This is a genomic window from Acinetobacter sp. 102 (assembly GCF_037028485.1).
Classification (GTDB): domain Bacteria; phylum Pseudomonadota; class Gammaproteobacteria; order Pseudomonadales; family Moraxellaceae; genus Acinetobacter; species Acinetobacter higginsii.
Genome location: NZ_JAZEZK010000007.1, coordinates 115,343 through 173,013, shown reverse-complemented (window position 1 = coordinate 173,013; position 57,671 = coordinate 115,343). Strand labels below are relative to the sequence as shown.

Here is a 57,671-nt window from a genome sequence, read left to right as displayed (position 1 = left end):
CTTGTGCTGATGTATTTAGAATAAACCTTTTACCGATACAGTACTATTCGTTGCAGACTTAAATCCATGTACGAAATAACGTACATTAATTAGTTAAACTTTAAAATCAAAGCATTGTGCAAGTCCCACTCGCACAACATCAGTTTTACATGCGCTGCTTATGCGGTTGAGCTAAAGAATCGGTTACCACTTTCTCTTCTTGCTCAGCCTTTTCAATGCCTTCCTGTATGGCTTCTTGAGCCTCCTGTTCATCCTCAGCGGTCTGTTGCAGCGATTGTTGCTGCTGTTCAAACACTCGCCCTGTCTGTAAGACCACATACACAGGAAAATGATCTGAACCAATATGTGGCAGGCGATTCATATCAATCAAACCAAAATCGGTACTATGAAAGATATGATCTAGCGACCATCGTAATAAAGGATAGTCCGCATGAAAGGTATTCATAAAATAGCGCCCGACTCGAGGATCAAGCAGTCCACTAATCCGCTGAAATAAACGGGTTGTTCTGGACCATGCCACATCATTCAAGTCTCCCATGACGATACAGCTCTGATCAAGGTCTTTAATCTGATCACCCACAATCAGCAATTCCGCATCTCTTAACGTAGACTCTTTAGCCTCCGTTGGACTCGGTGGTTTAGGATGCAAACAATACAACTGCACTTGCACGCCTGATGGCAAAGTCACTGCAGTATGAATCGATGGAATTTCATCACTCAAAATAAATTTAACTTCGGTGTCGTCTAAGGGCAAACGACTATAAAGATGCATACCATATAGGTTCTCTAAGGGTACTGCCACACGGAAAGGATAATCTGCTTCAATTGGGCTCAGCGCTTGCTGCCATTCAGCATTCGACTCCAGCGTAAGTACCAAATCTGGCTTTAAAATTTCAATTTGATCAAGTAACAGATGATATTTGTGATTAGGTGTCAGTACATTTGCCACCAATAAGGAAATTTGTTGCTCTGGATTGAGTTGCGTCTTTTTGACTTTTTTGACTTGCTTGCGCCATAACGGCGTATAAGGCAACACCATTTTAAGCTGATAGGCTATTGCTGCAACCAGCCCAAGAAAGAGCAGTTCAGTACTCAAGGTCCAATCGGAAAGCACAAATAACATCGCAAAAAATGTGATGATCCCGAGTGCTAATATTTGTAATCTCGGAAAGTCTGCACCCCGAAACCACCATTCATCTCTGGGGATCAAAGACCAAAATGAAAGCCATATCACCAGTGCTGCGCAAATCTGAATCCATATCATGTTCATTTTTCTCTTTGGGGTAGCATAGATTTACAATAAAGTTTTCGCTTTATCAATTTTCTATCTAATATAAACAAGATATTCCACTCAATAAACGCACTGTTTTATTTCAGTAAAGCTTGCAGTTGTGGGCACTTTTGATACACTCAAACCCCTTTAAAATTTTTTACATACCGAGGCACAATGACATGAAAGTAGGTCTGGTCGGTTGGCGTGGGATGGTTGGTTCTGTCCTAATGCAACGTATGGTTGAAGAGAATGATTTTGCTCATATTGAGCCATTCTATTTCTCTACCAGTAATGCAGGTGGCGAAGCACCTTCATTTGGTGGTAAGACTGCCCCAGCACTTATGGATGCAACAGACATTAACAGTCTGAAGCAAATGGATGTCATTTTAACCTGCCAAGGTGGTGATTATACCTCTGAAGTCTTCCCAAAGCTTAAAGCTGAAGGTTGGGATGGCTATTGGATTGATGCCGCATCTACGCTGCGTATGGCAGATGATGCAATCATCGTTCTTGATCCAGTCAACTTAAATGTGATCAAAGATGGTTTGGTCAACGGTACTAAAACTTTCGTTGGCGGTAACTGTACCGTTTCATTGATGTTGATGGGCTTAGGTTCACTGTTCCAAAATAATTTAGTGGAATGGGCGACTTCAATGACCTATCAAGCAGCGTCTGGTGCGGGTGCGCAGAACATGCGTGAACTGATCACAGGTATGGGTTATTTGTATAACAATACTAAAACCTTATTGGATGACCCTAAATCTGCAATCCTTGATATTGACCGTCAAATCGCAGAATTACAACGTGGCGAAGGTTTCCCGAAAGCAAACTTTGGCGTGCCATTGGCGGGTTCATTGATTCCGTATATCGACAAACAACTCGAAAGCGGTCAATCGAAAGAAGAATGGAAAGGTCAGGTTGAAACCAACAAGATTTTAGGTAATCAACAAATCGTTCCAATTGATGGTCACTGTGTGCGTATTGGTGCAATGCGTTGCCACTCTCAAGCAATCACATTGAAATTGAAAAAAGATGTGCCACTTGATGAAATCGAAGACATGATTCGCAACTCTAGCCAATGGGCAAAAGTCGTTCCGAATACTCGTGAAGCCTCTATGACAGATCTTACCCCTGTTGCAGTCACAGGTACTTTAACTGTTCCTGTTGGCCGTTTGCGTAAGCTCAATATGGGTAAAGAATATCTTGGTGCATTCACTGTTGGTGACCAACTGCTTTGGGGTGCTGCCGAGCCATTACGCCGTATGCTTCGTATTCTGGTGGAATACAAGAACGCTTAAGCAAAAATTCCTAAAAATCAAAAGCCGATCACATTTGATCGGCTTTTTTCTTGCGACGAAAGATGAATAATTTACAATTCATTTACATCACGGTAATGTATACTTTTTCCAGACCATAACATCACTTTTTCATGGATCGAGATGACTGTTTATAACAAATTAAAAATTGCCATTTTAGCCATCATTTCTTCGCAACACCTTTATGCAATTACGCTTGATCCAATTCAAATCCAGTCTGCGCCTGGTGAACTTCTTTATGCCGAAATGAGTTTCCACCAAGCCGATGCCAATTCTAAATTAGACGTCAGTTTGGCAACACCTGAAGATTTATTGATGCTTGGCGCTGCGCATCAGCCCCCTGCTAATCTTAATTTTTTTACACGCCGTAATAATCAAGGTGAAGGCGTGATTGTGATCACTTCATCACGTCCCATGACCGATGCTGAACTGAATATTATTTTAAAAATTCAGGAAGGTGGCGCATCTCATTTAAAGCATATTCGCCAACCGATGCGCCAAGTCGCGAAAGCACCTCTAGCGAAGAATGCCAATGAAAAATCACTCACACCCAAGTTTATTGTCAGTGAAAAAGATATCGCTTTAAACTTACCTGAAAGCACACGCTTTAATGTTACAAACGCAAATTCACAAGGGCAAAACTTAAAACAAGAAACACTCCTGAATGCGCCATTTACCCTTCCACCTGTATTAGAAACATCAAAGCCAAGTACGACAACAACAGTTGCCAGTGCAGTTTCAATCGCTCCTCCCGTGAAAGTAGAAACAACCGCGGCAGCGGCGAGCTCCGTGCCACAGCCAGCAACGCCTATCGCAGAAAAAGTACCACAGCAGCCAAAAACAGTGCCTGTCAAACAGGAAAGCACTCAAACTGTGAGTACGGCCGCTACCAAGCAAAGTACTGCATTGGATGAGGAACTCAAAGTAGCTGAACTTAAACCGATTGAAACCAAAGAAAAAGCAAAAACACCTAATCCAGTGAAAGAGACAGTCCAAGCGGCCAAAAAGAAGCTCCCGACAAAAGCAGCAGCAAACGATGACAAAGCCCAACAGCATGTGGTGCAACGGAATGAATCATTATGGAGTATTGCACAACATATTGCAGGGCAAACACAGCAGCCTGTTGCTCAGGTCATGAATCAAATCAAAGCACAAAATGAACATGCCTTTATTGGGGGCAACGCCAACCGCCTTAGACAGGGCTCACATTTAAACTTTAATCTTACTGCCACATCTACACAGCAGAATAAGAACACCAATCAAATTGCGGCACAAACACAGCGTCCAGCCGTAGGAAAAGCCAAATATCGGTTACAACAAGCTGAAATGTCTCTAGTGGCTGAGAGTAATCAAGATTCCAGTACTGGAAGTGCCAAAAAAGACACATTACAGCAAAAAACCAGTGCCGATTTATCATTAAAAGTTATGACAGCACGAGAAAAAACCGTTACATTACAAAGAAACGTAACACAGTTAGAATTGGCACTACGTCAGAAGGAACAACGTATTCAGCTGTTAAATGCTCGACTTGCTGAACTGCAAGATCAGTTGAAAGCGCAACAGGACACTAAAAAGCCAACACGCTAGGTTACGAGAATATTCTCATAAATTTGCATAAAAGCGGCTCTATCTTTAAGGGGTATAGATCATGTCAACTATAATCATTGTACTGCTCGTCATTGTACTGATTGTAGCTATCGTTTTAAAAAAACGTGAAAGCAATCAAGCCAATACTGCACCTAAAAAAGGTGCAAGCAAAACGACAAAAAAAGCAGCGACACGATCTGCTTCACGAACCACGCTCGTACGTGAAGAACAAGAGCCAGCAGCACCTCCAACGACTACAGCAATTTCTGAAAGCTTACGTCAAAAACTTGAACAACAAATTCAAAGTGGTAACTTTCAGTCTGCCGAGGCACAAATCAATCAAGCTTTAAAACAAGACAATTCTCAACATGAATTATATTTGTTTTTACTGGATATTCATTTAAAGCAAAAAGATGATTTGGCGATTGATCAATTGATCAAACATATTCATGCCTTAAAACTGGAAGATATTGCACAAGCAGCAGAAGCGAAGCATCGTGAATACGAGCAGAATAAACAGCCTGATTCAATTGAATTTAATTTAGCATCACATAGTTTTCAGCAAACACCTACATCTGAGCCACAGCTTCAAAGCAATGCTGCTGACTTTGATGCACTGGTTCAAACACCAGCTGCACAATCATTTGATGACTTACAGTCAGAATATGCTGCACCGACAGAAGAAGCAAAGCCTGTAGAAGCTGCCCCTGAAGTTCAACCTTTAGACTTTAATTTCTCCTTTGAACAGAAGCCTGTTGATGAAGCCGTGCCAGCACAGTCTCCAGTTGAAACATCTGAGAGTAAAGAACAGCAGCCACTTGAGTTTTCGTTTAACTTAGAACCAACACCACCAAGCATTGAAGAAGCAAAAACTGAAGACCTAAAACCTGAGCTTGATTTTAACTTTACTTCTTTAGAGGTTGCATCTCAGCCCGTTGCAGAAAAAGCACCTGTAGAAGAAGCGGCACCTAGCTTAGATTTTAATTTTGAACCTACCGTAGAAAAAACTGAACAACCTGCACCACTTGAAACCACAACGTTTTCATTTGACATTGCAGAACCAGCTGCAGTTGACACACAACCTGAATTGATCACTCCTGCGGCAACACCTGCAGCAGCGATTACAGTTCATGACCCATTGGCCCAGTCTTTCCCAGACCTGCAACAACTTGATGAAGCACAGCTGAATTTAGAGCTTGCAGAGCAGTATATTGAACTGGGCGCCTATGATTCTGCACGTGAGTTGTTAAAAAACAATCAGGCATTCAATGCAGAACAACAACAACGTTCAGAAAATTTACTGAATAAAATAGCTTCCTGAATTTGATCAGTCTAATATAAGCAGTCTCTCAGGCTGCTTTTTTTATGATGAAAACAATCGCTTTAATTTATATGGGTGGGACGTTTGGTTGTATTGGTGAACCCTTGATACCAATGCCTGAACAGGATTTTTTACCTTTATTAGTGAAGGTGATTCCACCACATTTGCAGGTTGAATGTTTCGCTGCCCCTAGCATTAAAGACAGCAGCGCTTGTACCGCAAGTGATTGGTTGAAATTGGTACAACAAATCCAACAATTACAACTCAATGGCTTTCAGCATTTTGTCATTATTCATGGAACGGATACACTGAGTTATGCTGCGGCAACACTGGCACGTTTTTTAGGCCATTCTTGCCACGCCATCATTACGGGCAGCCAATACCCATTATTGAATATTGAAGGCAATGATACCCGCGAATTCACCGATGCAATCGGCAATCTGTATTTAGCACTGGAGCAAGTGCTTACCTTACCAAGTGGTGTTTATCTTACCTTCCATGAACAAGTCTTTCATGCACAAAGTACTTTAAAAGCCCATACCACTGAATTAGACGCCTTTGTTGGCATCAAAGCAGACCAGAGCTGTAACACTACAGCAGATGCTTTTATTGTCCAAAATGAACAGATTGAGCAAGCCGCTCAACTTAGTGTTTTGAATTTGATGTTACAGCCGATTGAGAAACAACAACTTATTGTGCAGTTAAAAAATCTTCTGCTTAACCCACCTCACTTTTTGGTTCTGCAAGGCTTTGGTACAGGCAATATTGCGGTGAATGATGAAATTCTAGCATTATTTGAACAGCTCTATCAGCAACGGTGCTTACCCATTATTAGTACACAAGTGACCTTTGGGCAACTTGATCAACGCTATGCGGTCAGCTCATGGATTCAATCTGCCAAAGTTTTAGTCAATGATTGCCATAGCCATGCCGATTTATATGCAAAAGTCTTGCAAATGTATTTAAAATATCCGACCCACGAACAATGGTTCGCGCATTGGCATCAACATTAATTCTGAGGTTAGAACATGCAACGTTATGCAATCGGTATTGAATTTTGCGGTACTCAATACCGTGGTTGGCAAACCCAACAGGCTGGCGTTATCACTGTTCAGGAAACCATAGAAAAAGTACTGAGTCGTATTGCCAATCAGCCGATTATGTTGCATGGCGCTGGACGAACGGATGCAGGTGTACATGCGACCAATATGGTGGCACATTTCGACACCGAAGCCATTCGCCCAGAACAAGGTTGGATTCGTGGTGCCAATAGTCAATTGCCCAAAGACATTTCAATCCAGTGGATTAAATGTATGGATGAAAATTTCCATGCGCGTTTTAAAGCGGTGGCTCGTCGTTATCGCTATGTGGTGTATAACGCCCCGACTCGCCCTGCCTTGTTATATAAACAGGTCACCCATCTTTATCAAAAGCTTGATGTGCAAAAGATGATTACTGCCGCTGCAAAATTCGAGGGTACGCATAATTTTGAGACTTTTCGTGCCGCAGCCTGTCAATCCAATCAACCTGTACGTCATGTAAAACACTGTCGCTTATTCGAACATGGCCGTTATCTGGTCTTAGATATTCAAGCGGATGGTTTCTTGCACCATATGGTACGCAATATCATGGGCTGCCTGCTTGAAATTGGGCAAGGCATGTATGAAATTGACCATATTGATACCATGTTTGCCGCAGAAGATCGCACCGCTGCGGGGATTACCGCCCCACCTGATGGTTTATATTTTATTCAGTCTTATTATCCAGATGAATTCGATTTACCACAGCTACCTTTAGGTCCACACTGGTTAAATTTAGCTGAATAACAAAAAAGCCTTATCACAATGATAAGGCTTTTTTACTTAGAAGCAATTAACGCTGTTTACGCTTGCGATATTCAACTGGCGTTTCATTGGTCCAACGCTTAAAGGCACGATAGAAGGTACTTGGTTCAGAGAAACCAGTTAAATAGACAATACGCTCGACACTTTCATTGGTATTCGCCAACAGCTTTTTGGCTAAACGACAACGATAATCTGAAAGAATTTGCTGGAAGCTGGTATTGGCTTCACTGAGTTGGGTTCTTAAACGCCGAGGAGTAATATTCAACTGTGCTGCCACCGTTTCCAAGGTCGTTTCACCACTTTCAAGGGTTGAACCAATGGCACGACGGACTTCCCCAACGAGGTCATAACGCGCAAGTTCTTGTAATTTTTCAATCGCCAATTGCTCATGCAATTGTAATAATTCAGGCTCTGCTTGCCATAAAGGATAATCCAGTACGGCCGCATCAAAATAAAGGCGGGTTTCTTTTTGCCCCAAGCTCACTGGGCAGCCATAGACTCTAAAGTATTCGTCATCAGCAGCGCCCTCATTGAAGTTAAAATCAATATAAATCGGGTGAAACTGACCTTCGGTAATAAATTTAAAGAAACGTAAAATGCCTGACATAGCACATTCAGAGAAATGACGGTTGACCAAATTATCTGGCCAATACTGTTCGCCATTGCTCAAGTAACAGCGACCATCTTCAATCACCAGTTTGGCATCGAAAGCATCACTGATCAGGCGTTGATAGGCCAAGGCACGTTTTAAGCCCTCACCAAAGGTTTCACTACTAATAAATAAATGTTCAATCACTTGCCCACGATAAAGTGGTAGATGTTCACCGAGATGAAGCCCGATATCAGGATCGTTACTCACATCCTGTGCAGCGATCCAGAACGCATTTTGTGCACTTAGCGGCGTTCTTGCATTGGTATCCACTTGATTTAATGCCACGCCGGCCTTTGTTAAAATCTCTTCAGTTGGTAATCCTGCTTTACGAATTGCCTGATAACCAAAGCGCAATACAACTGATGCATCTGTTAGCTGACCCACGCTGTGCCCTTCCCTGTAGATACGTTATTATGACAATGAACAACAATTTTAGATTAACGTTGATTGACCAAACTGACAACAATATTCTGCTTATTTTGTTAAAAAAAATCGCGAATTGTCTGACAGTTCCTTTCGGTTAATATCTGACAGCCTCTAACAGACTTGATCTTGTAAATTTTAAATAAATTGACTATAATTTGCGCCTTCCCAATTTGATCTCAGGTAGGCTATGGCCAATAAAGAGGAACTCATTGAGTTCGAAGGCGTTGTCACCGAAACGCTTCCTAATACGATGTTCCGTGTACGTTTAGAAAACGGTCACGAAGTTATTGCTCACATTTCTGGTAAAATGCGTAAACACTATATCCGTATTTTGACAGGTGACAGTGTTAAAGTTGAAATGACACCTTATGATTTAACTAAGGGTCGTATCACTTATCGTGCACGCTAAGTCAGATTAGTGAATGCAAAAAAGCCACATCATGTGGCTTTTTTTATTGCTGATACGAAAGTTTATTCACTAAGGCGTGTTGTTTTACAACCCACCGTCTGACATTCACGGATACGCTCTTGCAGCCAGTTATTGCGTTCTTGCGTTGCGTTCAATTGGCATTGCACATAAACCGTACTCTTGGAATCATCACTACATTCTGCATCACGATGGCGAATCCACGCCAGTTGTGATTTTTTTAAAATTTTTTGTTGTGTATCGCTCAGCTGTTTGCGTAATTGCTGATAGTTTTTATTTAAATCAGCATCTGCACTGGCAAAAATTTTATTGGTACAGTAGATATCATCATAAGTATTACGGGCATTTTCGCAGTTATCCGCATAGCTCAATGTCGCCATTGCCCCACAGATCAAGCCAAATATTATTTTGCGCATGAAGTTGTCCAAATCGCTTAATTATCATCATTATCTAAGCATATTTTGCTAGGCTTGAACATTGTCCAAAAGTAGACAAGATTGTATCTTTTTAGCAATTCACATAAATGCTCTCGACACTCCTGCACTTTTGCAATTGAATAAAAAAAGATCAAAAAGATAAAGGATGATCATAATGAAAAATTATAAGTACCTGTTGTTCTGTACGCTTCTCGGTTTACAAGCTTGTGCGACATCAAACCAGCCAAATATTAGCCTACCCGACTATCTAAAACCGTTTATTGGGCAATCTGCGCAGACCATCCAGCAACAGCTCGACTTAAAACCCTTAGGTTTCCAAACACTGGCCCAACCGGTTAAGCAAAATAATCAACTGATTTATACCGTGATTCGTCCTGTCCGTATCCCGATTCCGATTGCACAATCAACCGAACTTGGCGCTCAGAATATTCCAATTCAAACTGCTGGCAATGCAGGTAGTGCTTATGATCTGAACTTAAAATGCCATATTATTTTTGAGCTGGATCAACAACAAATTGCACAATCAATTCGTTATGAGGGTAAGGCCTGCTGATTTATCAAATAAAAAACGCAGCTCATGCTGCGTTTTTTATAGACTTCAAGGCTTAGTTTAATGCTACAACTACAGCCTCACCCATCGCATCTGTACCGACCTTGTTCATGCCTTCCGACATAATATCGGCAGTACGTAAACCTTGGTCTAACACCTGACCGACCGCATCTTCAATTGCTTTCGCAGCTGCTTCTTCACGGAAGGTATAGCGCAACATCATTGCTACTGAAAGCACTGTTGCCAATGGATTGGCAATATTCTGACCTGCAATATCTGGCGCTGAACCATGACATGGTTCATACATACCTTTGCCATTCTCATCTAAAGAGGCAGATGGCAACATACCAATTGAACCCGTCAACATCGCTGCTTCGTCAGAGAGGATATCACCGAACAAATTACCTGTGACAATCACATCAAATTGCTTAGGTGCGCGGACCAACTGCATTGCTGCGTTATCTACATACATATGCGACAACTGAATATTTGAATACTGTGCTTGCTGCAAGTCAGTGACGGTTTGTTTCCACAATTCCGTTACTTCAAGTACGTTGGCTTTATCCACCGAACAGACCTTGCCACCACGCAATCCAGCCAACTCAAAAGCCACTTTGGCGATGCGTTTGATTTCACTTTCTGAATAGACGTCAGTGTTATACCCCTGCTTTTCACCATTTTCGAGTTCACGAATACCACGTGGCTGACCAAAATAGATCCCACCCGTTAACTCACGAACAATCAGAATATCAAGACCAGCAACGATTTCAGGCTTTAAGCTAGACGCATCCGCCAATTGTGGATACAAAATCGCAGGACGTAAGTTGGCGAATAAATTGAGTTCACTTCGAATTTTTAACAAGCCGCGTTCAGGGCGAATTGAACGCTCAATGCTATCCCACTTCGGACCACCGACTGCACCTAATAAAATTGCATCGGCTTTTTTCGCCTGTTCACTGGTCACTGTTGGGTACGGTTCGCCATGCGCATCAATTGCAGAACCACCAAGCAAACCATGTTCCCATGTCAAACCTAAATTAAATTTATCATTGACCTTGGTTAAAACCTTTTCAGCAGCTGCTACGATTTCAGGACCAATGCCATCACCCGCTAAAATTAAAATATGCTTCGACATTTATTTTTCCAATTTTCCTATGTGCAGCGATAACACTGCGAGCCTATTAAACCTTTTTCTCAACAAACTCACCAAGACCTGTACTGACGTCAAATGGACGACAGAAACGGCGAATGGTGTGTTGCTCTTGCTGTAAATCTACACACAATGGATCAGGTACAGAAACATTAAGTAAACTGCCTGAACGACGTGTTCGGTCTCGGTACATTTTAAAGGTATAGCGCACATGCGGTTTAAATGCATGAATCACATGGAAAGTTTCGGAACGATCAGGAGAAATCGGATAAAAACGAATGACGACTTCATATTGCTTGGCTGGCACACTTAAATAGACCTGCTGTTTGCGGCTAAATACTGAACCATGTAAGCGTACAATGCCGCGTTCCATTGCCTGTTGGCTAATCCGATGAGTTTTTGCATCAATGACCGCAATGTCACCAATTCGTTCAAACTCACAATTCTCAACACCTGAACAATATAAAGTTGTGTTGTCCGCCTTACTTTCCAATGTGTTCTGTGCAATACGAACCTGATCCACCACATTGGGTGCATTTTGACACGCAGTCAAAGTCATCGTAGCGCCTAGACACAGTAAAATACTGCGAGCGAGTCTTCTTTTCATTATTCAAGCCCAGTCCTCATGTCTTGTTAACATGTAAGCAAAATATTATCCGCTAGCATGTTAACAAGAGTTCAATCTCTGCGCTATGCCTATGTTAAAAATGTCTAAAACCCAATCTGGTTTCTTGCACCCAAACTTATGCTCGGATGTCTTGAAACACCCAAGGACGCGCTTGTTTCGCCTTAGCTTCAAAAGCACGAATATCATCGGCCACTTGTAAAGTTAAGCCAATATCATCCAAACCATTCAACAAGCAATGTTTACGGAATGGGTCAATTTCAAATTTAAATGCTTCACCTGCGGGCGTACGTACTTCCTGAGCTTCTAAATCAATCGTAAGTTGATAACCCTCATTCTCAGCACACTCCTTGAACAATTGATCCACAATCTGTTCAGATAAAATCACAGGTAACATGCCATTTTTAAAGCAGTTATTAAAGAAGATATCAGCAAAACTTGGTGCAATGACGGTACGAAATCCATATTCATTTAATGCCCATGGCGCATGCTCACGGCTTGAACCACAACCAAAGTTAGTCCGTGCCAATAAGATAGTTGAACCTTGATAGCGCGGTTGATTTAACACGAAGTCAGGATTCTTTGGGCGCTTACTAATGTCTTGACCTAAGAAGCCTTCATCTAAATAGCGTAACTCATCAAATAAGTTATCGCCGAATCCCGTACGTTTAATCGATTTCAAAAACTGTTTTGGAATAATTAAATCGGTATCGACATTGGCACGGTCTAAAGGTGCAACAACACCTTGCTCTACAGTGTATTTTTCCATGATATTGCTCCCTTAGAATGAACGAACGTCAACAAAATGGCCTGCAATTGCCGCTGCCGCTGCCATCGCTGGGCTTACTAAATGCGTCCGCCCACCATTGCCCTGACGACCTTCAAAGTTACGATTCGAGGTTGAAGCACAATGTTCACCGGGTTGTAACTTGTCAGCATTCATAGCCAAACACATTGAACAGCCTGGTTCACGCCATTCAAAACCTGCCGCCAAGAAAATTTGATCTAAACCTTCTTGTTCGGCTTGCTGTTTCACCAAACCAGAACCCGGCACAATCATTGCTTGCTTAATACTTGAAGCAACTGTACGCCCCTTCACGACATCTGCAGCAGCTCGGATATCTTCAATACGTGAGTTAGTACATGAGCCAATGAAAACACGATCTAACTGAATATCAGCCAAAGCTTGACCAGCAGTTAAGCCCATATATTGATAAGCACGGGTCCAGTCATTGCGTTGTACATCATCTTTGGCTTGTTCTAAAGTTGGTACTGCCTGTGAAACAGGAATCACCATTTCTGGAGAAGTTCCCCAAGATACTTGAGGCTCAATCTCTGCACCATTCAATACCACCACCGCATCAAATACGGCATCTTCATCCGAATGCAAGGTATCCCAGTATGCGACTGCTTGATCCCACTGCTCACCTTTTGGTGCATAGTTGCGGTCTTTCACATAGGCAATGGTTTTGTCATCAACAGCAACCATACCAACTCGAGCACCCGCTTCGATCGCCATATTACATACGGTCATACGACCTTCGATTGACATATCGCGGAACACTTGCCCGCCAAACTCAATGGCATAGCCTGTACCACCCGCAGTCCCAATTTTACCGATAATGGCTAACACGACATCTTTAGAAGTCACGCCTTTACCTAATACACCATCAACACGAACCAACATGTTTTTCGACTTCTTCTGTACCAAGCATTGTGTAGCCAATACATGTTCCACTTCCGACGTTCCGATACCATGTGCCAAACAGCCAAAAGCACCATGTGTTGCGGTATGCGAATCACCACAGACCACGGTCATGCCCGGCAAAGTTAAACCTTGTTCTGGGCCAACCACATGGGCAATCCCTTGACGGATATCATTAATCCCAAACTCAACGATATTAAAGGTTTTACAGTTGTCATCTAAGGTTTGTACTTGAATTCGAGAGGTATCATCTTCAATCCCTGCAATGCCCTGTTCACGCTCTTTTTTAGAAGTTGGCACGTTATGGTCAGGTGTTGCAACGTTAGCACTTAAACGCCAAGGTTGGCGATCGGCAAGCTGTAAGCCTTCAAACGCTTGAGGACTGGTCACTTCATGTAATAGATGGCGATCAATATAAATTAAGCTCGAACCATCATCGCGTTGTTTTACTAAATGGTCATCCCATAATTTGTCATATAAGGTCTTGCCTGCCATGTCGTCGCCCTCCATCGTGCTTGCCATTGGTCTGGGTATTTTTCATCTTGAATTGATTATAGCAATCGCTTCACATAAATCTAATTTATCATTTTTATAAATTAACAAACTTTTAGGAATGATAAATTTAAATTTTATATCTTGATCATCTCATTAAATTAAAAAAATTTAAATCATCTTAGCTGAGCACATTTCATACGCACTCTGGCTTTGAGCAGCTGATGTTAAATCAATCACCTCACGATTTATAAATCCAATCGTCCTGAATTGAAATTTCCTTTTTACATTTTAAATGATAATGATTATTATTTAATTAAATAGAGATTTTGTAGGGTGAAACAGATGTCAAATATTCAACAATTTGTCATGAACAATAGTCGGACTTTGAAAAAAACCTTGAGTTATTACATCATGCATATTAGTGTTGCGATGATCGTTGCTTACCTGATTACAGGCAATTGGCTCATGGCAGCTACCTTAAGTTTAATTGAACCAACGGTACAAGCCTTTGCTTTTTTCTTTCATGAAAAAGTATGGAATTATTTCTAATTCAAAAATACTGCTTATAAAACTAATTTTAAAATCTCCTTGGACAAGCTTGTATGAACCTCGCTGCTTTTGAAGCATTTGTAAAAGTGATGGAAACTGGTTCAATTTCCATCGCAGCAGAACAATTATTTATTACCCAACCCGCAGTCACCAAACGGATTCATAGCTTAGAAGACTATTTTGGGGTCAAACTATTTGAATCTGCGGGTCGGGGCATTCAGCCCACCCATGCAGCACATTCTCTATTGCCTAAAGTTCGTACTTGGCTAAATGAATTAGGGGAAATTCACCATACCTTAAGTCATGAACAAGCTCAGGTCCAAGGTCGTTTAAAAATAGGGACCAGTCATCATATTGGCTTACACCATTTAGCTGAACCCCTTAAGAACTTTGTACAACACTATCCTCAAGTCACCTTGGATGTGCATTTTGTCGATTCAGAACAAGCCCATGAACAAGTTTTGGCAGGTGAATTGGAACTGGCATTTTTAACCTTACCACCGGTTGGGGATGATCGTCTCAATTACGTGACCATTTGGAATGACCCTTTAGTCTTCGTGGCTGCTCCCTTCCACCCCTTGGCTCAACAGACACAGCTTAAATTGGAAGACTTGATTGCCTATCCAAGCCTATTACCAGCAGCACAAACTTATACCAGCCAAATTACCCTTTCAGAGTTTGAGAAAAATAACTTAAAACCAAAAATCACCATGAGCAATAATCCACTTGAGTCAATCAGAATGCTGGTGTCAATTGGTTTAGGTTGGTCTGTGTTACCAAAAACCTTGGTGAATCAAGATTTAAAACAACTTGATTTAAAACTAGATATGCAGCGTCAACTGGGTATGGTTTGGCATCCCGCACGAATCCAATCCAAAGCGGCTGAAGAACTGATTCGAATGATGCATGTAGGCTAGTGGTATCTGTTAATCTCCACCGCCCCCACCACAGCTGCTGCAACTACTACAGCTATTGCTGCTACTTCCACAACTCGAAGAGGATGACGAAGACTGAGCTTGCAAATATTGCGCATAATCCTTGGTCATCAATTCTAAATTAAAATACTGCCCTTCCTGCCAATTTAAGACCTGATCAATGGCAAATAGTCTCGGTAACAACGTGGTATTTCTTGGCTGAAAAGCATGCAACGTACAATTCATTCGCTATGCTTCAAACAATTGTTTGGTTTGCTGTTGAGACGGAGTCGTTGCATCATAGGGGCTATGCTGTAACTGCCGACCGAGTATCTGTTCACATAAGTCTTGATACTGCTTTGGGAACTCCAACATCACATGCCATAACGAATCCACTGCATGCGAAGGCATGGCATAGGCCTGTTTTTGCATGACATGCAATGCCAAATAATCCTTAAATCCAGCTTCGATCAATTGCCGTTGTTTTAGACCCAGTTCAGGATAATAGAATCTGAATTTGTTCCAAAAAATCGGATCGAATTTAAATTGCTCAATCTTTTGTAGTTTTTTAGATTTGGAACGCGCAATCAAAGCCAGATTCAGCACGATCAACGTCCAAAGTAAAGGTAAGATCACCCAAGCAGTAAAAAGCTGTTGCTGCCAACTGTACATTAAGATCAAGACGAACAGCGGAGCGCGATCCATCGCATTTTAATCATGGGTTGTTGTCGTTTTAATTGCAGTAATGCATCGATTGAAATAGAAGTCTGCGCTTCCTGATTTATTTTTATTTTCATAAAGTGATCTTAAAAATAAATGATGACATTAATATGACAAAAAACCTCCCTGCTGGGAGGTTTAATCAAGATTATTTAATCTGCAATAAATGGCGAATTTGCTGAGCCATCTGCTGAACATCCAAGAGGTGGTGTGGAATCGTCATCGACAATAATTGATCTGAGCGGTGACGGCGATCAACCTCAAGCATGACATGGGTTTGGTGCGGTTCAGCCACAAAAGACACTTCCACCTCATTAAAACCACTGAATAAACGCGAAGAGACAAATTCAAGTTCTTGGTAGCAACCAATGGTCGATCTAAAGTTATGCGCAGTCAGTTGGCCTTTTTCCACATCCACGCTGGATAATACAAATCCGCATTGCTGCATGGCTTGTAAAAACATGTGCATGGCAGGTGTTGGCAGAACGCTTAAATAATCACGATCCGTTGCGTCCACACCCCAATCCACATCCAGACGGGTATTGATCCAAACCCGTGTTCCATTACGGCGGCAAGAAACTTCGGTGATTGGGGTTTCATGCGGTATTTCCATGGTGAAAGGAACATTGTGCGATTGATTTGCCGGCAATGAAAAATTAGAACTGATTAACCATTGATCCAACACCAAAGGCTGATTAAATTCATGATCGCCCGATTCCACCTCCGCCATGGTCATTAATTGCAGATAGAGGCCTTTAATTTCTTTATCGGTTGAGCCACCTTTAAAGTTAATCTCGCCACGTAACGTCTCGCCCGCTTGTAAGGTTGAATTAAACAAACGGGTTTCAAGCGTGACACCTTGCAGGCCCAAACCTGACATAATTTTGCTAAACATTTGTGTTTTTTCTCTCAAATCATCACTATTTTATGTCTGTACTCACAGACCTATTATTAAAGGGCGTCATCGCCAGCGAGCTGAATCTGACCATCGCTTACCGCGTTCATGAATTGCTGGTAGTCATTTAAATTACGCTCAGCTGACTGAGTCGCATAATTCTGTAAAACCCCAACGATCGTACTGCCTTCACCTAAATATCCCATCAACACATCGGCATTACCTGCTTTGGCATGCGCATGGGCTAAAGCAAGGCCGCAACTTTCTGCATATTCATAGAAATATTCATCATCCATATCACTAAGATCGACCGAGATTTTCATATCTCGTAACTGACGAACATGAAAATCTTGTTTCAAGCTGGAAAAACCCAAGAAAATATCACTGGCCGCTTGCATCAATTGCTGACCATGAATCACCCGCTCGCCTTCATGCTCAACCTTATTTTTAAACAGTGGACTGAGAATTGAAGGATTGGCTTCCTTCATTTGTAAGATCAGCGGTTCACGGTCTGCATCTTCAAATAAGGCAATTGCTGAACGGGTTCCAACACTGCCGACCCCGACCACTTTGAGTGCCACATCGGTCCGCTGATAACGATCAAACAATACCTGTCGGTCATATTTCAATGAATTACGATAGCGTTGAAAAAATTCATCGACCTGCTCAGCAAAGGGTTCATCCGCTTTGGGGTGCCATAGCAAAGGAGCATCATCAATAAAATGTCTAAACCCGGTTGCATCATCTTGTTGGGTCAACTTGGGTAATACCGAATGTGCATTGCGCTTTTGAGCTGAATCCAAATGCTTGGCGCGTTTCTTTCTGAGTTTTCGGCATTCTGTATTTTCTAATAAAGTGGTGGCATCAACCTTTTCATACCAAACTTGCAATGGGGATAAGGCCATATTTTCTAGCAAGTGTTTGCGATAGCTGTTCAGCATGGTTTTAATGGCTTTTAAGCCGCTGCGCTCTCCCAAGCCAATGTCTTTGGCCGCAATCACAAAACTGGTCACTAGACGTTTTAAATCCCACTCAAATGGCGCAACCAAGGTTTCATCAAAGTCATTGATGCCAAATAACAGGTTACGTTCAGGACTGGCAAAACCGCCAAAGTTGCTTAAATGGCAATCGCCACAAATTTGCTGAAACAGGCCTGAATTGTGTTGTTCCCATGCTTGATCAAACAGCATCAGTGCGGGCATACCACGATAGAACGTAAACGGCGAGACACTCATCCGCTTGGCACGAATCGGCTGTAATTGTGCTAGGCGTCCTTGATTGCTCCAATCATAAAGCGTTAACGCCGTGGTGCCTTTGGGACGTACTGAAAGTTGAGCTAAGTTTTCACGTGGAACTTTTTTTCGTTGTGTCTTGCCTAATTGAAAGCCTTCGCTTTTGCTCAATAACTTGCCTTGATAGCTATGTCGTGTGAGATCAATACTCTCTGCGGTCCAAAGTTGTTTTGGTAATTTGATTTGTTGTTTTGTCATAACACCCCCTATAAATCCAGTAGTGTTATAGCAATAATTTGAATGAATCGGATAATGATTTTTTTAATTTTTTAGCGTGATTAAAGCACTGCCAAATATTCCATTTCATCAGGACAGATTTGGCAGCAAATCAAAACTTTAAATCGACCAGTCTTGAATGTCCCAAGCTTGCTGTTGCGCTAGCTTTTCTAAACGATCGTCTGGATTGACCGCAATCGCATGGGTGGCATATTCAAGCAAGAAACGATCATTAATTGAATCAGAATACGCCCATGACTCGGTCACTGATCGGCCAGCCAACCACTGATCCAGACGCGTGAGCTTGCCTTTTTGATAACACGGAATCCCTGTCACCTTGCCTGTATATTGACCATCAATTACTTCTGCATTGGTGGCAATAATCTCGGTAATGCCGAATTCACGGAAAATTGGTGCGGTAATAAAATCACTGGTCGCAGTAATTCCAACCAGCTCATGCCCCAGTGCTTGATGTCTTTTAATCGCCTCGAAGCCTTTAGGTCGCATCTGCGGACGGATGACTTTCTGCATAAACAACTGATGTAACTCAGTTAAATAGGCATTGTCGTGTTTGGTCAGGAATTCGAATACAAATTCATTATAAGCAATCGGGTCAAGTTGCCCTGCTTTATAGTCTTCGTAGAATTTGTCATTCATTTGACGATGATGAACTGGATCGACTAAACCTTCATTGACTAAAAATTCACCCCAAGAGTGATCAGAGTCAGTATTTAACAGGGTGTGATCTAAATCAAACAAAGCCAATTGCATAGAATTTCTCGTTTAAACTGAAAATTAAGAAAAAAAATGTAAATCTATCACCGCTAGTCGATAGAAATTCGTTAAGATCATAGCAATTTTTAAACATTTTACTTTGACCTTTTTCGAGTTGGACAAAAGAGTGACTGTCCCCGAGATCAAAGTCAACGATATAGACAAAATTTAGGTAGCCAAATGATCGACTCAGAAGGTTTCCGACCCAACGTCGGGATCATTTTGGCAAACGATGACGGACAAGTTTTATGGGCAAAACGCATTGGTCACAATGCTTGGCAATTTCCACAAGGAGGGATCCAATTTGGTGAAACCCCTGAACAGGCACTTTTTCGTGAACTGAGAGAAGAAGTCGGTTTATTGCCCGAACACGTCCAAATTATAGCGCAAACAAAAGGTTGGCTGCGTTATCGTTTGCCACATCGGTACATTCGGTCAGATTCAGATCCGGTATGTATTGGACAAAAGCAGAAATGGTTTTTACTGAAGTTAACGGCCTCGCCGCATCATATTCAGTTAAACCTATCAGACCCACCCGAATTCGATGAATGGCAATGGGTGAGTTACTGGTACCCATTGGGTCAAGTGGTCAACTTCAAACGTGATGTTTACCGTAAAGCTATGATGGAATTATGTTTACAACTACCTCAGCGCTAATTGTCATGAAATCATCATTTTAAGCAATGATTTTTGGCAACAGAGCTGTTATAACTAGGCCTATAACGATTCAATAAATTGGAGTAAACATCCATGTCAAACATGCAACTCGACACGCTTAGACGCATTGTGCAAGAAATTAATGCGTCCGTCAGTTTGCATGATTCCTTGGACATTATGGTCAATCATGTGGCCGATGCCATGCATGTGGATGTCTGTTCAATTTATTTATTGGACGAGCGTAATCGTCGCTACGTATTGATGGCCTCTAAAGGATTAAAACCCGAGGCGGTTGGCACGGTATCACTCAGTGTTGGTGAAGGTTTGGTTGGCTTGGTCGGTCAACGTGAAGAAATCGTCAACCTCGACAATGCCCCTAAACATGAGCGCTTTGCCTATTTACCTGAAACAGGTGAAGAGCTGTTTAACTCCTTCCTTGGCGTTCCAGTGATGTATCGCCGCAAGGTAATGGGAGTGCTGGTTGTTCAAAATAAAGAATCACAAGATTTTAGTGAAGCGGCCGAATCCTTTTTAGTGACCTTGTGCGCACAGCTTTCTGGTGTGATCGCTCATGCACATGCGGTGGGCAACATTGATGTATTCCGTAAACCCAGCAATGGACCCAGCTATAAAACCTTCCAAGGGGTGTCGGGCGCAGGTGGTGTGGCCTTAGGTCGTGCCATCGTGTTGTACCCTCCTGCTGACCTTGCTGCGATTCCAGATCGTGAAGCCGAAGACATCAGTGACGAATTAGAATTACTCGATCAAGCCATTGCAGCAGTACGTTTAGAGATTCAATCCCTAGATGAAAAAATGCAAGATTCACTCATGTCGGAAGAACGTGCCTTATTTAGCGTGTTTTTACGTATGTTAGATGAAAATGCACTACCGAGTGAAATTAAAGACCATATTCGTGCTGGCAGTTGGGCACAGGGTGCGGTACGCAAAGTCATCGACAAACATGTCGCGTTATTTGCACAAATGGAAGATGACTACCTGCGTGAACGTGTTTCTGATCTGAAAGATCTTGGGCGCCGAATCTTGGCTTGCTTGCAAGAAAACGATACTAGTCATCGTGAACTCAGTCCGGACAGCATTTTGATTGGCGAAGAGATCAGCACCGCAGCCTTGGTGGAATTGCCCGTGGATAATATTGCGGCGATTGTCACTTCTGAGGGTGCGGCCAACTCACATATGGTGATTGTTGCACGCGCCTTGGGCATTCCAACTGTGGTGGGGGTAACCGAGTTACCAATCACCACACTGGATGATATCGAAATGATTGTGGATGCCTATCAAGGTCGTGTTTTCGTCAATCCACCGCGTCGTCTACGTCAACGTTATAAAGAAGTACAAAAAGAAGAAGAGCAAATCGCCAAAGATTTGAAGCAATACGAAACCAAAGATGCAATTACCCCAGATGGCGTGTCGATTCCTCTATTCGTCAATACTGGACTAATGATTGACGTGGTTCGCGGTGTACAACGTGGTGCCAAAGGTGTTGGCTTATATCGCAGTGAAATTCCATTCATGTTACGTGAGCGCTTCCCTGGCGAAGAAGAACAACGTGCCATCTATCGCCAACAATTGAGTCATTTTGCCAACAAGCCTGTGATTATGCGTACCCTCGATATTGGTGCGGACAAGGACTTACCGTATTTCAGTATTGAGGAAGAAAATTCAGCATTGGGTTGGCGTGGCATACGCTTTACCCTTGATCATCCTGAAATTTTCTCTGCGCAAATTCGTGCCATGCTGAAAGCCAGTATTGGTCTAAATAATTTGCATATCTTGTTGCCAATGGTGACCAGTGTCAGTGAAGTGGAAGAAGTACTGTATCTGTTAGAACGTGACTGGATTGCGGTACAAGAAGAAGAGCAAGTTAAAATCACCAAACCTAAAATCGGGATTATGGTTGAAGTACCAAGTGTACTTTTACAGATTGATGAATTTGCCGAACTGGTTGATTTCTTCTCGGTAGGCTCAAACGATTTAACCCAATATTTACTGGCAGTCGATCGGAATAACCCGCATGTGGCCAACGTCTATTCGCATTTCCATCCATCGGTACTACGTGCACTAAAACGTTTGGTTCAAGACTGTCATATCCATCAGAAACCGGTCAGCGTCTGCGGTGAAATGGCGGGCGATCCATTGTCTGCAATTTTATTAATGGCAATGGGTTTTAACACCCTTTCGATGAGTTCAAGCAATATTCTCAGAGTACGCAAAGCGATTTGTCATGTCCCAATGACTGATGCTAAGAAACTGTTGGATGATGTTCTACAAATGAACAACCCACTGGTGATTAAAAGTTGGCTTGAACATTATTTCAAGACCCACGGTCTTGCCGATATGGTCAAATCCAATCGTATGCTCAATGTCTAAACGAGACATTTCCATATAAGACCAAACATAAAAAAGGGCGATACTTTCAACAAGATCGCCCTTTTTCAATACATATGCTTATTTTGCTGAACGCAGGTAAATCTGTTGTTTTCCGCCATTCAACGTCACGTTCGGAAATTTACGATCATAATCAATCACAATCGCATCTTTGCCAGTTAAATTCTTGGCATCCGATTCCCAAGTCACATAGTATTTGATTTTAGCATCATCCCGAACTGAGGGCTGAATAAGCTTACGGTGATCTGCAGGCACAGTAAAATCAACCGCAAATGGGACCTGAGAGATTTGAACTTTTTTCTGTTGAATCAAAGTCGCTGGGACATCCGCGATCTGACTATCTACTGCATATAAGCTTACTGTACCCTGTTGTTGCGTGACCGCATAATTTCCTTGCCCAACAAACTCAACCTTCAAGGAATTTGCTTTAGTCTCATCTTTTTGTGGCATGGAAGTACAACCTGCTAAAACAGTTAAAGACAACCCGAAACTCAATGCTAACTTTTTCATTTTTTTAATCTCTTCAAAGATAAGCACAAAATAACATAGCAAACGTAAAAATCTTAAGGGTTTACATATTTACTACTGAGCATCTGCTTTTAGATAACAAGAAAAGTATGCTGAATAAATTCAGTCGTTTTAACTGTACTCACTGAGTAAATTAATCAATTTTAAGATACATCAAAAACCATGAGAGAAATCAATTTAGGACTTTTTACATAACTCCAACAGGTAAAATAGGCCCTTTTATAAAAGAACTGATGTCTTTCTCACTTTCCAAAACAAACACTAGATTCAATTTTAACTAAAACCCAGTAAAGCAGTAAGTCTTTATTTTTTCGTTATCTTTTATCTTTTTTTAACAAATCTAACATTCAAAAAAGTACAGTTCATGTTTAAGATTTAGACAGCTTCAATCGAATAAAGCATTTATGACATCAACTTTAATCCATTGGAAAAAAAGCTTTCATCAACCTAGAGTAAAAATACAAAGGATGTGAACTTGATCATTATAAATCGCACTTAGGCATCCGAAGTTTCGATACCCAATTTGCGCATGAGACAGTTAAACATTCATATCTTTGAACGGTCAAACAGTTGAGGTGACCTCACTCACGGGTCATCTTGATGGAGATAGAACATGAGCCAAGACGATAAAAAATGTCCTTATAGCCACTTAACTACTGACTTCGGCGCACCTGTCGTCGACAACCAAAATAGTATGACCGCAGGTGCTAGAGGACCATTATTAGCCCAAGATTTATGGCTGAATGAAAAACTTGCCAACTTTGTCCGTGAAGTGATTCCTGAGCGCCGTATGCATGCCAAAGGTTCAGGTGCATTTGGTACATTCACCGTAACCCATGATATTACTCAATATACCCGCGCTAAAATTTTTAGCGAAATCGGTAAAAAAACTGAAATGTTTGCTCGCTTTACCACAGTTGCAGGTGAACGTGGTGCAGCAGATGCGGAACGAGATATCCGTGGTTTTGCTTTAAAATTTTATACTGAAGAAGGTAACTGGGACATGGTCGGGAACAATACCCCTGTGTTCTTCTTACGTGATCCACGTAAATTCCCAGATTTAAACAAAGCGGTAAAACGCGACCCTAAAACCAATATGCGTAGTGCAACCAATAACTGGGATTTCTGGACATTACTTCCAGAAGCATTACACCAAGTGACGATCGTGATGTCTGATCGCGGTATTCCTTCAAGCTACCGCCATATGCATGGTTTTAGTAGCCATACCTATAGCTTCATTAATGCCGCCAATGAGCGTTTCTGGGTGAAATTCCACTTTAGAACTCAACAAGGGATTAAAAACTTAACCGATGCAGAAGCTGGCGAATTGGTGGGTCAAGATCGCGAAAGTCATCAACGTGATTTATTCGATGCGATTGAACGTAAAGATTATCCAAAATGGACGCTTTTTGTACAAATCATGCCTGAACAAGATGCCGAGAAAGTTCCATATCACCCATTTGACTTAACCAAAGTTTGGCCTCACGGCGACTATCCATTAATTGAAGTCGGTGAATTCGAACTAAATCGTAATTCAGAAAACTTCTTCTTAGATGTAGAACAATCTGCTTTTGCACCAAGTAACTTGGTACCTGGTATTAGTGTTTCACCAGACCGTATGTTACAAGCGCGTTTGTTTAACTACGCGGATGCTCAACGCTACCGTCTTGGTGTGAATTATCAACAAATTCCAGTCAATGCCGCACGTTGCCCTGTACATAGTAACCACCGTGATGGTCAAGGCCGTATCGACGCCAACTATGGTGGCTTACCACATTATGAGCCAAACAGCTTCGGTCAATGGCAAGAGCAGCCTCAATACAAAGAGCCTCCACTGAAAATTAATGGTGATGCTGATTTCTGGGATTATCGTGAAGATGACAATGATTATTTCAGTCAGCCACGTGCATTGTTTGAATTGATGACACCTGAACAACAACAAGCACTGTTTGGTAATACTGCACGTGCGATGGGTGATGCTTTAGACTTCATCAAATATCGCCACATCCGTAACTGCTATGCTTGTCATCCAGCTTATGGTGAAGGTGTTGCTGCAGCACTAGGACTTACTGTTGCAGATGCTCAGGCAGCACGTGAAACCGATCCAGCCCGTCATTTACCAAGCTTCCTATAAGCTTTGAAATGCTAAAACAAAAGTCATCCTCGGATGGCTTTTTTTATGGAATTGGGTGACAATTTATTCAAAACAACATCAGAAAAAAAACCATGCCAAAACCATTACAGCAGCTGATTCAAGACCATAACATCATCTTGTTTGATGGCGTGTGTGTGCTGTGTTCAGCATGGGCAAATTTCATGATCAAGCATGATCAACACTGCCAATTCAAACTAGTTTCAGTGCAATCCAATATCGGACAGCAACTCCTCATCTATTGCCATCTGCCTACCGATCATTTTGAAACAATGGTCTTACTGGAAAATGGTCAATGTTACACCGAATCGACCGCCTTTCTACGCATCGTTCAACGTCTAGACTCCCCTTACGCCAGTTTAAAATATGCGCGTATTATCCCTAAACTAATACGTAATTTTGCTTATCGTCATATTGCGCTCAATCGATATCACCTATTTGGTAAAACCGAACAATGCTATCGCGTCACACCTGAAACTCAGCAGCATTTTCTATTGGATGAGGTCTTAACATGAATAGTCAGAACCAGACCATTCAACAGATCTTAAGGTTTTGTCAGTTAATTATTGCAGTGCTCTGGATTTATCAGGGACTGATTCCCAAGTTAATTTTTCAGGTACAAGATGAGCAATATGTTTGGCAACAACTCAATATTGCAGCCCCCTATATTCCGTGGATGATTTCACTGTCGGGCATTGCCGAGATCATTTTTGGTAGTCTATTTTTATTTTTAACTCACAAGTATTTACATTGGCTCAGCATTATCAGCCTGATTGGGTTATTTATTTTCGTTTTATATATTTATCCCAATCATATCTATCAAGCCTTTAATCCTGTGGTCATGAATATTGCTCTTGCGAGCCTTTCTGTGATTTCACTGTGGTGTATCAAAACATTCCAAAATGCTAAGCACGAATAAAGTGCCCTTCACGAATACAATAAAACGGATTGACCAATTTTGAAGAGGATTTCATGGCTTGCTGCAGTTCATGTTCAGGGGCATCACGATCTTCGTCCGTCAGCTGAAAGGTTCGATAATGAATCGCCAAAGAACGGTGGGCATGCAAATCTAAATGAGCATGAAATGCATCTTGTGGATTCATATGCACATAGCGCATCAGCATGCGTGGTTCATAAGCACCTATCGGCAATAACGCCACCCGCGCATCGCCATAACGCTCATGGATCTGTTTAAAGTGCGTGGAATAGCCCGTATCCCCAGCAAAGAAACAATGGCCTGTTTTAGCAAGCAAGGAAAAACCGCCCCACAATGCTCTATTTTGATCACGCACTCCACGCCCAGAAGTATGCTGTGCAGGTGTATAAGCGATCTTCAACTCATCATGAAATGGAATCTCCTGCCACCAATCCATTTCAATCACATGTAAGTGCTTAGGCAGATAATAACCATTGCCCAAGCCCGTATAAATTGGCATTTCAAATTTCTGATGTAACCATTCTAAAGTCGCCAGATCCATATGATCATAATGATTGTGGCTCAATAACACGCCATGAATGGTTGGAAGATGTTCTAAGGCAATGCCAGCAGGACAAACACGTTGTGGACCATTGCCCTGTTTCGGACTGACATATTCACACCAAACTGGATCGGTTAAAAAGTTATAAGGGCCGATTTGAATGAGAACTGTTGCATGACCGACAAACCAGATTTGCCAATCATTGAGATCTGCATGCGGGCGGTTCTGCGGAAGTTCCAACATATGATTCCGCATATTCCATTCATGCGAACGATCTACCGTCCACGTCGATGATTTACGGGTCGCCAGCCATTTGAGCAAACCTTTACGATCAAATGGTGTTAAGGGTTTCTGTAAATTATAAAAACGGTCAATGCCACAATGGTCAGAAGCCTCATGTGGAAAAGGAGGTTTCCCCCAAGTATGGCTCAAGCAAGATTGTGTCGGCAATTGGTAGGTTAATGTCGGCTTATCTTTCATGTACGTCTTCTTTGGTGGAATCTCATCGCATGAGGTGAATGGTTTGGTATACCGTTTAGGTCATGGACTATTTTTTAATGCGATAGCCTTTCAAATCATAATGATTTTTCTAGGATTCTCGTCTTATTCCAAATCACTATAATCGGTCTTTGATCCTAACATAAGCTTGTTAGTTATGCTGATTTTCTCTGGCAGAGTCAACACAATTTTACCGAACTAATAACGCACAATGACAATTCAAGCCAAGGGCTAAACCTCAGCTTTTTCGCTATTTCTTATATTTTAGAAAAAAGAATATTGTATATAAAATAAGCTCAGATATAATGCGCCAACAACATGATATTCCCATCATGATAACTAAAATAATAGTAAGACACTCTTGGATCAGTCTTATGGAATTACGTCATTTACGCTATTTCATTACCGTTGCTGAAGAGCTCAGTTTCAGTAAAGCAGCGCTTAAATTACACACGTCTCAACCTTCACTCAGCCAGCAAATTAAAGATCTCGAAGATGATGTTGGTGTACAACTGTTGCATCGGACCAAGCGCAAAGTAGAGCTAACTGACGAAGGCCAAGTTTTTCTCGAACAAGCACGTTTAACCCTCACTCAAGCAGACAAAGCCATTACCATGGCGCGACAGGTTGCTGCAGCCAAAGTACAATGTTTAAAAATTGGTTTTGTGCCCTCTGCTGAAATTCGCATTTTCCCTTATATTTTGCCACGTTTAAGAGTTCGCCTGCCCAAACTGCAAATTCGTACGCTTAACCTTAAAGAAAGCGATCAAATCAATCTGCTGAAAAAAGGTGATTTAGACCTGATCTTTATTAATCAAAAATTTGAAAATGAAGCATTTACAAGTCAATTGATACTCAAAGAACCCTTGGTGTTTATGCTACCTAAACAACATCCTTTGGCACAGCATGCACAGATCAACATTGATCAATTACAGGGTTTAGCCCTGACCATTTTAACCCACAAGCTGTCTCAGCCTTTGGCACGAATCATTACCCAGTACATCAAACAGCAGCAGATTCATTTTCAAAGCATCGATGAAGCCAATAGTATTGCCGAAGCGATTCAAGCGGTCCATTCTGGACAGCGTTGTGCCATTTTACCCGCCTATATCCAAGCCTTAGCCACCGACCAAATTGTCGTCAGATCATTGCATCATCCGTTGCCCTGCCTCGACGTTTTCATGGCTTACCCCAAAAATGAATCGAACCTTGCCACACAACAATTCCTAGAAGAAATTCGGCATATATTTGGCTTAGATAGCGCCCATTTGAATTCGCAATGAATTCCTCACAAATAAAAAAGCCGAATCAATCGGCTTCCGTATTCTTTAAGTAAAGCCTATTGGCTTAGGCATTACTAAAAAATTCAGCAAATTTCTGATAACTTGGTCGCTGTTTAATGTTTTCTAAATAGTGCTCAATCGCAGGATGAGACTGAATATCGCCCATCTTAAGCTGCCAAAATAACATCGCAGCAACCGTGACATCCGCAGCAGTAAACTGCTCACCACATAAATAGGGATCAACTTGATTGAGACCTTGTACAAAGGCGTTATAGGCATCTTGATAATCACCATACCCTACAGAGCCTTTCTGATCGGGCTTCACCTCAACACCGAGCATTTTATTGGTTGAAGCAGCTTCCCAAGGCCCAGAAATAAAGAATAACCAACGATAATACACGCCACGTTTTGGATCATTCAGTGCAGGTGCCAAGCCTTTGTCTGCAAATTTATCAGCCAGATAAGCACAAATTGCATCCAGTTCATACACCACCACATCACCATCGACAAGAACAGGTACTTTGCCAAATGGATTGATTTTTAAATATTCAGGTGCTTTCATCTCAGTTTGAAAAGCAACCTCAATACGTTCGCATTCAATGCCAAGCTCGATCAGCAGCCAGTCAACAACGACGCCACGCGAAAAACTATTGGTATAAAGTTTAAGTGCCATTTTGATATTTCCTTGGTGAGTTATTCTTATTTCAATGTAATTGTTTTGATTGTCAGTTTTTGTCAGTAGTCTCACGGCACATTTCCTGTGCCCACCACTGTTGAAATAATTGTTGTTTGAATTGCGGATACAGCTCCTGACTTAGGTTCAACGCTCGAATCCGATCAATACGGAAGTGACGAAAACCTTTACGTAGCTCACACCATGCTGCTAACACAATCCGATCATTAAAATAACCTAGCGCAAATGGCCACAAAATACGAGAACTTACCCGTTGTTGTTCGTCGGCATAATCTACGGTAATTTTTAACTGCTGGCGGATGGCCAAGCGCACTTGCTCTACCAAAGTTTCATCGACAGGTAACCAGACATTGATCGATCTTAAAGTGGTTTGTTCAAGTTGATGCTGACAATGCTCAGGCAGTACTGCATTGAGCTTTGCCAACACCGAAGTTGAGGCCGATTTCAAAGCCAAATCAGGAATATCGCTCAACCAATTCAGCGCTAAAAAAATTGCTTCGATCTCGGTTTCATTCAGCGTCATCGGCGGAAGCAGGAAATCTTGTTTTAGTTGAAACCCTAATCCAGCGGCAGCATCAATACAAACACCCTGCTCACGCAAGGTTTCGATATCACGATAGACACTGCGCTGACTAATCTGTAAACGCTCTGCCAACACCTGTGCGGTCACAGGATAGCGATATTCTCTAAGCAGCTGTAATAGATTGAGCAAACGGATTGAACGACTCATGTTGTCCCTATTGTTATTATGGATGATGGGAATGCAAACACTCCCATCATTGTCGTTTCATATGATGTGGATGGATTAACTCTCGGTTAAGGCTGCCACATTCAGCACACTTTGCAAATAAGCATGTAGATCCTGCACATTGTGCGCGATGACCAAGGGTTGATATTGCTGCAAGGTTTCAATGCTATGTACACCATAACTCACACCAATACGCGGCATATTCAGATTTTGAGCCATTTCTAGATCATAACTGGTATCGCCCACCATAACAGCACGATCAGCAGCGACATCCAGTTCAGTCAAAATTTCCTGCAGCATCAATGGATCTGGTTTGGATTTGGTTTCACTGGCTGCACGGGTAATATCAAAGATCTCATAGCTATTGGTTTGTGCCAAAACCCGATCTAAACCTTTACGACTTTTGCCTGTTGCCACAGCAAGCTTTAAGCCCTGCTGTTTTAGATCAGCGAGCAACTCTGCAACACCGCTAAACCATGCATCCCCTTTGGAGTTTGCCACATAGTGATCTGCATAACATTGCAAAATATCTTGCTGTAAATGCGGAACTTGTGGAAACAGGATCTGCATGACTTCAGGTAAACCTAAGCCAATAATACTTTTCGCAGCTTCATCCGTCAGCGGTTGTTCAAATTGCTGTGCTGCATATTGCAAGCTTGCTACGATTTGCCCAACCGAATCGAATAAGGTGCCATCCCAATCAAAAATCACCAGTTCGATATTTTGACTCATTTCTGCTTTCTCAACTGATCGATCACCTGTTGCATATCTTCAGGCATTGGCGCTTCAATGCTTGGATAGTTGGGAATGTCTAAACGCATGGCATGTAGGCACAAGCGACGTGCTTCAGGACCGGTATATGCCGTATTGTGTCCGTATTTATCATCCCCAACTAAAGGATGTCCAATACTGAGACCATGTACACGAATTTGATGGGTACGCCCCGAAAGTGGTGATGCATGCACCAAAGTCGCGGCTTTAAAACGTTCAACCACTTTCCAATCGGTTTTACTCGGCTTACCGTCTTTGGTGACACGGACACGACGTTCGCCATTGGCCAGTTCATAACGCAATAAGGGCGCATCAATCAATTGCTGATCCAAACTGACTTGTCCTTTGACAATCGCCGCATAAGTTTTTTGAATTTTATGCTCGCGCAGTAAATCCTGTAGCAGTTTTAAAGTACTGCGCTTTTTACTGATCATCACCAAGCCAGAAGTATCACGGTCAATACGGTGGATCAGTTCCAAGTATTTTTTACCTGTCGCGGCACGCAAGGCTTCGATTAATCCATAGGCCACGCCACTACCGCCATGCACCGCAATCCCTGACGGTTTATTAACGACCAATAGCCCTTCATCCTCATACACCACACGGCTGAGTAGACTTTGTGCCACGCCATCACTCACTGGTGCCGCAGTTTCATCCTTTTGTTCATAGCGGATTGGTGCGACACGAATCTGGTCGCCAATCTTCAAACGTGTTTCTGCTTTTATTCTTTTTTTATTAACGCGTACTTGTCCTTCACGAACCAAACGGTAGATTCGACTCTTCGGTACACCTTTTAATCGGGTAAATAAAAAATTATCTATTCGCTGCCCGTCTTGATGCTCATCCACGTCAAACCAAGTGACACTTTGCCATTGTTGTGTAGAATTCATACGCTCGATTAATCCAAGATTTGTTAAATATGATTAAAAAATGATCATTTAGCTAAGTTATTTCACAAGAAACCTAAACTTAGCCCATAGGCAGATGCCGCAAGGTTTGATATATTCAGCGCACGGATACCACCGTAAGTGAGCATCAAATCAGAAATTTTATTTAGATAAAATTTTTAATCGATGAGATATTCACCAACAACTCGGATAGGTCCTAAAGAATTATGCCGACGCCGAAGGCTTATTATATCGGCAAAATGGCAAACTGTTGCGTTTAATTGTGCATATGCACATACAGTTTGTTCAGAAAAAATATGTCGCCAGCAATTTGCTGGTTATTAAACGTAAACTGATCCACATCAGACAATTTGCTCCCTGATGTCGCATTCAGGCTAAAGCGTTGATGCATTGGAACTGCTAAGCAGAGATACGATGATCATTCCGTATCAAGACTTCCAGATGGATCGACTTCAATGCTTAATGACAGTGAAAGTCACCATCCAATGCACCGCTCACCCGCCAGTGAAGCGTACAGGAAACTTTGATTATGTCGGATCTAGTGATATTTCACAGATGTAAGACATACATGAAATATCAACGGATTCAAGATTGAAGCAGTATTGCCGACATCGAAATAACCGTATCAAAACCCCAGCTGGATATTTACAGTCAGTGGTTTCAGAGCTTCCTACACAACGTTGCTTCTGAGTCTTGATCGCGCCAATTTGATGTTTGCTCAAAAATATTGGGCTTGTTGTTTGTGTGCATCACTATTAGGTGTCACACCCATGAAACGTATGTTGATTAATGCAACCCACGCCGAAGAAGTTCGCGTTGCACTTATCACTGGTAATCGTCTTTACGATTTCGATTTAGAGAATCGTACACGCGAACAAAAAAAATCAAATATCTATAAAGGTCATGTCACTCGCGTTGAACCGTCTTTAGAAGCGGTTTTCGTTGAGTACGGCGCACAGCGTCAAGGCTTTTTATCAATGCGAGAAATTGCAAACTCGTATTTCAAAGCAGACCCTCGTCAAACTTCAAATATTCGTGAACTCATCACTGAAGGCACTGAATTACTGGTTCAAGTTGAAAAAGAAGAACGCGGCAACAAAGGTGCCGCCCTGTCTACTTTTATCTCACTTGCGGGTCGTTATTTGGTCCTCATGCCAAACAATCCAAAAGGTGGCGGTATTAGCCGTCAAATTTCGGGTTCAGTGCGTGAAGAACTGAAAGAAATTTTAGCTTCTTTAAATGTACCGCGTGGCATGAGCGTGATCGTTCGTACTGCAGGTATTGGCCGTACACAAGAAGAGTTACAACTCGACTTACAACACTTACTCGACCTTTGGGCTCAAATCCAAGGTTCAGCAGGTTCTGGTCCATCACCAATGCTGGTTCATCAAGAAGCTGGTGTCGTGACCCGTGCAATCCGTGATTATTTACGTGATGACGTCGCTGAAATCCTGATTGATAGCGAGCAAGCCTATAACGAAGCGTATAACTTCGTAAAAGCAGTAATGCCACGTCAGTTAGACAAACTCAAAACCTATACCTTGAATGAGCCACTCTTTGCTCATTTTGGGATTGAAAGCCAGATCCAAACGGCTTATGAACGTGAAGTAAAACTTCCTTCTGGTGGTTCAATCGTGATTGACCAAACCGAAGCATTGGTATCGATCGATATCAACTCGGCGAAATCAACCCGCGGTCATGATGTTGAAGAAACGGCGCTCAATACCAACTTGGAAGCAGCCGAAGAAATCGCACGTCAACTTCGTTTACGCGATATTGGTGGCTTAGTCGTGATCGACTTCATCGACATGACCAAAGACCGTAACCAGCGTATGGTTGAAGCGAAATTACGTGAAGCAACGCAAAGTGATCGCGCACGTATTCAATTCGGTCAACTGTCACGTTTTGGTCTGATGGAAATGAGCCGTCAACGCCTACGTCCTTCGTTAGAAGAAGCGACTGGCTACGTTTGCCCACGCTGTCATGGCACAGGTATGGTACGTGACTTACGTTCACTGTCACTTTCAATTATGCGTAAGGTTGAAGAAATTGCTTTACGTGAACGTCAAGGTGAAGTTCAAGTCGAAGTCCCTGTGGAAATCGCAGCCTTCTTATTGAATGAAAAGCGTCACAGCCTAGTTTACTTAGAGCAAACCTCAAATGTACGTGTTACCGTATTGCCTCACCCGCACTTGGAAACACCACATTACCAAATCCAGTTCAATCCAGATGGTTTCGCCCCTTCTAGTTATGAACGTACTGAAGCAACCCGTTCTAGCGAAAAAGAACTGGGCTATGAATCTTCAGACTGGCATTTAGAAGATGCAGAGCATCATCATGCACCTGCTGCACAAAACCAAGCTGCTGCACCACAGAAGAAAGCTGCTCAGCAACATGCTGCGCAAGCAAAACAAACTCAAGCAAGCACGCAAAAGTCAGCAAGTCCTTGCGCTTGGTTAGAGAACTTATTTGTTCAAAAACAAGCACAAACCACCGATCAATCTCGTTCTGCACAAAATGCAGCGGCCGCGATTGAACAAATGGTGAATAACGGTGCGGTGAGCCGTGGTCAGTTTGGCCAAGTCAATGCACCAGCAATCGCTGAAGTTACTGCGCCAACTGCAAACAATGCTTATATTTCACAAAACCCTGTGAAACAAGAAGCACGTGAAAGCTTTGAGAAAGACGAGAAATCACATCGTCCGAACCAAAACCAGAAGAAGCGCAAGCACAAAGAACAACGTGAGCAACATGCACATGCGCATGAGCAACAAAATCAAGTGCATGAAGAAGTGGTTCAACTGTCACGTCAAGAACAGCGCCATGAGCAACGTGAGCTAAAACGTCAACAAAAACGTCAACAGCCACAAGAATCTCAAAACCAGCAACAGCATCATGATGCTGCTCAAGGCAATGAGTCTGCGCCTTTACCACGTCGTGACCGTAACCAACAACGTCCAAATCGACCAAATCGCCATCGTGACCAGAGTGTGTTAAATGAAACACCGACGACTGCACCCGAAGCTGTGGTAAATCCACAGCAGGTTAAAGTGGATGTGGTCGATGCACCTCGCAGTGAACCAATGAATACAGCGCTTGTTGTGAATATTGATCAAGGTCAAAGTGAAATTGTTGCATTAAATCCACAACAAGTAACAGCGCCAGCTGCTAAAGCAGAAAAAGCAAAACCTGTTGTAGAAAAAGTTGAAACACCTGCGCCAGCTCAAGTAGAACAAGCGACTACTGAAAAAGCACCTGTTGAAGAAACTGCACAAGCACCTGCACAACGTGCCAGCAATGATCCACGTTCACGTCGTCGTCAGCGCAACCACCAAACTGCACCGAAAACGGCTACAGTAAAAGTTGCACTGTCGCAAACACCTACGTTGGGACAATATACGCTGGGTAGCTTGATTCGTCATGTCTATGGTGATGATTGCACAATCCTGATTGAGCAATTCGGCTTAGTCACCACCTTTAACCGCGCTTTACAAAAGTTCGCTGAACAATATGCAAATAGTTTAGTGACCGAAACCGTCGTTAAAGAAGACAAACGCCCTGTCACACGTGATGCTGAACTTCCGACTCAGAAGCCAACTGAAGAAGCTGAACCTGCACCAGTGTTAGCATTAACACCACCGGATGCAGCGGCAGTTCGTGTTGCCAATGACCCGCGTGAACGTCGCCGTTTAGCGAAAATGGCTGCGGAGCAGGCAAAAGAAGCACATGTTGCCTCAAATGCAACGCCAGCTCCTGTGGAAAGCACTGAATCGAAAGAAGAAGTGAAACAAGCAGACGATGCGGTTGTCGTAGAAGCAGCAACTGCACCAGAGCAACAACCTTTAGAACTTGCCAGTACAGAGACTGTTGTAGAAGTTGCACCAGTTGAGGCTGAAGCAGTCGAACCTGCTGTGGTTGCTGAAGTTGAAACCGTAAGCGAGACTGTTGCAGAAGTTACTGAACCTGCTCAAACGGTTGAAAAAGCTGAACAAGCAACAACTACGACAGAAACAGAATTGGATGATGAAGCAGCGAAAGCGGAAAAAGAGAAATCGAACCGCCCTCCTCGTCGTCCACGCGGACGTCCACCAAAAAAGACCACAGCTGAGTGAGTAATTTGCTAAATTGCACTCAATAAGGCGAAGCCTAGTCATTTCGATGACTAGGCTTTTTTGTTATTTTGTCAAATTAGGTTGATTGCTCTAGGCACTTGCCATTACAAAACAGCATTAACAAAATGGTGTGAATGGTTGTGTTCTAACGGATAGCCATTTCTTGGATTGATCGAAAAATAAATAGGATTGATATGAGCCAAACTACGCAGACCGATATTATTACCCTTGGTGATGTCGCTACTCGACTTCCTAACTTCATCACTAAAGTACCTCATATCCTCAATGGTCTTAAACAAGCATATTTGCGAACGCCAACATCTCCTGCTGGTTTAGGTATTGCCTTTGAAAAAGCAGTCAAGCGTAACCCTCAAGGCATCGCACTGTTATTTGAAGATCAAAGCTATAATTACCAAGCACTCAATGAGTGGGCAAATCAGATTGCACATTACTACTTATCGCTTGGGGCAAAGAAAGGTGATGTGATTGCAGTGATGGTTGAAAACCGTCCTGAACTGATTGCCTCTATCGTTGCATTGGCAAAAATTGGGGTGACAATTGCACTGGTCAATACCTCGCAAGTCGGTAAGGTACTCGCGCACAGTATTAATCTGGTCAATCCAATTGCGGTGATTGCAGGTGAAGAAGTTCGCGCTGCAATTGATGAAGCACGTCAAGACTTAAAAGTTGCTCAAGATCGTTTCCACTGGTTTGCCGATCAAGAAACCCGTAAAAATGCAGGGACTGCACCACAAGGTTACGTGAACCTAGCGCAACAAATTGATCAATTCCCCAAATTCAATCCATCGACCACGCGCACAGTGACAGGTAAAGATGGTTTGTTCTACATCTATACCTCAGGTACAACCGGCTTACCAAAAGCAGTAATTTTCACTCATAGTCGCTGGACGCTGGCTTATGGCACCTATGGTCACATTCTGAATTTAGGTAAAGATGATGTGATGTACGTGACTCTCCCGCTTTACCATGCAACAGGTGTTGTGGTGTGCTGGTGTGGCGTGATTGCTGGCAGTGCAACACTTGCTGTTCGTCGTAAATATTCAACCAGTGCCTTCTGGAAAGATGTACAGAAATTCAATGCCTCTGCAATTGGTTATGTCGGTGAACTGTGTCGTTACCTGATTGATGCACCTGCAACAGAACAAGATCGTGCACACCGCGTCACTAAAATGATCGGTAACGGCATGCGTCCGAATATCTGGGGCAAATTTAAAGAACGCTTTGGTGTCGAAGAAGTACTTGAACTTTACGCATCTAGCGAAGGTAACGTTGGTTTTAGCAACATCTTCAACTTTGACAACACCGTAGGCTTCTCTCCAACACCGTATGCAATCGTTGAATTCGACAAAGAGAAGAATGAATTAGTCCGCGATAAGAAAGGTCATTGTAAGAAAGTGAAAACAGGCGAAGTCGGTCTACTGATTGGTAAGATCACCAGCCGTTCACCATTCGATGGCTATACCGATCCTGAAAAGAACAAGTCTGTGATTTTGAAAGATGTGTTTACCCAAGGTGACTCATATTTCAATACAGGTGACTTGGTTCGTGATATCGGTTTCCGCCATGCACAGTTTGTGGACCGTTTAGGCGATACTTTCCGTTGGAAGGGTGAAAACGTTTCTACAACAGAAGTAGAAAACATGGTCTGCGAATATGAAAAGATCGTAGAGGCTGTGGTATACGGTGTAGAAATTCCAAATACCAATGGTCGCGCAGGTATGGCAGCGATCACCTTGGTCGATGGTGCAGAACTCAATGAAGCGGACTTAAGCGACATGGTGAATGTGTTTAAAAAATGCTTACCGTCTTATGCCATTCCTGTTTTCTTACGTGTTCAAGAGAAAGTAGAAACAACTGGGACATTTAAATACCAGAAGAATAAACTGAAAGAAGACTCATTTAATCCGAGCAAAACTTCTGAACGTTTACTGGTTTTATTACCAGGTGCAAGCAGCTATAGTGATGTAAATGCTGAGATCTTTGATAATATTCAAAGCTATCAATACCGTTTCTAGTTTATTTTTTAGCTAAATAAGAGGAAATCGTGCTTTTTATAAACAATCATGCACATGTTTTTGAATTTCCTCTTGTGTTAGCTGAATAAGTTGCTAGAATACGCAACATCAAAACGAAGACGCATTTAGAACAAATTAGTTTTTCTTGCGAAGCTTGTTGAAATACTTGCTTAGGGTCGTTAGCTCAGCTGGTAGAGCAGCGGACTTTTAATCCGTTGGTCCCGCGTTCGAATCGCGGACGACCCACCATCTAATGTTTTGATAGTTTGTAAAATGTATTTTACAAATGCCTGTAAGAGGTTAAGCTATAGAAAATCATAGATTTTCTCTTGCGCTCAGGTAAAACGTTGTTTTACTTATCCTCGCTCAGGGTCGTTAGCTCAGCTGGTAGAGCAGCGGACTTTTAATCCGTTGGTCCCGCGTTCGAATCGCGGACGACCCACCAAATTCTAAAAAGCCTCATCATTGATGAGGCTTTTTTATTGTCTACTCAATTTCTTTCTAAAAGATGACAACAGAACTGGCTCCACTCTAAGCATCCTTGCTTAAAGTCATCATGTGCTTAAATTATAAAAACGCTTCTAATACCGAATTTAAGAAAATATGCCCCTGCTCTGTACAAGCAATTCGCTGGCTATCCGCAATCAATAATTTTTTCTCACGCAACTGTGCTAGCTTTTGATTTAACTGATCCAGTTCAAGTCCAGTACGTTGAGCATAAAATGCCGCTGCAACACCTTCGTTTAAACGCAAAGCATTCATCATAAACTCAAAAGGTAATTCATCAGCTTCGATACGCTTCATTTGCACATGCTCTGCTGGAACCTTGGCTAAATAATCTTTCGGCAAACGGGTTTTTTGAAAACGATAGACACCGTCTGGACGTGTCACCTTGCCATGCGCACCTGCGCCAATCGCCAGATAATCACCAAATTGCCAATAATTTAAATTATGCGTAGATGGCTTTTCCTTACGCCATGCTGAAACTTCATAATTGACATAACCATTGGCTTTTAAATATACCTCACCTTGTTCTTGAATATGTTCTAGAACTTCGTCTTGTGGTAATACAGGCTGAGTTCGGAAGAAAACCGTGTTTGGCTCAATGGTCAGTTGATACCAACTAATATGTGTTGCACCCTGCTCCACAGCCAATTTCAGGTCGGTTAAGGCCTGTTCCTCCGTCTGTTGGGGTAAACCATGCATCAGATCAACATTAACGCGCTTAAAGCCTGCCTGACGTGCCTGCTGAATCGCATCCAGTGCATTATTGGCAGAATGGATACGACCTAGCCGATGTAAATGTTCAGGATCAAAACTTTGCACACCGAGTGATAAACGATTAATTCCCACCGCCAGATAATCTGCAAATGGATCATGCTCAACCGTTCCTGGATTGGCTTCCAGTGTGATTTCACAGTCATCTTCAAAGTCTAAACGTGCTTTGAGTTGATCAAACAACCATTGATAACCTTGTGCAGAAATCAGTGACGGTGTACCGCCACCAATAAACACACTATGAATCGATCGACCTTGCGCCATTTCAATCTGAGTCTCAAAGTCAGCCACTAACGCAGCAAGATATTGCTGTTCCAAATCCAGTGACAATTGTCCATCAGGGACAGCGTGTGAGTTAAAGTCGCAATAAGGACATTTACGTACACACCAAGGCATATGGATATACAAGGACAGCGGGATATTTGCAGGATTTAACAGACTCAAAATACAAGCTCAATGACAGAACCTGATTATTTTAACATGACTCGACTCGGTACAGTTGCAGCTTCAATACGGTATACAACTTATCATCCCCTAGGTATTCAGTTAGACTGAAAGCATAAAGAACAATTAGACCGATAATATGATGAAAATTTCTAGCCAATTGCTATTTATTCTGCCGCTTGCTTTAGGGATTGGAATAGCAATGGCCTTTCAAACGGCAATCAATGCACAGCTCCGAGAGTATCTAAACTCGCCACTACAAGCCGCATTACTTTCTTTTTGTATTGGAACGATTATTCTAGCCCTACTGGTTTATTTCCAAGGTGCAGACAAACCCAGTTTAACTGAACTTTCACAAATTCCATGGTTTCTCTGGTTAGGTGGATGCCTTGGGGTTTATGCAATCAGTATGAGCATTTATACTGCACCTAAACTCGGATTTTTAACTTTTTCAGGTTTAGTGATTTTTGGACAATTGGTGATTTCCATGCTCATCGACCACTTTGGCTGGTTAGGTACAGAAAAAACACCCATTAACTGGCAACGTCTACTCGGTAGTATTGTGATTTTTATTGGTGTGCTATTCACATTACAACGCTAATTCTCCCTCATTTTAATAAGAGTAATTTTTGTGTCCCATGTCACAACCAAGCGATTTGAGCTTAAACAGCTATTTCATTTGATGTTCCCGATCCTGATTACACAGTTTGCGCAAGCTGGATTAGGTTTAATCGATACCATTATGGCAGGTCATCTTTCTGCTACGGATCTGGCGGCGATTGCAGTAGGCGTTGGCCTATGGATTCCCGTTATGCTGTTATTTGCAGGCATCATGCTGGCAACAACGCCCTTGGTCGCTGAAGCACGTGGTGCAAGAACCCCTGAAAAAATTCCAACCATTGCGCGCCAGTCTTTGTGGGTTGCGGTGATTCTTGGTGTTGTTGCGATGTTGATTCTGCAATGTATGCCCGTGTTTCTGCCCCTGTTTGGCGTGCCTGAAAGTTTAATACCCAAAGCAAGCCTGTTCTTACATGCGATTGGTTTTGGTATGCCTGCAGTGATGATGTATGCGGCACTACGCAGTTATTCTGAAGCATTGGGACATCCACGCCCTGTCACAGCCATTAGCTTGATTGCTTTACTGGTATTAATTCCGCTGAACTTTATCTTTATGTATGGCTTTGGGCCAATTCCAGCATTAGGTAGTGCAGGTTGTGGTTTTGCAACTGCGATCTTGCAATGGCTCATGTTTATCACTTTAGCCATTTATATTTCCAAAGCAAAAGCTTATCAACAGGCACCGATCTTCACCAAATGGGAAAGAATTGATCCTGTTTGGATTAAACGCATTTTAAAACTGGGCTTACCGATTGGGCTGGCAGTATTCTTTGAGGTCAGCATTTTCAGTACTGGGGCCATTGTACTGGGGCCATTGGGTGAAAATGCCATTGCAGCTCATCAGATTGCGATTTCAGTTACGTCACAGCTGTTTATGATCCCGTTGTCCTTGGCGATTGCCTTGACGATTCGTGTTGGCATGTATTATGGCGAACAAAACTGGCATGCAATGCGTCAAGTACAAATCGTAGGATTAATTACGGCTACGATCTTTGCTGCCTTGACCATGACACTCATTGTGCTTGCACGTCCCTATATCGTGGCGATCTATACCACGGATATCAATGTCATTCCTGTGGCAATGTACCTGCTCTGGTTCGCGATGGCTTATCAGTTGATGGATGCTTGGCAAGTCAGTGCCGCTGGGTGCTTACGTGGCATGCAGGACACTCAAGCGCCGATGTGGATCACCTTAATGGCGTATTGGGTCGTCGCCTTCCCGATCGGCCTATACCTCGCGCGCTATACGATTTGGGGCGCTGCTGGTGTCTGGCTCGGCCTGATTATTGGTTTAACAATTGCCTGTGTGCTACTGATCGGCCGTTTATATTTAAACAATAAACGTTTGGCACAACGTGCTCTCAATACATAAGCGCTATTGATTCAGAGCAGCACGGATGCTGCGCTTGCCTTGATGCGCTCATCAAGGCTCCCTTCCTTCACGACATGCTTACATCACTTAACATTTTGGTATAGGCAATTTAAGTTTTGTCGCCTATGATCAAAGCATCACTTTGAAACTGGATCATCCGAGGTCAAGCACATATGGCAAAGCATGCAAGCTCTCCCAGTAAGCGTTTTTTTAAACTGGCTGGCATGACCGCAAGTATTGCCAGCAAAAGTGTTGCCAACTCCATTCGCAATCTCACCGCAGATGAAGAACAAAAAAATGCTGCACGTAGCAAACTGTTCCAAGATATCGGCTTACAGATCGCTGACACCTTAGGCGAAATGAAAGGCGCGGTGATGAAAGTCGGGCAAATTGCATCGCAATATAAAGACATCTTCCCGCCAGAAGTGGCAAAGGCGATTGCCAAACTACAACGCCAAGCGCCTGCCATGCCTTTTGCAGCGATTCAGCAACAAGTTGAAAAAGAGTTAGGCAAACCTTTAAACCAGATTTTTAGCTCTTTTGAGACGGAACCTTTTGCTGCTGCCTCAATTGGTCAAGTGCATCGTGCAGTACTGCCCAATGGACAAGCGGTTGTGGTGAAAGTGCAATATCCTGGGGTGGATCAAGCCTGTGAAAGTGATTTAAAACAGGTTCGTCTGGCTTTACGCTTAATGGGCGTGTTAAAAATTGATAAGAAGCTGCAAGATCAACTGTTTCAGGAAATCCAAGACAGTTTATCTGCCGAACTGAATTATGAAATTGAAGCGCAAAACTTAGAAGTCTTTAAAACCTTCCATGAAAAGCTGGATGATCAAATCATTATCCCAACTGTATATAAAGATTATTCTTCTCGTCGTGTACTCACGCTCAGTCTTGAGCAGGGTGAATCCATCGAAACCGCCAGCACATGGTCGATTGAAACACGTAATCAAATTGGTCGTCGTCTGATTCGTGCTTTAGGGCAGGAAATGTTTTTCTTGAAGCGTTTCCATTGTGACCCACATCCAGGCAATTTTGCTTTCCGTGAAGATGGTAGTGTGATTATTTATGATTATGGCAGTGTCAAAACCCTTTCACCTGAAATCATCCAGCACTTCAAAGCACTGGTGAATGCTGCTCGCCAAGAAGATATTGCTCAGGTCGAAGACCTACTGGTTGAACTACATTCGATTGCTGAGAAACAAAAATTCCCAACTGAATTGTATACGCAATGGATTGAAATCCTGTTGCGTCCATTAAGCACCCATTATGACTTTGCCAAGAACTCATCGCATCACGATGGCATGCTGTTGGTGAAAAAATCCCTGAAATACTGGGATGTGTTTAAACCCTCTCCAGATACCTTGATGGTTAATCGAACCATTTCAGGACATTACTGGAACCTGATTCACCTCAAAGTGCATGACAATCTCAATGATTTATTTGAAGAATTAGTCCCGAACTAAACTTCATAAAAATGCCAATCAGATGATTGGCATTTTTATTTCTTTCATATTCAAACTTTTAACAAATCAAATAGCTTGAGCAAAGTTCTATATCTCATGCTCGCTGATTCATTGTTTACAAATAATTTCCAACAAAACTTGAAAAGAACAAGATTGACGGCATATATTGTTATGTTATAACATTTCCATTAACAATAGGAGTCATTCAAAATGCGTAAAGATATCCATCCTGCTTATCAACAAGTACTGTTTCACGATACCAATGCCGATACCTATTTTTTAATTGGCAGCACACTACAGACCAAACAAACCAAAGAATATCAAGGTCAGGTCTATCCCTATGTGACGCTTGATATTTCCAGTGCTTCACATCCGTTTTATACGGGTGAAGTTCGCCAAGCCAGCAATGAAGGCCGTGTCGCAAGCTTTAACAAACGCTTTGCGCGCTTTAACCGCAAAGCTTAATTTTCATTTAAGTTTCACACATTAGGCTGTAAGCATTAGAAGTCTAAGGCTATCTCTCCTCCACTTAGACTTCTTTTTTTATGTTTAGCTTTCAAGAATCCGGCTTAGCCTGCCCCACCACACCAAATTCAATCGGTGTTTTGACATAAAACAAAGAAATTTCTTTATCGTTCAAATAGTCTAATAATTCCATCGCCTGTTGATTGCTTACCGCAAACTGAATTTGTATGGGTCGATCGGCCAACTCAAAAAAACTGGCGGAATGAAATAAGCCTTGATGATCCACACCTTCCATCCCTGCCAGTACCGTCGCGCCACGCAAATTCATTTGCTTCGCCACTGCCAATAACCATTCACTCATCATTTGTCCCTGATAAGTCCGGTTTTGTGCCGTGTAAAAACTCAGTAAAAATCCATTCATTATCATCACTCCAAAGCTAAGCGGCACTCAGCCATTGATGCAAGCTCATACCTAAAATGGTAAACAGCAATGATCCAATCACATGAATCAAAATTGCTGCGCAGGCATAACCCAATTTACCGCTTTGTAATAAAGCAATAATCTCGGCAGAAAAGGTCGAAAATGTGGTTAATGCACCGCAGAAACCTGTAATCACAAATAGTTTGTAATTTGAACTCAGTGAGCTTTGAGAAAAATAAGAAATTGCAAAACCAATAATAAAGCCACCGACGAAATTAACGGTGACCGTACCTAAAGGAATATTGGGAAAAATTGGATTGAGTTTTAAACCCAGGAACCAACGCAACCATGCGCCGAGTACCGAGCCAAGCGCGATTGAGAGCAAAGGATAATACATGGCTTACTCCACACATCGCGCAGGAGATAAAGCGACATTTAACATGGATAGATCAACGTTTTTTTGATTATTTTTCATCTGCGAACTCCAAAATGGGAACAGAGCACGCACGAACCTACGCCCCCTGTTCAGGGTAACGTAGGCATCATTAGCCACAGTGGCGGTTTGTAATAGGAGGAATGCCATCTCCTTTGTTCTAAAATAACATAATTTTTAGACAACTCAACTGCTGTTTTGAGCTATAAATCAAGTGTGTATAAATATAAAGTTATCCACAATTTATGTCGTCCGAGATAAAACTTGCTCACCAAGCACGGTAAAATCCAGTTCAGGAACCACAAAAGCAAACGCTTCAGCATCCTCATCTAAACCGAATTGTTGCAACAATTGAGGGGCGTTTAAGCTCAGAATCTCAGCAGCTTGAATCTGCTGAAACTGTACAGGCATCTGAATATCGCCCTGCGACATTCGAGCCGGTTGGTCAACCCATTCCGCCCATGCATGGTCTTGATCGACCAAGAACTGAACTGCTTCATCCCAAGACGGAAATAATGTTTGCCATGTAACAGGTAACTGTTTTTCCGTTGTGATCTGCACTTCACTCTTCAAAGAATAATCTTGATCAAGGCAAATTTCGGTTTGAATGGCTTGTTGGTTGCGCTGGTGCTGAAAAATCGCTGCATATTGTGCAGGCATCACATCGCTGGCCAGACGACCACCTGAAACATACAGTACTTGATCAACCACGACCTGCTCAAAGATCACGGTCTTGGGCTGTGAATCATCCAGATAAAAGCGCCAGTTGCTTTGTTTGGGTGAAGGCAAGAACTGACGTAATTTACCCAAGAAACTGAATCCAAAATGCTGATGCTGATAAGTCAAAATGGTAAAAATGGTTTTCCCATCTTTTTCCCATAAGGGTACTTCTTTCGGATAGCGCAGACGTACTTGCTCAACATCAACCAACCAAGACAAGTACACCACATTGCTGACCTGACTCTGCAAGCGCATAAAAGGCAATATGCGCATCATCAAACGGCGGAGTTGTAACAGCAAACTACAACTTAAAATAGGGGCTAAAAGTCGAAGTATAGCGTTGGATATTGATAACTTTAAACGATGTCTATTCATTATTATTCAATAGATTAATACTCTGTTTGAGCATAAACCGCTGACTGTGTTACGTCCAGTTCAAATCGCGTCCAGCTTCTATTCTGCATTTTCAATGTTATGATGCTTGCCATTGATTCAATCAACATGGAATTTTAAAAATGGCTCAAAGCTTATTGGCACAACTGAAAGATGGCTCGGCAAAATTTGCAGATGTATTGGCATTTATCGAAGCACGTTATCAACATACTCCAACTGCCTTTCAGAATGGTGCACAATCGAATGCTGCGACTGAAAACCAAGGCAGCGCCAAAGTACTCAGCTTTGCCAAAATTGAAGGCTTGAATCAAGCAGATACGCTCAGTTTATTTGCAGAGCATTATGCGTCTGTATTGGCAACGCCAGAAGCCACTGACCTTCAAAATATCCGCCAGTTTATGCAACATGGCTGGGATGGCGTGAAATTTGAAGCTGAAGCACTCTCTGCAAAATAAGAAAAAGGAGGCGAAAAGCCTCCTTTTTTATTGCTTTTATTCAAGGACTAGGGTCTTGTCAATTTCCGCAAGTCGGTGCTTAAACTATAAAAATCCCCGCCCATTTTGCCCACACTCTGAAGTTGCTGTTGATCAATCATCTGCCCATCCCAGAGTCGATCATCAACATAAATCGATTTCACATCCAACAAAGCTACTGTTCCACCTAATGGAAGCGTACTCAGTTGAATGATTTCCCTTAACTGGCATTCATAACGCACAGGCGCATGCTTTACCGCCAAGGCTGCGACCGCATGACTCGGTTCAGACTCAATCTGTGCAAAATCAAATTCACTTTGCTCTGATGGCAATAAAGCACAGGATAAATTCATCTTTTCCAGTAAGGCTGTATTGGCAATATGCACGACACATTCTCGTGTATCAATCAAATTACGAATGGTATCTTTATCCTGCCCATTTCTTGGATTGACCTGCGAATACCATAAAATGGGTGGATTACAGCTGGCAACATTAAAGAAGGAATAAGGAGCAATATTGGCAATCCCATCTGCCGACAGAGTACTGATCCATGCGATCGGTCGAGGGCTAATCCCCCCAACCAACAAGCGATAGATTTCATTGGCATCTAAATCAGACGTTTCAAAAATCATGAGAACAACACGTCCAATTTAGGGACGTTCAGCATATTGCGGTAAATCATCGGCAATACAATCCCATTCGGCTTTAGAAGCCGCAAAAATATGCATACTTGGTTTCTGCTGCAAAGGTGTATCTAAAGTCCCGATTCTTAAGCGATAAAGCTCAGGCTGTGCATCGCGCGAACTGATCAGTGGAGAGCCACATGCACCACAGAACCAGCGATACACGCCCGATGCAGCAAACTTTTTAACCAACTCTTCACCCTGAATAATTTTAAAAGCTGCACTGCTAATCGGTGCATTGGTCGCATAAGCCGTGCCATTGGCTTTTCGGCAACGCTGACAATGGCATTGTATGATCTCACCGATTTCACCATGAATCTCATAATGAATCCCATCACATAAACAACTGCCACGATATACAGATGAAGCTTGAGACATATCCCTATTCCTGATGAACATTTACTCAAAACTAGCATTTTTAAATGCTGAATCACAAGGCAAATCTGCTCAAGAAATATGACCAGATTTAAGAGGAATCACAAAGCCTTTTTCAACTCAACTGATCAAGGCAGTAAATGCGCCAATGATTAAAATATAGAACAGGATAGGCAATCCTAAAAACCAAAATTTTGCCCATCTATTGGTAGGAAACACTTGGGTAGCCCCACGGTAACTCACCCAACACGATAAGAATAAAAATGGAACGGGAATAAAGCCTAAAAATGTAGATTGATTATAGGCTTCAATATAATTTGAATATAAAAATGTTTGGATTGCCGTTGTAATCACAATCGGCAATACAAAGACCAAGGATTGCAATACATACACATGTCGGGCAAGTTGTGGATCAGCCTCTTTTGCGCCTGAAAACTGCAATCTTTTTTTATACCACCAGCCTTGTACCAACCACGCAATCGCTGCTGAAATAATTCCTATACCCAACACCCATAACCAGTAACTCAACCAGGATGCTGTAATCCAGTCGATCAATGGCCTAATGCCTCTTGTTTCTGCACTTAATAATTTTTGATCGACTCGATCCATGACCGCAACGATACCAATCAGATAAGCAGCAAAAAGGATACTTTGATGATGATAGTTTTTAGATTGTGAAAAGAATTTTTTCGGTTGGAAAAACAAGCGAAATAAGTTGTTCAGTTGAAATGGTTTGATGATCTCATTGTTTTGTGTTTCCAAAGTCGGCTCAATATTCATATACCCTCTTCATCAATTGATTTAGATTATTTTTATTTAAGTATTTTAGCTTATTTTATCATTTGATAAATATATTAACCCCTTCTGCTGCCGCTCTTCCAGTTGCGAAACAAGCTGTCAATAAATAGCCACCTGTCGGTGCATCCCAATCTAGCATTTCACCACAACAAAACACATATGGATTAGATTGCAATTGCAATTGTGGGGATACAGCAGTTTGCTTCACACCACCGGCACAGCTTATAGCCTCTTCGATTGGACGGAAGCCATCCAAAGGAATACTCAACTGCTTAATTTGCTGAGCCATTTGCTTGGCATCTGACCATAAGCTTTTTTCGACAATTTCTCGGAGTAGATTAATTTTGACAGTGTCCAAACCTGCTTTACGCCAGAGATTGGTCAAAGACTGCTTTTTATTGCCCTGTAATTTCTTTTCTAATTGATCAATGCTGACATCAGGTAGTAGGTCCAGATGTAATTGTAAACGCCGTTTTTGGGCAAGCTGTGCTCTGAGATCACGACCCAGTTTATAAATCACGCCACTCTCAAAGCCGTAATGAGTAATGATGATATCACCATGGCTGTGCTGTTCGGATTGCACCCATGCATTAACACGCTTCAACGGCTGACCGAAACACACCTGCATGAACGGCGACCATGTTTTCAGCACACCTGCATTACTGGCTTGGAAAGGCTCAATCTCGCTTGAAGCCAACCATTGCTGCCATGCACCATCACTGCCTAACTGCGACCATGATACTGCACCACAGGCCAAAATAATCGCATCATAAGTTGCACTAAAGCGCTGGGTTTGGTTCTCAATCGTGAGTTGATTTTCAGATAAATCCACACAACGATGACGATAGTGGAACTTCACCCCATCGGCCATTAAGCGTTTTAACCATGCACGAAGTAAGGGGGCAGCTTTCATTTCAATCGGGAAAATTCGACCAGAGCTACCGATATAAGATTCAATACCAAGTCCTTGCATCCAGTTCTGAATCCACTGCGCATCCCATTGCTTCACCCAAGGCCCCAACCATGCCGCATGGTCATAGCGCTGTATAAACCTATCGACAGGCTCAGCATGTGAAATGTTTAAACCTGTTTTACCCGCCATTAAAAACTTACGTGCTGCGGAAGGTTTCTGTTCAAACACGTCAATTTCATAATCATATTGGCTCAGTACTTCAGCAGCCATTAAACCTGCTGGACCCGCACCAATAATCGCAACACGCTTAGACATCAGCTTGCTCTTGTGCCTTTTGACCTTGCAAAGGTGCAAAATCATCAAAGCGAGTGCGATACCCTTCAGGCTTGCGAATGATGAGTTGTTGGCACAACTCACCACGCTCTAAGTATTTGATTTCAAAATGTGTTCGGGCAGAATCTGCTGCAATTTTTTGTTTTTCATGCGGCAGCTTCCACAATTCAATCAATTGTTGTTCTGCTTCATCAATATATTCAGAAATGTTACTCGCCAAAGTAATTGTGCCATTCGGCTGAAGACGAGAGAGTAGAAACTCGAAGAATGGCATATTCAGCCAACGCTGCGCTGGATTATGCGGTTCTGGATTCGGATAGAGAATGAAAAATTGTTCGACTTGTGCAGGGAACAAGGCATGTACCACCCACGGCAATGCATCGGCATGAATCGGATTTAAATGTTCGCGCGGCTCTAATTGGTGCTGCTTTTGCATCGCCACAAATTTTTCTTTGGTTCGTTCAATTGCATACAACGTGGTGTGCGGATTTTGCCCGGTAAACAACAAGGCGTGCTTGCCTTTTCCTGCCCCAATTTCAACGCAGATCGGCGTATTGGGAATGGCAATAAAATCACGAGGGGCTTGCATACGTTGTGCTTGAAATTGACGAATCGACATAATCTCATCAAACTATCTAGAAATCGGCATAAGTCTAACAACTCACCTTACTTTTGCCTAATCTATTTGTTCTATGTTTTAGGAATTTTCTATGCCACGTACATTCCCCTGCCCGCGTTGCGGTGAAGCCAGCACTTGGGAAGGTAATCAATTTCGTCCTTTCTGTTCGGAACGCTGTAAGTTGATTGATCTCGGTGCTTGGGCCAGTGATGAATACAAACTCCCGACTCAGGATGCGCCACAAGCAGATCAAAAACGCAATGAAGATGATTATGAAGATTAATCATCTTCATTCTTTCAACCATTAGAAAGTTTTCCTCCAATCCAGATTGATGCATTTTAATAAAAATTTACATATTTCAGATATGTGAATTACATCACAGTAATTTACTTTTTTTTGACCTTGTGCAAATCTTAATTCAAACATTGTAATGAATAAAAATAGCAAATAACTCACGACAACTTATATCTCATACTGATCCAACCTTAATCAAAATTTTATAGGGGTCAGTTTGTTTAATAAAAATATTTAGACTTACTAGGATGTAATAATGAATCAATCTATTCCTTACCAGCTCAGGGTTTTAGCGACCCAAATTGATCCAAATCTAGATGCAAATTGGCAACTCAGTTTACAAACACTTTTTTCTATTTGCTCTGTTGAAGACCGTGAGAATATCTGCCAACAGATTTTGCAACTCAAGAAGATTCACTGGAACCGAAAAGAACACAGTTTCTCTTATCTTGCCAAGCATGACATCCATCTATTGGCAGAAAAAATTCAAGATGCACCGATTAAAGTTTTAGTCAGAAGCATTGCCAATTCTTTGGAAAAATTAAAACAATACCAAGATATTTATGCCATCTCCGACTATTTAGAAAACATGCTCGGTCAGATTAACCGCATCAATACTGAAAATGATTTTGATCTACAAGAACAGAAAAAACAGGTGTTAAAAGAATTTATCTATGCCTCTGCACAGATCATTTTGCAGAAAGAAATTATTCAATTACCCGCCAATCAAAGACATATCAATACGGATGTCATCAAGACCTTTATTACTGAAGTATTTTTAAAACAACAGCTACTCAAATATTCCTTTAATATTATTCGTTCTCATCAGTTACGTGAAGAAAAGCCACATATTCTTAAATATTTTTTATACCAACAGCAAAAAACAAAACAGCTTGATATTGTTAAAACGTCTCAATATATCTTTGCACTCGCACCGAGCAAAGAAGGTATGACAAATACTTTTTCGATTCGACGCTTTTTGCAGGAAGAAAAATTTGAAGCCTGTGAAAATATTTACTTCAATGCCGCTTTTTTGGCTTTAGACCAAATCGAAGATGAATCACAGCATCAGCAATTCCGATGGCAAATGAATCACATCATTACGATTGATAAACAAGTCAATCACTATATCTCTGATATTGTTCGTCATATCGAGCTTTATGCCAATAAAACCCTGATTCCCTTTTTGATGGAACCGCTCAATCCCCACGGCGTCTTTATTGAAAAGTTGGTTGAACAACGGTTGATTGATTTTGAGCAAAAGCTCTGTCGCAATATTCTAGAACCCATTGCAGATGCGTTAAAACATGCGGTACATCATAGTGATGAATGCCATTATCTCTACATTAGCGTTAAACAAACCTTAGATGATCTGATCAGCCATTTTATTGCCTTTCAATCACAACCTTCAATTATCTTAAATAAACAGGTCAATCTATTTATCGCGCGACTTAAATCCTACGCCACCTTATTGCAAAAACGCCATAGCGATGTATTTACCGTGTTTTCTTATGATGACTGGAAAAAGCACCATACAGCAGCATTAGAGCCGACCAATATTCTCAAAGACTTAAGCATTAGTTGTTTGCAAGAATATAAAGATGCATTTTCAGAGTTAAAAGAGAATCAGCGTCAACTGAAACAAAGTGTGTCTTTTCTCAGTAAGCTACTGAATAAACCACAGAAAATAAAAGATAATATTATTAAGTTAAAAGAGAAAACCTCACAAATCAAAAAACATGCCCATCAGGAAATTATTCGTATCCAACGACGTTTTCCTTCCTTGATCGTGTATTTAGAATTTGAATCACTGATTTCAATCAATCATAAAGAACGGCATTATGCCTTCCCGACAGGAGACAATGGTATTACCCGTCTACCAATTTTGATTCAGATCCCAGAAGATAAAGCATCTTTTGATTTACAAAGTATTTGTAATAGTTTGAATTTTGATTTGAACTTAGCCAATCAAAAATGGCTAGAAAGCATTTAGTCAGCAATAAAACAGGCTGAGCCTGTGTATAAACACTGATTTATACACAGGCTCAATACCGAATCAACCCGCTTTGCTTGCCACAAAAGGATTGAATTGCTTTTCATAACCGATGGTGCTCATAGGTCCATGACCTGAGATAAATTGCGTTTCATCTGGCAGGCTAAAGCATTCGCGTTGAATCGAATCTAACAGCTGCTGGTGGTTGCCTTTTGGGAAATCTGTACGCCCAATCGAACCCTTAAACAGTACGTCACCCGTCCACAACAAGCCATGCTTGGCGTTATAGAACATCACATGTCCTGGGGTATGACCTGGCGCAAAACGGACTTCAAACTCATCCTCACCCAGCTTTAATAGTTCGCCACCTTCAAGCCATTGATCAACTTTTACAGGCTGTGGAATTGGGAAACCGTAACGCGCTGAGACTTCCTGAATCATATCCAACCAGAACTGATCTTCTTTGTGCGGGCCAATCACAGGGATCTTCCACGCTTCAGCCAACTCACCGACTGCACCTGCATGATCCAAATGTCCATGGGTCAACCATAGTGCTTTCACTTTTAAGCCCAAGGCTTCTACTTCTTTTTTAAGTACCGCAGCATCACCACCCGCATCAATCAAAATCGCTTCTTTGCTTTCACTGTCCCACAGGATTGAGCAGTTTTGGGCAAATGCAGTAACAGGGACAATTTTGACTTGTAGCATAGAAACCTCTGGCGAAATAAAGCGTCGATTTAACGATGGGCTAAGGTATGAGTGAGTGCATCAAGATTAGCCTGAACCAGACTGGCAAGCAAATCTATATGCGCCTGATCTGCATTCAAGGCAGAAATATAGGCATAGTCACCACCACCTGCATGCTGGAAAATTTCTTTATTTTGCATTGCCAACTCTTCCAGCGTTTCCAAACAATCAGCTGAAAATGCAGGGCTAATGACCTGTACGGACTGTACTTTTTGCTCACCCCATTGTTGTAATAGCTGGTCGGTATACGGTTTAACCCACTCTTGCTTACCAAATCTTGACTGGAAGCTAATCGCCCATTCATGCTCTTGTAAATGTAGCGCATCTGCAACCAAACGCGCGGTCATTCGACAACGATCGGCATAAGGATCACCTTTATCTGCATAAGGCTGTGGAATACCATGGAACGACATGAGTAATTTTTCAGCTTTACCATGCTGTAATTGGTAATTTAATACGCTATCTACCAAGGCCTGAATAAACAGAGGATGCTGATAATAATCCTTAATCAGGGTAATACCAGGCAAGTGGCGCTGCTGTGGAATCCATTTGGCGAAGGCATCGTATAAAGGTGCAGTTGAGGTCGCAGAATATTGTGGGAACAGTGGTAATAAAATGACATGCTCTTGTGGTGTTTGCGCCAGTTGATCAAGTACATCATGAATACTGGGTTGACCATAGGTCATTGCAGGGACAACGCTAAGCTCAAACTGATGATTTTCATCTTGTAGACGCTGCTTAATCAGCAGTGTTTGTTCCAATACAATTTCACGCATTGGCGAGTCATTTGACCAAACCGAAGCATAGGCTTCAGCCACTCGTTTTGGACGGAAGGTCAGGACAAATAAGTGCAGGATGATCCACCAAATCAACTTTGGAATTTCAATCACACGTGTATCTGACAAAAATTGCTTTAGAAAGCGTCTTACTGCTGGCACAGTAGCTGCATCAGGTGTACCAAGATTGGCCAGAATCACAGTCACTTTTGGTTTTTGTGTTGCTAACATAGACCGCATCCGCTTTTCATTGAGTTCATTCAATTACTTTAGCAGTTTTAAGGCTTTTTTCTAAATTGGATTAATGCATGGTCTTAAATTGAAAAACCCGATTACTGTCCAAAACATTACTTTCCAATAATTTCTGCCCTTTTGCTGTCAGTTGCCACAGCATACGCTGACGATCATCGCGTCCTGTCGGCATGATCCATTCATTTTGACGCATCTGTAATTTAATTTCATGCAATGCCCGAATATTGACTTGAGCACGAGAAACCGCATGTGCTCTTGGCATCTCTTTGCGTGCATCCTCCAAACCCGTTTCATTTAGATATTCATTCATGCGTTTAGAAAAATATTCTTCAGGTGTTGGAATGACAAAAGCCGAGCCCAAAACATTCAGTAATTGTGCCCACGTCATTTTACGATGCGGTTTAACTTCTTTGAAATTACCATCTTGATAAGCATGCATGCGGTACTCAAAAGAATACAGTTCATGCATCGAAACTTTAGCAACATTGGTCAATGGATCTGTTTCACGATTACCGAGCTCTGTTTCCAGCTGTTTGACTTTGGCTCGCAATGCATCAATTTCATCACGTAGTACCTGTGTGTTTTGCGGACGCACCCAACCCACGACAGGATAACGCTCTAACATCTGCGGCATACTTGAACGCACTGCCAACTCTAAATCTCTTAATGTTCGATAACAAAAGACTTGGTCAACTTCATGTTGAAGCTGCTTTCTAAACTCTTTAAATTTTTCTTTTAACTCAGATTTATGATCATGCAATTTTGTATCACGCGATTCAGGATCTTCATGCATAAATACAATGACTGGCTTCTGTTTGGTCATGGCATAAATATATTCCAAATGCATATAACCGACACCTGAAACCGACTGCTCGCCATATTGGCTACCCAACAGAATCACCACATAATCACAATCATCAATTTGACGACGTGCAATCGAGGTACTTAAAGGCGTACGTTGCTCTAAACCCCAAGACAGGAATCCCATTCCCACAAGAGTTTGTGCCAAAACCGCTCGCTCTGGTTGCATTTCATTGCCAGAGGTAGAAATAAAGACTTGATAACGAGTATCTTGCATAGGCGAAGCCCCAATTCATTTATCAATAATATCAAGTATGCATCTTGATTTTTATTAACAGCTAACCCCAATAAAATATATAAAACTGGCTCAATTTAGATATGAGAAACACCTAGATCGTCCAAATTTCTAACTTTCCATGTTAATTGTTCTGGTATAAGGTGCTGAAGGACTGATTGCAGTGCGACAGCATTGTTACCACTGACATAACATTCAATACGTGTAATATTATGACGCAATTTGTCACATAATAACCCATTTTTAATTAAAATATAGGTTGTTTGTCGTGCAACCGCTTGTCCAGAATCAATTAATTTTAATTTTTCTGCAAAAATCTGATGAATCGCTTGTTTTAGAAATGGATAGTGCGTGCATCCCAACACTAAATAATCGGCCCCCTGCTCAACCACAGGTTGAAGTATCTGTTGCAAGACATTTAAACACGCCTGACTCATCTCCTGACCGGCTTCTACAAACGGCACCAAGTCTAAATTCGTCACTGTTAAAACATTAACCCCAGCAGGCTCCGCAAATTTAGAGATGACATCTTTAATCAACTGACCGCGAAAGGTTGCAGGTGTCGCCAGTACTGCTACAACTTTTGACTGGGTTTGGATCACTGCTGGTTTCAATGCAGGCACTAAACCAACAATTGGAAATCGTTCACCATAATGGTCACGTAAATAATCCAAGCTAAATGCCGAAGCTGTATTACATGCGACTACCGCAATTTTGCAACCTTGACGATACAGCCATTCAATCGCTTGAGCCGTGAGCTGGCGAATTTCCTGATCGCTACGTGCCCCATACGGGACATGTGCTGTATCTGCATAGTAGATAATCCGCTCATTGGGTAAATGTTGGGCAATCTCCTGCGCGACCGACAATCCACCTACCCCTGAATCAAAAACACCAATAGGCGCATCTGCTGATGCGTGTGGCATAGGATTGAGTAAAAGAGGCATCGATTGAACAGCTGTCATACACATTTAGGCATTGGTTTATTCGCTCTTTTAAGCTTAAACCTCAGGTGCTCAAATGCAAGACCAAATCACCACTTTTTAGTGTTAAAACCGTCTCGCCCTGCGCATTTTCAGACAAACTGCCGTAGTTCACGAGATGATAAAAACTCTGACGTTGAATCAAGGCATTCATACCAAAGCGAACATGTACATAGGGCCTTAACTCACCGTCATATTCACGCATAAAAATGGGATGTTGCTCATCAACAATCACCACATCCTGATTGATCGTCGTCAGCTGCAAATAGGTTTTACCTTCGATTTCCACCTGATCTGCCTGATTAACGAGCAAAGGCTCATCTTCGACTTCAATTTCAATCTGTTCAACTGGGGTTTTAAGATAGAATTTGCCGTCTTCTTTCCACAAGATTTTGCTAAACAGGTCGAGTAGCGCTTGTCGTTTGACCAATTGACCTTCGTGCCACCATTCGCCATTGGCTTTTATGCGTAGATCCATTTTGCCGCAATGCTTTGGATGCCACTGGTCCAATGGGGGAATTGACCTTTTGTGACTTTGCTGTACATCTTTTATGTATTGTGCAATGTCGATTAAGTTTTTATCATCAGAAAACATGATTTTTCCCTGATTTTCTAAAGGGTTTTGTGGAGAATCATTTTCATTTATCATAGTTTATGCCTTGATGACGAGAAAATATGACCGCTCAGCCAATTGGCGAGACCAAGGTTTAAAACTATACTAGCCCAAACGTTTGCGAGCACATACTATCATTTGTGTTCGGCAATTCAGAACACTCATGGCAGCACCGAATCGCAATATTACGGTTGCCACCCTTAAAAATATGAGGAGTCCTACATGGAACACATCGAACGTGAAGCGATGGAGTTTGACGTAGTGATCGTTGGCGCAGGACCTTCGGGTTTATCTGCTGCGATTAAAATTCGTCAATTAGCGATTGAAAACAACCTGCCTGATCTTTCTGTATGTGTTGTTGAAAAAGGCTCTGAAGTAGGTGCGCATATCCTTTCTGGTGCTGTACTTGAACCACGTGCCATGAATGAATTGTTTCCAAACTGGAAAGAAGACGGTGCACCTCTCAATGTACCTGTAACAGGTGACGAAACCTATTTCCTCACCTCTGAAAGCAATTCACAAAAAATGCCATATTGGATGGTACCGAAATCAATGCACAACGAAGGAAACTATGTCGTTTCTTTAGGTAATGTAGTGCGTTGGTTAGGTCAAAAAGCCGAAGAACTTGAAGTTTCAATCTTCCCGGGCTTTGCTGCTGCTGAAGTGCTTTACCATGAAGATGGTACGGTAAAAGGCATCCAAACAGGTGATATGGGCATTGGCAAAAATGGTGAGCCAACCCATAACTTCACGCCTGGCTATGAACTGCATGCCAAATATACCTTATTCGCTGAAGGCTGCCGTGGTCACCTCGGTAAGCGCCTGATTGCAAAATTTAATCTCGACAAAGATGCTGATCCACAACATTACGGGATCGGAATCAAAGAACTTTGGGAAATCGACCCTGCGAAACACAAGCCAGGCTTAGTGATGCATGGTGCTGGTTGGCCTTTGTCTGAAACAGGTTCTTCTGGCGGTTGGTGGTTATACCACGCTGAAAATAACCAAGTCACTTTGGGTATGATCGTCGATTTATCTTATGAAAATCCGCACATGTACCCATTCATGGAAATGCAACGTTGGAAAACACATCCAACCATTAAGCAATTCCTTGAAGGCGGCAAACGTATTTCTTACGGCGCACGTGCAGTCGTCAAAGGTGGTTTTAACGCTTTACCTAAATTGACCTTCCCAGGCGGTTGCTTGATTGGTGATGATGCTGGTTTCTTGAACTTCGCAAAAATCAAAGGCTCTCACACAGCAATGAAATCAGGTATGTTGTGCGGTGAAGCAGTCTTTGAAGCGATTGCGGCGGGTGTTGCCAAAGGTGGTGATCTTGCGATTGCACGCGTACTCGAAGGCGACGACCATTTCGACAAAGAGCTGACCGCTTATACTGACAAATATAACAATTCTTGGTTAAAAGAAGAGTTATATCGTTCACGCAACTTTGGTCCAGCGATGCACAAGTTTGGTCAATGGGTGGGTGGTGCATTTAACTTTATCGATCAAAACATCTTTAAAGTGCCATTCACTTTGCATGATCTTAAACAAGACTTTGCCGTGCTTAAAACAGTGGATGCGTCAACGTTTAAGCCAAACTATCCAAAACCAGATGGCAAGTTAACTTTTGACCGTTTATCTTCTGTATTCGTATCCAATACCGTACATGA

At 42.1% G+C, this 57,671-nt stretch carries 56 protein-coding genes, 2 tRNA genes, 1 pseudogene and 1 riboswitch (1 of these 60 cut by a window edge); of the genes and pseudogenes, 28 read left to right on the top strand and 31 right to left on the bottom strand.

Features of this window, described 5'->3' with window-relative positions; translation table 11 throughout:
* Positions 1–145: 145 nt before the first annotated feature.
* Positions 146–1,264: an endonuclease/exonuclease/phosphatase family protein gene (locus WA352_RS09100; protein ID WP_005315193.1), complete on the bottom strand. Its 1,119-nt coding sequence runs from the start codon at positions 1,262–1,264 to the stop codon at positions 146–148.
* A gap of 188 nt (positions 1,265–1,452) precedes the next feature.
* On the opposite strand from WA352_RS09100, the gene asd reads away from it, so the two are divergent.
* The 5 genes from asd (at position 1,453) to truA (ending at position 7,323) form a co-directional block, all read left to right on the top strand.
* On the top strand, positions 1,453–2,571 hold the full coding sequence (gene asd, locus WA352_RS09095) for an aspartate-semialdehyde dehydrogenase (protein ID WP_004802505.1): 1,119 nt from the start codon (positions 1,453–1,455) through the stop codon (positions 2,569–2,571).
* Between the two features lie 141 nt (positions 2,572–2,712).
* Complete coding sequence (locus tag WA352_RS09090; protein ID WP_005315192.1) at positions 2,713–4,176, top strand: FimV/HubP-related protein; 1,464 nt, start codon at positions 2,713–2,715, stop codon at positions 4,174–4,176.
* Between the two features lie 61 nt (positions 4,177–4,237).
* Entirely contained in the window at positions 4,238–5,497 is a 1,260-nt protein-coding gene (locus WA352_RS09085) for a hypothetical protein (RefSeq protein ID WP_005315191.1), read from the top strand.
* Positions 5,498–5,541: 44 nt separating this feature from the next.
* Positions 5,542–6,510: an asparaginase domain-containing protein gene (locus WA352_RS09080; protein ID WP_005315189.1), complete on the top strand. Its 969-nt coding sequence runs from the start codon at positions 5,542–5,544 to the stop codon at positions 6,508–6,510.
* A 15-nt stretch (positions 6,511–6,525) separates the two neighbouring features.
* Complete coding sequence (gene truA / locus WA352_RS09075; protein WP_005315187.1) at positions 6,526–7,323, top strand: tRNA pseudouridine(38-40) synthase TruA; 798 nt, start codon at positions 6,526–6,528, stop codon at positions 7,321–7,323.
* A 46-nt stretch (positions 7,324–7,369) separates the two neighbouring features.
* On the opposite strand, the gene WA352_RS09070 is transcribed toward truA, so the two are convergent.
* Positions 7,370–8,377 (bottom strand): AraC family transcriptional regulator, encoded by a 1,008-nt coding sequence (locus WA352_RS09070; RefSeq protein WP_004656037.1) that lies wholly within the window; start codon positions 8,375–8,377, stop codon positions 7,370–7,372.
* 229 nt (positions 8,378–8,606) lie between these two features.
* Here WA352_RS09070 and infA point away from each other — a divergent pair, with 229 nt between their 5' ends.
* Positions 8,607–8,828: a translation initiation factor IF-1 gene (gene infA, locus WA352_RS09065; protein ID WP_001284370.1), complete on the top strand. Its 222-nt coding sequence runs from the start codon at positions 8,607–8,609 to the stop codon at positions 8,826–8,828.
* Positions 8,829–8,890: 62 nt separating this feature from the next.
* Here infA and WA352_RS09060 read toward each other — a convergent pair whose 3' ends face one another.
* Complete coding sequence (locus WA352_RS09060) at positions 8,891–9,262, bottom strand: lysozyme inhibitor LprI family protein (protein ID WP_004656039.1); 372 nt, start codon at positions 9,260–9,262, stop codon at positions 8,891–8,893.
* Between the two features lie 175 nt (positions 9,263–9,437).
* On the opposite strand from WA352_RS09060, the gene WA352_RS09055 reads away from it, so the two are divergent.
* Positions 9,438–9,836 (top strand): hypothetical protein, encoded by a 399-nt coding sequence (locus tag WA352_RS09055; RefSeq protein WP_004802495.1) that lies wholly within the window; start codon positions 9,438–9,440, stop codon positions 9,834–9,836.
* A 52-nt stretch (positions 9,837–9,888) separates the two neighbouring features.
* Here WA352_RS09055 and leuB read toward each other — a convergent pair whose 3' ends face one another.
* The 4 genes from leuB to leuC form a co-directional block, all read right to left on the bottom strand.
* Complete coding sequence (leuB, locus tag WA352_RS09050; RefSeq protein ID WP_005315175.1) at positions 9,889–10,968, bottom strand: 3-isopropylmalate dehydrogenase; 1,080 nt, start codon at positions 10,966–10,968, stop codon at positions 9,889–9,891.
* Between the two features lie 46 nt (positions 10,969–11,014).
* A complete protein-coding gene (locus WA352_RS09045; protein ID WP_032859189.1) occupies positions 11,015–11,590 on the bottom strand; it encodes a hypothetical protein in 576 nt (191 codons plus the stop codon).
* Between the two features lie 136 nt (positions 11,591–11,726).
* Positions 11,727–12,377 carry a 3-isopropylmalate dehydratase small subunit gene (gene leuD, locus WA352_RS09040; protein ID WP_005315172.1) on the bottom strand — a complete coding sequence of 217 codons (651 nt, stop codon included), beginning with the start codon at positions 12,375–12,377 and terminating at the stop codon, positions 11,727–11,729.
* A 12-nt stretch (positions 12,378–12,389) separates the two neighbouring features.
* Positions 12,390–13,808, bottom strand: coding sequence for a 3-isopropylmalate dehydratase large subunit (gene leuC / locus WA352_RS09035; protein ID WP_005315166.1), 1,419 nt, complete (start codon positions 13,806–13,808; stop codon positions 12,390–12,392).
* A 342-nt stretch (positions 13,809–14,150) separates the two neighbouring features.
* Here leuC and WA352_RS09030 point away from each other — a divergent pair, with 342 nt between their 5' ends.
* Positions 14,151–14,357: a DUF2061 domain-containing protein gene (locus tag WA352_RS09030; RefSeq protein ID WP_004656050.1), complete on the top strand. Its 207-nt coding sequence runs from the start codon at positions 14,151–14,153 to the stop codon at positions 14,355–14,357.
* 53 nt (positions 14,358–14,410) lie between these two features.
* A complete protein-coding gene (locus tag WA352_RS09025) occupies positions 14,411–15,274 on the top strand; it encodes a LysR family transcriptional regulator (RefSeq protein ID WP_004802484.1) in 864 nt (287 codons plus the stop codon).
* Between the two features lie 9 nt (positions 15,275–15,283).
* Here WA352_RS09025 and WA352_RS09020 read toward each other — a convergent pair.
* From WA352_RS09020 to WA352_RS09005, 4 genes and pseudogenes are all read right to left on the bottom strand, one after another.
* Positions 15,284–16,068: pseudogene (locus WA352_RS09020) on the bottom strand (hypothetical protein).
* 71 nt (positions 16,069–16,139) lie between these two features.
* Positions 16,140–16,886, bottom strand: coding sequence for a sporulation protein (locus WA352_RS09015; protein ID WP_005315160.1), 747 nt, complete (start codon positions 16,884–16,886; stop codon positions 16,140–16,142).
* Between the two features lie 56 nt (positions 16,887–16,942).
* Positions 16,943–18,376, bottom strand: a complete 1,434-nt coding sequence (locus WA352_RS09010) for a DUF2252 domain-containing protein (RefSeq protein WP_225761783.1) — start codon at positions 18,374–18,376, stop codon at positions 16,943–16,945.
* A 138-nt stretch (positions 18,377–18,514) separates the two neighbouring features.
* Entirely contained in the window at positions 18,515–19,165 is a 651-nt protein-coding gene (locus tag WA352_RS09005; RefSeq protein ID WP_005315155.1) for an HAD family hydrolase, read from the bottom strand.
* Positions 19,166–19,348: 183 nt separating this feature from the next.
* Here WA352_RS09005 and WA352_RS09000 point away from each other — a divergent pair, with 183 nt between their 5' ends.
* Both WA352_RS09000 and ptsP read left to right on the top strand, forming a co-directional pair.
* Positions 19,349–19,825, top strand: a complete 477-nt coding sequence (locus WA352_RS09000; RefSeq protein WP_004656060.1) for an RNA pyrophosphohydrolase — start codon at positions 19,349–19,351, stop codon at positions 19,823–19,825.
* Between the two features lie 93 nt (positions 19,826–19,918).
* Positions 19,919–22,213, top strand: coding sequence for a phosphoenolpyruvate--protein phosphotransferase (gene ptsP / locus WA352_RS08995; RefSeq protein ID WP_005200346.1), 2,295 nt, complete (start codon positions 19,919–19,921; stop codon positions 22,211–22,213).
* Between the two features lie 78 nt (positions 22,214–22,291).
* On the opposite strand, the gene WA352_RS08990 is transcribed toward ptsP, so the two are convergent.
* On the bottom strand, positions 22,292–22,741 hold the full coding sequence (locus tag WA352_RS08990) for a hypothetical protein (RefSeq protein WP_005200349.1): 450 nt from the start codon (positions 22,739–22,741) through the stop codon (positions 22,292–22,294).
* Positions 22,742–23,372: 631 nt separating this feature from the next.
* On the opposite strand from WA352_RS08990, the gene WA352_RS08985 reads away from it, so the two are divergent.
* The 3 genes from WA352_RS08985 (at position 23,373) to WA352_RS08975 (ending at position 25,830) form a co-directional block, all read left to right on the top strand.
* Entirely contained in the window at positions 23,373–24,893 is a 1,521-nt protein-coding gene (locus tag WA352_RS08985) for a catalase (RefSeq protein WP_005192148.1), read from the top strand.
* A 92-nt stretch (positions 24,894–24,985) separates the two neighbouring features.
* Positions 24,986–25,426 (top strand): thiol-disulfide oxidoreductase DCC family protein, encoded by a 441-nt coding sequence (locus WA352_RS08980; RefSeq protein WP_005315150.1) that lies wholly within the window; start codon positions 24,986–24,988, stop codon positions 25,424–25,426.
* Entirely contained in the window at positions 25,423–25,830 is a 408-nt protein-coding gene (locus WA352_RS08975) for a DoxX-like family protein (RefSeq protein ID WP_005315140.1), read from the top strand. The genes WA352_RS08980 and WA352_RS08975 overlap by 4 nt, the downstream gene beginning before the upstream one ends.
* Here the strand turns inward: WA352_RS08975 and WA352_RS08970 are convergent.
* Complete coding sequence (locus WA352_RS08970) at positions 25,817–26,869, bottom strand: MBL fold metallo-hydrolase (RefSeq protein ID WP_005315137.1); 1,053 nt, start codon at positions 26,867–26,869, stop codon at positions 25,817–25,819. The two genes, WA352_RS08975 and WA352_RS08970, sit on opposite strands and share 14 nt — an antisense overlap.
* A gap of 392 nt (positions 26,870–27,261) precedes the next feature.
* On the opposite strand from WA352_RS08970, the gene WA352_RS08965 reads away from it, so the two are divergent.
* Positions 27,262–28,170, top strand: coding sequence for a LysR substrate-binding domain-containing protein (locus tag WA352_RS08965; RefSeq protein WP_005315133.1), 909 nt, complete (start codon positions 27,262–27,264; stop codon positions 28,168–28,170).
* A 64-nt stretch (positions 28,171–28,234) separates the two neighbouring features.
* On the opposite strand, the gene WA352_RS08960 is transcribed toward WA352_RS08965, so the two are convergent.
* The 4 genes from WA352_RS08960 to WA352_RS08945 all read right to left on the bottom strand — a co-directional run bounded on the left by WA352_RS08960 (position 28,235) and on the right by WA352_RS08945 (position 31,273).
* Positions 28,235–28,843 (bottom strand): glutathione S-transferase family protein, encoded by a 609-nt coding sequence (locus WA352_RS08960; protein WP_225761782.1) that lies wholly within the window; start codon positions 28,841–28,843, stop codon positions 28,235–28,237.
* A gap of 52 nt (positions 28,844–28,895) precedes the next feature.
* Complete coding sequence (locus tag WA352_RS08955) at positions 28,896–29,594, bottom strand: helix-turn-helix transcriptional regulator (RefSeq protein WP_004802456.1); 699 nt, start codon at positions 29,592–29,594, stop codon at positions 28,896–28,898.
* Positions 29,595–29,669: 75 nt separating this feature from the next.
* Positions 29,670–30,344 (bottom strand): HAD-IA family hydrolase, encoded by a 675-nt coding sequence (locus tag WA352_RS08950; RefSeq protein ID WP_005315127.1) that lies wholly within the window; start codon positions 30,342–30,344, stop codon positions 29,670–29,672.
* Positions 30,341–31,273: an RluA family pseudouridine synthase gene (locus WA352_RS08945; protein ID WP_216077162.1), complete on the bottom strand. Its 933-nt coding sequence runs from the start codon at positions 31,271–31,273 to the stop codon at positions 30,341–30,343. The genes WA352_RS08950 and WA352_RS08945 overlap by 4 nt, the downstream gene beginning before the upstream one ends.
* A gap of 432 nt (positions 31,274–31,705) precedes the next feature.
* On the opposite strand from WA352_RS08945, the gene WA352_RS08940 reads away from it, so the two are divergent.
* From WA352_RS08940 to WA352_RS08920, 5 genes are all read left to right on the top strand, one after another.
* Positions 31,706–31,852, top strand: a complete 147-nt coding sequence (locus WA352_RS08940; protein ID WP_004637771.1) for a hypothetical protein — start codon at positions 31,706–31,708, stop codon at positions 31,850–31,852.
* A 209-nt stretch (positions 31,853–32,061) separates the two neighbouring features.
* Entirely contained in the window at positions 32,062–35,403 is a 3,342-nt protein-coding gene (locus WA352_RS08935; protein WP_005315120.1) for an Rne/Rng family ribonuclease, read from the top strand.
* A 194-nt stretch (positions 35,404–35,597) separates the two neighbouring features.
* Positions 35,598–37,439 carry a long-chain-acyl-CoA synthetase gene (locus WA352_RS08930; RefSeq protein ID WP_005315117.1) on the top strand — a complete coding sequence of 614 codons (1,842 nt, stop codon included), beginning with the start codon at positions 35,598–35,600 and terminating at the stop codon, positions 37,437–37,439.
* A 173-nt stretch (positions 37,440–37,612) separates the two neighbouring features.
* Positions 37,613–37,688: transfer RNA gene (locus WA352_RS08925), tRNA-Lys, on the top strand.
* A 120-nt stretch (positions 37,689–37,808) separates the two neighbouring features.
* Positions 37,809–37,884, top strand: a tRNA-Lys gene (locus WA352_RS08920).
* A gap of 122 nt (positions 37,885–38,006) precedes the next feature.
* Here the strand turns inward: WA352_RS08920 and hemW are convergent.
* Positions 38,007–39,161, bottom strand: coding sequence for a radical SAM family heme chaperone HemW (hemW, locus tag WA352_RS08915; RefSeq protein ID WP_005315104.1), 1,155 nt, complete (start codon positions 39,159–39,161; stop codon positions 38,007–38,009).
* Positions 39,162–39,300: 139 nt separating this feature from the next.
* Here hemW and WA352_RS08910 point away from each other — a divergent pair, with 139 nt between their 5' ends.
* The 4 genes from WA352_RS08910 to WA352_RS08895 all read left to right on the top strand — a co-directional run bounded on the left by WA352_RS08910 (position 39,301) and on the right by WA352_RS08895 (position 43,082).
* Positions 39,301–39,762, top strand: a complete 462-nt coding sequence (locus WA352_RS08910) for a DMT family transporter (RefSeq protein ID WP_005315101.1) — start codon at positions 39,301–39,303, stop codon at positions 39,760–39,762.
* A 30-nt stretch (positions 39,763–39,792) separates the two neighbouring features.
* Positions 39,793–41,151: an MATE family efflux transporter gene (locus tag WA352_RS08905; RefSeq protein WP_005315090.1), complete on the top strand. Its 1,359-nt coding sequence runs from the start codon at positions 39,793–39,795 to the stop codon at positions 41,149–41,151.
* A 173-nt stretch (positions 41,152–41,324) separates the two neighbouring features.
* Positions 41,325–42,617, top strand: coding sequence for an ABC1 kinase family protein (locus WA352_RS08900; protein ID WP_004802440.1), 1,293 nt, complete (start codon positions 41,325–41,327; stop codon positions 42,615–42,617).
* 210 nt (positions 42,618–42,827) lie between these two features.
* Positions 42,828–43,082 carry a type B 50S ribosomal protein L31 gene (locus WA352_RS08895; protein ID WP_004802437.1) on the top strand — a complete coding sequence of 85 codons (255 nt, stop codon included), beginning with the start codon at positions 42,828–42,830 and terminating at the stop codon, positions 43,080–43,082.
* Between the two features lie 91 nt (positions 43,083–43,173).
* On the opposite strand, the gene WA352_RS08890 is transcribed toward WA352_RS08895, so the two are convergent.
* The 3 genes from WA352_RS08890 to WA352_RS08880 all read right to left on the bottom strand — a co-directional run bounded on the left by WA352_RS08890 (position 43,174) and on the right by WA352_RS08880 (position 45,031).
* Positions 43,174–43,503 carry a DUF190 domain-containing protein gene (locus tag WA352_RS08890; RefSeq protein ID WP_005315087.1) on the bottom strand — a complete coding sequence of 110 codons (330 nt, stop codon included), beginning with the start codon at positions 43,501–43,503 and terminating at the stop codon, positions 43,174–43,176.
* 16 nt (positions 43,504–43,519) lie between these two features.
* On the bottom strand, positions 43,520–43,900 hold the full coding sequence (crcB, locus tag WA352_RS08885; RefSeq protein ID WP_005315084.1) for a fluoride efflux transporter CrcB: 381 nt from the start codon (positions 43,898–43,900) through the stop codon (positions 43,520–43,522).
* A gap of 132 nt (positions 43,901–44,032) precedes the next feature.
* Positions 44,033–44,099: riboswitch (Fluoride riboswitch) on the bottom strand.
* Between the two features lie 80 nt (positions 44,100–44,179).
* Positions 44,180–45,031, bottom strand: coding sequence for a DUF2071 domain-containing protein (locus WA352_RS08880; protein WP_005315082.1), 852 nt, complete (start codon positions 45,029–45,031; stop codon positions 44,180–44,182).
* Positions 45,032–45,171: 140 nt separating this feature from the next.
* On the opposite strand from WA352_RS08880, the gene WA352_RS08875 reads away from it, so the two are divergent.
* A complete protein-coding gene (locus WA352_RS08875; protein ID WP_336142115.1) occupies positions 45,172–45,504 on the top strand; it encodes a HopJ type III effector protein in 333 nt (110 codons plus the stop codon).
* 47 nt (positions 45,505–45,551) lie between these two features.
* Here the strand turns inward: WA352_RS08875 and WA352_RS08870 are convergent, their stop codons facing one another.
* From WA352_RS08870 to WA352_RS08850, 5 genes are all read right to left on the bottom strand, one after another.
* The gene (locus WA352_RS08870; protein WP_005315080.1) at positions 45,552–46,154 is read right to left on the bottom strand and encodes a flavin reductase family protein; all 603 of its coding nucleotides are present in this window, start codon (positions 46,152–46,154) and stop codon (positions 45,552–45,554) included.
* A gap of 18 nt (positions 46,155–46,172) precedes the next feature.
* Positions 46,173–46,583, bottom strand: coding sequence for a GFA family protein (locus WA352_RS08865; RefSeq protein WP_005315077.1), 411 nt, complete (start codon positions 46,581–46,583; stop codon positions 46,173–46,175).
* Positions 46,584–46,700: 117 nt separating this feature from the next.
* The gene (locus WA352_RS08860; RefSeq protein ID WP_005315075.1) at positions 46,701–47,360 is read right to left on the bottom strand and encodes a hypothetical protein; all 660 of its coding nucleotides are present in this window, start codon (positions 47,358–47,360) and stop codon (positions 46,701–46,703) included.
* Positions 47,361–47,418: 58 nt separating this feature from the next.
* Positions 47,419–48,606, bottom strand: coding sequence for a TIGR03862 family flavoprotein (locus WA352_RS08855; RefSeq protein WP_005315073.1), 1,188 nt, complete (start codon positions 48,604–48,606; stop codon positions 47,419–47,421).
* Positions 48,599–49,243, bottom strand: a complete 645-nt coding sequence (locus WA352_RS08850) for a hypothetical protein (RefSeq protein ID WP_005315071.1) — start codon at positions 49,241–49,243, stop codon at positions 48,599–48,601. Before WA352_RS08850 ends, WA352_RS08855 begins: the two co-directional genes overlap by 8 nt.
* A 91-nt stretch (positions 49,244–49,334) precedes the next feature.
* Here WA352_RS08850 and WA352_RS08845 point away from each other — a divergent pair, with 91 nt between their 5' ends.
* Positions 49,335–49,526 (top strand): DNA gyrase inhibitor YacG, encoded by a 192-nt coding sequence (locus WA352_RS08845; RefSeq protein ID WP_004802417.1) that lies wholly within the window; start codon positions 49,335–49,337, stop codon positions 49,524–49,526.
* A 268-nt stretch (positions 49,527–49,794) separates the two neighbouring features.
* On the top strand, positions 49,795–51,531 hold the full coding sequence (locus tag WA352_RS08840) for a hypothetical protein (protein WP_005315069.1): 1,737 nt from the start codon (positions 49,795–49,797) through the stop codon (positions 51,529–51,531).
* A 63-nt stretch (positions 51,532–51,594) separates the two neighbouring features.
* Here the strand turns inward: WA352_RS08840 and WA352_RS08835 are convergent, their stop codons facing one another.
* The 5 genes from WA352_RS08835 to WA352_RS08815 form a co-directional block, all read right to left on the bottom strand.
* Positions 51,595–52,239 carry an MBL fold metallo-hydrolase gene (locus tag WA352_RS08835; RefSeq protein ID WP_005315067.1) on the bottom strand — a complete coding sequence of 215 codons (645 nt, stop codon included), beginning with the start codon at positions 52,237–52,239 and terminating at the stop codon, positions 51,595–51,597.
* A gap of 29 nt (positions 52,240–52,268) precedes the next feature.
* Positions 52,269–53,285 (bottom strand): ferrochelatase, encoded by a 1,017-nt coding sequence (gene hemH / locus WA352_RS08830; RefSeq protein ID WP_005315065.1) that lies wholly within the window; start codon positions 53,283–53,285, stop codon positions 52,269–52,271.
* A gap of 70 nt (positions 53,286–53,355) precedes the next feature.
* The gene (locus WA352_RS08825) at positions 53,356–54,384 is read right to left on the bottom strand and encodes a DUF4062 domain-containing protein (protein ID WP_004802409.1); all 1,029 of its coding nucleotides are present in this window, start codon (positions 54,382–54,384) and stop codon (positions 53,356–53,358) included.
* 95 nt (positions 54,385–54,479) lie between these two features.
* Entirely contained in the window at positions 54,480–55,367 is an 888-nt protein-coding gene (gene murI, locus WA352_RS08820; RefSeq protein WP_005315062.1) for a glutamate racemase, read from the bottom strand.
* A 43-nt stretch (positions 55,368–55,410) separates the two neighbouring features.
* Complete coding sequence (locus tag WA352_RS08815; RefSeq protein ID WP_005315060.1) at positions 55,411–56,034, bottom strand: DUF1285 domain-containing protein; 624 nt, start codon at positions 56,032–56,034, stop codon at positions 55,411–55,413.
* Positions 56,035–56,220: 186 nt separating this feature from the next.
* Here WA352_RS08815 and WA352_RS08810 point away from each other — a divergent pair, with 186 nt between their 5' ends.
* A protein-coding gene (locus WA352_RS08810) for an electron transfer flavoprotein-ubiquinone oxidoreductase (protein ID WP_005315055.1) crosses the window boundary here: on the top strand, positions 56,221–57,671 show its 5' portion. 262 nt of this gene lie beyond the right edge of the window; the window shows 1,451 of its 1,713 coding nt (coding positions 1–1,451); it begins with the start codon at positions 56,221–56,223; the stop codon falls past the right edge of the window.

Coding starts and splice junctions, on each gene's coding strand:
- WA352_RS08965 (WP_005315133.1), top strand. CDS start 27,262: ATGGAATTACGTCATTTACGCTATTTCATTACCGTTGCTGAAGAGCTC.
- WA352_RS09100 (WP_005315193.1), bottom strand. CDS start 1,264: ATGATATGGATTCAGATTTGCGCAGCACTGGTGATATGGCTTTCATTT.
- WA352_RS08945 (WP_216077162.1), bottom strand. CDS start 31,273: ATGAATTCTACACAACAATGGCAAAGTGTCACTTGGTTTGACGTGGAT.
- WA352_RS08990 (WP_005200349.1), bottom strand. CDS start 22,741: ATGAAAAAGTTAGCATTGAGTTTCGGGTTGTCTTTAACTGTTTTAGCA.
- WA352_RS08855 (WP_005315073.1), bottom strand. CDS start 48,606: ATGTCTAAGCGTGTTGCGATTATTGGTGCGGGTCCAGCAGGTTTAATG.
- WA352_RS08895 (WP_004802437.1), top strand. CDS start 42,828: ATGCGTAAAGATATCCATCCTGCTTATCAACAAGTACTGTTTCACGAT.
- WA352_RS08960 (WP_225761782.1), bottom strand. CDS start 28,843: ATGGCACTTAAACTTTATACCAATAGTTTTTCGCGTGGCGTCGTTGTT.
- infA (WP_001284370.1), top strand. CDS start 8,607: ATGGCCAATAAAGAGGAACTCATTGAGTTCGAAGGCGTTGTCACCGAA.
- WA352_RS08935 (WP_005315120.1), top strand. CDS start 32,062: ATGAAACGTATGTTGATTAATGCAACCCACGCCGAAGAAGTTCGCGTT.
- WA352_RS09080 (WP_005315189.1), top strand. CDS start 5,542: ATGATGAAAACAATCGCTTTAATTTATATGGGTGGGACGTTTGGTTGT.
- leuD (WP_005315172.1), bottom strand. CDS start 12,377: ATGGAAAAATACACTGTAGAGCAAGGTGTTGTTGCACCTTTAGACCGT.
- WA352_RS09025 (WP_004802484.1), top strand. CDS start 14,411: ATGAACCTCGCTGCTTTTGAAGCATTTGTAAAAGTGATGGAAACTGGT.
- WA352_RS09030 (WP_004656050.1), top strand. CDS start 14,151: ATGTCAAATATTCAACAATTTGTCATGAACAATAGTCGGACTTTGAAA.
- WA352_RS08975 (WP_005315140.1), top strand. CDS start 25,423: ATGAATAGTCAGAACCAGACCATTCAACAGATCTTAAGGTTTTGTCAG.
- ptsP (WP_005200346.1), top strand. CDS start 19,919: ATGTCAAACATGCAACTCGACACGCTTAGACGCATTGTGCAAGAAATT.
- WA352_RS09005 (WP_005315155.1), bottom strand. CDS start 19,165: ATGCAATTGGCTTTGTTTGATTTAGATCACACCCTGTTAAATACTGAC.
- WA352_RS08985 (WP_005192148.1), top strand. CDS start 23,373: ATGAGCCAAGACGATAAAAAATGTCCTTATAGCCACTTAACTACTGAC.
- WA352_RS08850 (WP_005315071.1), bottom strand. CDS start 49,243: ATGTCGATTCGTCAATTTCAAGCACAACGTATGCAAGCCCCTCGTGAT.
- WA352_RS08825 (WP_004802409.1), bottom strand. CDS start 54,384: ATGCAAGATACTCGTTATCAAGTCTTTATTTCTACCTCTGGCAATGAA.
- WA352_RS09055 (WP_004802495.1), top strand. CDS start 9,438: ATGAAAAATTATAAGTACCTGTTGTTCTGTACGCTTCTCGGTTTACAA.
- leuC (WP_005315166.1), bottom strand. CDS start 13,808: ATGGCAGGCAAGACCTTATATGACAAATTATGGGATGACCATTTAGTA.
- leuB (WP_005315175.1), bottom strand. CDS start 10,968: ATGTCGAAGCATATTTTAATTTTAGCGGGTGATGGCATTGGTCCTGAA.
- WA352_RS08835 (WP_005315067.1), bottom strand. CDS start 52,239: ATGCTACAAGTCAAAATTGTCCCTGTTACTGCATTTGCCCAAAACTGC.
- WA352_RS09010 (WP_225761783.1), bottom strand. CDS start 18,376: ATGACAAAACAACAAATCAAATTACCAAAACAACTTTGGACCGCAGAG.
- WA352_RS08980 (WP_005315150.1), top strand. CDS start 24,986: ATGCCAAAACCATTACAGCAGCTGATTCAAGACCATAACATCATCTTG.
- WA352_RS08845 (WP_004802417.1), top strand. CDS start 49,335: ATGCCACGTACATTCCCCTGCCCGCGTTGCGGTGAAGCCAGCACTTGG.
- WA352_RS09085 (WP_005315191.1), top strand. CDS start 4,238: ATGTCAACTATAATCATTGTACTGCTCGTCATTGTACTGATTGTAGCT.
- WA352_RS08955 (WP_004802456.1), bottom strand. CDS start 29,594: ATGAGTCGTTCAATCCGTTTGCTCAATCTATTACAGCTGCTTAGAGAA.
- hemH (WP_005315065.1), bottom strand. CDS start 53,285: ATGTTAGCAACACAAAAACCAAAAGTGACTGTGATTCTGGCCAATCTT.
- WA352_RS09045 (WP_032859189.1), bottom strand. CDS start 11,590: ATGAAAAGAAGACTCGCTCGCAGTATTTTACTGTGTCTAGGCGCTACG.
- WA352_RS08910 (WP_005315101.1), top strand. CDS start 39,301: ATGATGAAAATTTCTAGCCAATTGCTATTTATTCTGCCGCTTGCTTTA.
- WA352_RS08950 (WP_005315127.1), bottom strand. CDS start 30,344: ATGAGTCAAAATATCGAACTGGTGATTTTTGATTGGGATGGCACCTTA.
- WA352_RS08875 (WP_336142115.1), top strand. CDS start 45,172: ATGGCTCAAAGCTTATTGGCACAACTGAAAGATGGCTCGGCAAAATTT.
- WA352_RS08840 (WP_005315069.1), top strand. CDS start 49,795: ATGAATCAATCTATTCCTTACCAGCTCAGGGTTTTAGCGACCCAAATT.
- WA352_RS08865 (WP_005315077.1), bottom strand. CDS start 46,583: ATGTCTCAAGCTTCATCTGTATATCGTGGCAGTTGTTTATGTGATGGG.
- WA352_RS08900 (WP_004802440.1), top strand. CDS start 41,325: ATGGCAAAGCATGCAAGCTCTCCCAGTAAGCGTTTTTTTAAACTGGCT.
- WA352_RS08930 (WP_005315117.1), top strand. CDS start 35,598: ATGAGCCAAACTACGCAGACCGATATTATTACCCTTGGTGATGTCGCT.
- WA352_RS08940 (WP_004637771.1), top strand. CDS start 31,706: ATGATCATTCCGTATCAAGACTTCCAGATGGATCGACTTCAATGCTTA.
- WA352_RS09090 (WP_005315192.1), top strand. CDS start 2,713: ATGACTGTTTATAACAAATTAAAAATTGCCATTTTAGCCATCATTTCT.
- WA352_RS08970 (WP_005315137.1), bottom strand. CDS start 26,869: ATGAAAGATAAGCCGACATTAACCTACCAATTGCCGACACAATCTTGC.
- WA352_RS08880 (WP_005315082.1), bottom strand. CDS start 45,031: ATGAATAGACATCGTTTAAAGTTATCAATATCCAACGCTATACTTCGA.
- WA352_RS08870 (WP_005315080.1), bottom strand. CDS start 46,154: ATGATTTTTGAAACGTCTGATTTAGATGCCAATGAAATCTATCGCTTG.
- murI (WP_005315062.1), bottom strand. CDS start 55,367: ATGACAGCTGTTCAATCGATGCCTCTTTTACTCAATCCTATGCCACAC.
- truA (WP_005315187.1), top strand. CDS start 6,526: ATGCAACGTTATGCAATCGGTATTGAATTTTGCGGTACTCAATACCGT.
- WA352_RS09015 (WP_005315160.1), bottom strand. CDS start 16,886: ATGTTTAGCAAAATTATGTCAGGTTTGGGCCTGCAAGGTGTCACGCTT.
- WA352_RS09000 (WP_004656060.1), top strand. CDS start 19,349: ATGATCGACTCAGAAGGTTTCCGACCCAACGTCGGGATCATTTTGGCA.
- WA352_RS09060 (WP_004656039.1), bottom strand. CDS start 9,262: ATGCGCAAAATAATATTTGGCTTGATCTGTGGGGCAATGGCGACATTG.
- WA352_RS08890 (WP_005315087.1), bottom strand. CDS start 43,503: ATGAATGGATTTTTACTGAGTTTTTACACGGCACAAAACCGGACTTAT.
- crcB (WP_005315084.1), bottom strand. CDS start 43,900: ATGTATTATCCTTTGCTCTCAATCGCGCTTGGCTCGGTACTCGGCGCA.
- WA352_RS08860 (WP_005315075.1), bottom strand. CDS start 47,360: ATGAATATTGAGCCGACTTTGGAAACACAAAACAATGAGATCATCAAA.
- WA352_RS08815 (WP_005315060.1), bottom strand. CDS start 56,034: ATGATAAATGAAAATGATTCTCCACAAAACCCTTTAGAAAATCAGGGA.
- asd (WP_004802505.1), top strand. CDS start 1,453: ATGAAAGTAGGTCTGGTCGGTTGGCGTGGGATGGTTGGTTCTGTCCTA.